This window comes from Psychrobacillus sp. FSL K6-1415 (genome assembly GCF_038003185.1).
GTDB lineage: Bacteria > Bacillota > Bacilli > Bacillales_A > Planococcaceae > Psychrobacillus > Psychrobacillus psychrodurans.
In genome coordinates this window covers 1,153,221-1,210,891 of sequence record NZ_JBBOOQ010000001.1, presented here as the reverse complement: position 1 = coordinate 1,210,891, position 57,671 = coordinate 1,153,221, and the positions used below count along the sequence as shown (strand labels likewise).

Below are 57,671 nucleotides of genomic sequence, written 5' to 3'. Positions count from 1 at the left end.
ACACTAAATTGTTAATGTGGTGCACTACTGTTTCAAAAGATGATAAAAGTCTTGACTGTAATAACATTTCCTTCTCTTTTTCGAGTGTAATATCAGTACGGATACTTAGAAAATAAGTTTCATTACCGTATGTTTCAACAGGTATAATATAAGTTTTTACCCAATATAATTCACCGTTCTTGCGTCTATTGCATATTTCCCCCGTCCAAGTGTTCCCTTTTAGAATAGTAGACCACATTTCTTTAAAGAAAGGTTCAGGATGAGTTTTCGAATTTATTATTCTATGTGTGTTTCCTATTAATTCTTCTTTTGAATACCCCGTAATATCGCTAAAGCGATCATTCACGAATAATATTTGTCCTGACTTATTTGTTACAGCAATAATCATTGTTTCATTTACTGCATAATCCATAAGTTCCATCTTAAAAAAGGCATCTTCTAGCTTTTCTTGAAGTGCTATATCGCTCGCCAATGACTCATTGAAAATTGCATTTTTAACTCTATATAATAATTCATCGGTATTCGTATTAAATACAGACTTCATCTTGCTTCCCCCGCCTAAATATGATTAATTAGTATCAATATTACATACAATATTAGTAAAATAGTCTCTATTTGTCAATGTAGTTATAATATTTAAATATGTATAATTTAAGTCCTTTTATTAAGAGTTAATCAGTTTTTAAGGCATTCCTAAAGCTTTTGAACTTTTAGATTCATACTTTGTTAGTTTTATACAAAAACCATCATAATTCATAGAATTATGATGGCTAAGTCTGCATTTATATTACTTTAGTAACCCTCTAACTAGCTTTACTTTATTTTTGTAAGGTGGGAAAACAATATTGATTGGTAAATTAGTGTTTTTCTTCACTATGGATTTTTGATGGGTAAATAGAGTAAAACTTGCTTCTCCATGATAAGATTGAACGCCTGAGTTTCCTACTCCACCAAATGGAAGATGGGCACTACCAGCATGTGTGATTGTATCATTTATACACCCTCCACCAAATGGAAGCTCTTGAAGAAAGAATGCCTGTGCTCTTTCGTTTTCGCTAAACATGTAAGCCGCCAAAGGTTTAGGTAATTGACGTATTCGATGAATTACGCTCCGCAAATCTTTGTAACCAATTATCGGTAACAATGGTCCAAATAATTCATCAGCCATAGAGGGACTATTAAAATCAACCCCATTTAACAACGTGGGTTCGATAAATAAATCATCTCGATCCGTTTTACCTCCAAAAATAATATGATCACTTTCCGCTTCTAAAATCTGCATAAGTCGATCAAAATGATTACCATTCACTATTCTTCCGAGGTCAGGACTTTGTTGCAAATCTTTTCCATAAAACTGAGTTATAGCTTTCTTCATTTGTTCGATAAACTTATCTTTTACATCTTCTTCGACTAATACATAATCGGGTGCTATGCATGTTTGGCCCGCATTAACGAATTTTCCCCAGACAATACGTTTAGCTGCAATAGCTAAGTTTGCTGTATGATCAACAATTGCTGGACTTTTTCCACCTAGTTCTAAAGCAATTGGAGTCAATCTTTCAGCAGCTGCTTTCATCACTATCTTTCCTACCTGGACGCTTCCCGTAAAGAAAATAAAATCAAAAGGAGCATGAATTAACAAAGAAGTTTCTTCCTTTTCACCCTCTACAACACGAATGTATCTTGGATCGAATGCTTCCGAAATAATTTTTTTCACTATTTTAGATGTATGTGGTGTAGCTTCAGATGGTTTAATAATAGCGCAATTACCTCCAACAATAGCTCCTATTAGCGGTTCCATAATAAGTTGGAATGGATAATTGAATGGTGCAATGATCAAAACAGTACCATAAGGATCATTTACGATAAAACTTTTAGAAGGCATTAAAGCAACTGGAGTTTTTACATACTTTGGTTCCATCCACCGCTCAATATTTTTAACCATATAAGAAATATTGTCATAAACTAATCCGATTTCTGTAACATATGATTCAAATTCACTTTTTCTTAAGTCTTTGTATAATGCGTCTATAACTTCTTCTTCATACTTTTTAATCGTATTCTTGAGTATTTCCAACTGTTCTATTCGAAATGCAACTGGTCTAGTTATTCCAGCATAAAAATATGATTGATGCTCACCTAACATATGATTTAGTTGTTGTTCTGTGAATTTCATTAATATTCACTCCTTTTAATCTTTTTCTTATGGGAATCATACTATTTATTTCTAATAGAAGAAAGAACAAACATTTATTTTGAAATACATGAAGAGTGTCTTTCGTGGAATACTATTTTCATGAAGTCTTTTATAACTTATTCGACTGCAACTATAAGTCTATAAGATTTCAGAATACCTATGCTAAATGATTCATTATTTAATTAATCGGTTTATGAATGAAACTTAGCAGGGTATAGAATTGATATATAAAAACAAACAGTTTAAAGGGAGGAAATAACAATGACAGAAACAGAAACTTGGTGGGAGCCCATTTTCACCGGAGCTTTTGCATTAGGACTCAATAAAGAACGTATGAATGAAATTGAAGAAGAATCATTTTTATATTTTAAAGAAGAACAGGATGAAATGGAGACAACTAATTGAATAAATTATATAGGATTTCAGCTTTTCCCTTCATTTGACAAAAGGAAAAGCTGATTTTTCATTCTATATTTCTCCAAAGATATAAGGCAGCATAGCTATTATAAGGTGACCAAGAATCTAAGTGAGGTGCTATTTCACTTTTCATAGGCTTTCTGTCTAAATTCCATAGTTGCTTAAGTGAATTTTGGAGTCCTATATCTGCTAAAGGAAATAAATTCTCTCTTCCCAGGCCAAATAATAAAAAACTTTCCGCAGTCCAAGGACCAATTCCTCTGTATTTTATCAGTTCTGAGAGGATGAAATCGTCTGATTGAGATACAAGTGCTTTTAGGTTCAAATTATCCTCAGCAATGGCTTTAGATATCCCAATCATATACTCAGCCTTTCTTGTACTAAATTGCATTTCGCGTAACGTCGAAACCTCAAGATTGGCAATAATCTCAGGAGCTGGATACAACCATATACCCTCTTTGCTTCTACCAAATGTATGTACAAATCGCTCTGTTAATGTTTTTGCAAAAGAAAGATTTAGTTGTTGATGAATTATACTTTTAATAATATTCCCATACAACGAAAAGTCAGTAATAATTGGAGTTCCCTCAAATTTTAAAAATAACGAATGTAAATTCGTTCCTAAAAAGTGTTGGTGAATAGGCTCTAAACTTCTATTGAAATGAAATATGGACAGGACCCGTTCATATTGTTGATCTGTCTCTAATCCGTTTATCATAAATTTTGGTTCATGCAATGTTCCGATACTTTGAATTGTTATAATTGTTTCATCTATCGGGATTTTGACTGTTTGATTGGAGAGATCAACGCAGTTTAATGGATCTAAAGCTAGTCTACTTAATACATCCTCCATACTATATTTGAATGCTAATTCCAAGGCTTGTGCCATAATTTTATCCCCTTTCCGATTATATGTTAAACTGCTATGGGTGAAATAAATGAAAAAGTCTATTTTATGTTTAGGACTACTTTTTTGCTCCCTGTATGGCTGTGATGAAAATGGAGTCAACCAAAATATAGGGAATACAGAACAAATTCCAGTAGAAGTTGTTGAGGTTATTGACGGTGATACTATTAAAGTTAAGTATAATGGAAACACAGAAAAAGTACGATACTTGTTAATAGACACTCCAGAAACAAACTATGACCCATTAAAAAAACAACCATTTGGTGAAGAAGCAACACAACGGAACAAGGAATTATTAAGTAGTGGAGATGTGACAATTGAGTTTGATGTAGGAAATCGAATAGACGACTACGGCAGATTGCTTGCGTATATTTATGTTGATGGTGAAAGCATTCAAGAAAAGTTACTGGAAGAGGGGCTAGCACGTGTGGCTTATATTTTCCCGCCGAACACTAAGTACTTAAATAATTTCGAGGAAGCTTCCGAAATAGCTAAAGAGAAAACTACTGGTATATGGGAGAGAAAAAATTACGTGACTGATCGAGGTTTCGATGCTTCTGTAATCACTAGTAACACCACTGAGCAAGAAATTGAAACATTTAGAAAATGTAACATCAAGGGTAATATTAATCGACAAGGCAAAAAAATTTATCATATACCTAGCGGTAAATATTATGTAGAAACAAATCCTGAAGAATGGTTCTGTACCGAGCAGGAAGCTATAAAAGCCGGGTTTAAAAAGTCTGGGGAGTAAAAAACAAACTGTGTAGCCTCTTAAGAGGCTGCACAGTTTTAGGTTCTAGCACCTTTTACTTTAGCTTCTGGTACTGTTTCTTCTGGTGGAATATCTGCAAAAGTTTCATTTTCCTCTTCTAAATCTCTTGTACGATGTGCTAATCGTGAAGCTGCACTTGAAGCGATGCTTGCTACTAAGTCATCTAGAAATGTGTGAACAGCTCCGCCGACTTTTGTGTCTAATTTCGAAATAAGTCCAATTTTATTTTTATCTAAATGACCAAACGTAGTTACTGCAATACTTCCATAAGTAAATACTGCTCCGAGCGCGATTGTTTCGTCTACCCCAAACAAACCTTCATCCGATTCAACTATTTGTTGCAATGGTGCAGATAACATCTTTTTCTCAGCTAACTCGTCAAGTTCAATACCAACTAATATAGCATGTTGCATTTCTCTTTTTTTTAGCACGCTTTTTACGGATTCTACACAATGCTCCATAGTAAGCCCATTGTTGTATGGAAACTGCATTTCGTATACAATTTTTGCAATTTCTTCAATTGTAACTCCACGTCTTTTTAGCGCATCTTTTGTAGCCTGCTCCACTTCACGTGAATGAACTCTAGATGTCTGTCTATCCATTTTATTATCCCCTTTGTTGTTTCATCATTTCGTTTATTATACCTCTTTGCTAGTATATGATACAATTTCTGTACTACAACATGAATGACTTAGGAGGAACTTATGAATAAAGGTACGATACAAGATATTACACTTTTTAGCGAGTCTTTACAGGAAGAAATGCAACTACTTATCTATTTGCCAGCAAACTTTTCACCCCTATATAAATATTCTGTTCTTATCGCGTCCGATGGAAAAGACTATTTTCAGTTAGGTAGAATTTCTCGAATTGCAGATGAATTATATGAAGAAGAGGCAATTGAGAACTTAATCATTGTTGGAGTGCCTTATAAAAACGTAAAAGATCGTAGAGACAAATATCATCCAGACGGTTCTCAGCATGCCGCATATAAACGATTTTTAGCACAAGAATTAGTCCCATATATAGATGAAAAATATCCTACATATCAGGTTGGTATGGGAAGATCACTTATAGGAGACTCCTTAGCTGCGACTGTTTCACTTATGACAGCTTTAGCCTATCCAAATACGTTTGGAAGAGTAATAATGCACTCCCCATTAGTAAATGAAGAAGTTCTAGAAAAAGTGAAAAAACACGAGGACGTTCATGCATTTTCTCTTTACCATGTGATTGGAACCGAAGAAAAAGCGGTGAAAACAGGTGATGGTTTATTAACCGATTTCATCACTCCAAATAGAGAGTTAAACAATTTAATAAAAAATAAAGGGTTTTTGACCTTTTATGACGAATTAAGAGGAGACCATACTTGGAAGCTATGGCAACCAGATATTAAAAGATCACTGTTGCAAAATTTTAGCCTATAGAAAAATATTTGTTATAATAGTAATGTGATTTATGTAAAAATTCGAGGAGGTAATGAAAATGAAATACGGAATTGTTGCTTTTCCATCTAAAAAGGTACAGGACTTCGCCAACTCCTATAGAAAGCGTTATGACCCTCACTATGCTCTAATCACTCCACATATGACAGTTAAAGGAGTATTTGAAGCAGACGAAAATGAGATAAAGTCAATTGCTGAAAAGGTTTCAGAAGTGGTAAAAAATCATAAACCATTTACATTAAAAACAGAGAAGGTTAGTTCATTTGCCCCTGTTACCAATGCAATATACTTTAATGTGCAGCCAACAGCTGAACTAGTTAAACTTCATAATGACCTAAATGCAATTCAATATAATGATGAGGAAAGTTATTCGTTTGTTCCTCATATTACAATTGCTCAAAAATTGAGTGCAAGTGAACATGATGATATTCTTCCTCAGTTAAAAATGATTGGGGCAGAATTTGAAGAGGAAATTGACCGTCTTCATCTTTTATACCAACTAGAAGATGGATCATGGACAGTTTACGAAACATTTAGATTATCTGGAGCTGAGTAAGTATTGGTGTACGCAAAGAAAGTTGAAACTGAAAAAGAATATGAAGATGCAGTTAGAATTAGAAGAAAAGTTTTCGTAGAGGAACAGGATGTCCCACTTCACCTTGAACTCGATGAATATGATGCGAATGCTGTGCATTTTGTAGCATACGATGGTGACATCCCTTTTGGTGCAGGTCGAATAAGAGAAATTGAGCCAGGCATTGGAAAAGTCGAACGCGTCTGTATTCTTCCTGATTATCGTGGTAGAAAGTTAGGAAATCTAATGATGCAATGCATGGAGGACTACTCTATTTCCGCCGAAATTACCAAGTTAAAACTAAATGCGCAAAGTCAGGCTATTCTTTTTTATGAAAAAAGAAATTATACAATTACTTCACCTGAATTTTTAGAGGCTGGCATTCCTCACAGAGCAATGGAGAAACAAATTTAAATTAATTCTATTAAGTGGTATGATTTCATTGGAAATCATACCACTTTTTTAAGAAAAACCGGGTAAAAGACATATTTGAGCTTTTGTTAATATTTGATAAATACAAAAAATCGCCTATCAGTTTGAAACCGATAGGCGATTTTAGAATTACACATACAAGTTAACACTGTTTCCTTTGCCACTTATTTCAGCAATTATCGGAGATAGGTTTACTGGATTCGGATGAATAAAGCCTTTAAATAAAGGTTGGATTGATGGTCTTTCTAGTTCCGATAACTGCTGTTCCTCTTCTTCAAGAAGTTGCTCCTGCTTTTCTAAATGATCCTCAAAATCTGATTTAAATTTTACGTTTTGTACATCATCTATATAAGCAAAATTATAATCATTTGATATCATACGATTTGCATAAACCTGTGATTGAATCGGTTGCATTGGAAGAATGTATCCCATTAACTCCACCTCCACTTTATTGTCTTTACTTTCTATTACCCCATCCTCTTCTTGTATAAACCTAGTAATCTAAATATTTTATAATAATTTTTCAATATCTTTTAAACTTAAAGAACTTCCACTTTGTATAATAGAACGAGTTAGCTCATCTTCTAATTGTTGAGAAACAGGTTTATTTGCTAGCTTGCCAACTTTACGTACAATTTTACGGACCTGTTTTTCATCTGTAAAATCAGCATATGAGATGGCATTGGCAAGCGTAAATAGTTCATCCATTGATACACCAGTTTTATTTTCAATTGATTTAAAAAATGAATTTTGCATAGTTTTTCCCCCTCACATCTTTATTTTTTATTAATAAGGGAGAAAGCTTCTACCAACAATGATTAATAATATAAATAATACTACGATTAGTACAAATGTAGAACTCTTGTTACCTCCGTTCTCATATCCTCCTTGATATCCTGGATAACCTCCGCCACAGTAACCATACATACTCTTTCCCTCCTCTCCTCTTCAACTTATTGTATGCAAGAGGAGATTGGAAAAAAGGGCGATTCAACTAGTATGTTGTTTTCCGTTTTTGAAAAATGAATGCACCAATTACGCCAAACAAAATTGCAGCACTAATACCCGAGCTTGTGACTTCAAACATTCCGGTTAAAACACCTATCAAACCGTGCTTCTCTGCTTCTGCTAATGCACCATGTGTTAATGAGTTACCAAAGGAAGTTATTGGAACCGTAGCTCCCGCTCCAGCAAAGTCAATCAACGGCTCATATAGACCAAAACCATCTAAAATCGAACCTAGCACAACTAATGTACTTAATGTATGTGCAGGTGTTAGTTTAAATACATCCATGAAAATTTGTCCAATGACACATATTAATCCGCCAACTACAAATGCGGTTACTAATGAAGAAATCATCCTAACCCCTCTTTTCCATACGGCATTCAATGGCATGTGCAATACAAGGGATTGTTTCCCCTTGCTGAAATGTTAATGGAGACAATAGCGCCCCCGTTGCTACTAGTAAAACTCTTTTATAAAAACCTTTTTTTAACTGTTCGTATACTTGACCAAAGAACACTGTTGCCGAGCATCCTGCTCCACTGCCACCTGCATTGAAAAACTTATCCTTTCCATAGAACTGAGCTCCCGCGTCTTGAAGTACGACCCCAGTATTCTCATCCTGAAACATTTCTTTCAATATCGAAATTCCTATATTCCCTAAATCACCTGTCATAATAACATCGAAGTCTGCTATCTTACTGTTCGTATTAGTTAAATGCCGCTCAATTGTATCTCTAGCAGCAGATGCCATTGCAGCTCCCATATGTAATGGGTTAGTCTGATAACTGTCAACTACTTTGCCAATTGTTGCATGAGTCACAACTGGAGCATTTTTTATATCTTTTTCTAATAGCGAAAAACCTGCTCCTGTTACCGTCCATTGGGATGTTTTAGGTTTTTGAGTGCCATATTCAAGTGGATATCTAAACTGTCGCTCCACTGCTTGATGATGACTAGAAGCTCCAGCAAGTACTGTCCGCGCATTTCCTGACTCCAACAAAAGACAGCCGAGAATAACCGATTCCATCGAACTGGCACATGCAGAAAAAACACCAAGGAATGGTATGGCCAAATTTCGTGCCGCAAAATTTGTCGGTGATAGTTGATTGATAAGATCTCCTCCTATCAAAACATCTACCTTATCTACCTGGGTATGACTCTTTTTAGCTGCCCACTGACATGCTTTTTCAATCATTCTAGAATGTGCCTGCTCATTCGTTTCATCTTTTTCCGTCTCTAATGAAAGAACCTCATCAAAGGAGTCGGCATAAGTACTATCCTTTTCTACTGGTCCCACAACTATTCCCGTATTGGCTATGCAAACTTTAGCTGTAAACTGGAGAGTACCAAACGTATTTACCATGAGACTACACCTATATTCACTAATATGGTTTTAATAAGTGCGACAACAAAGGCAGAGAGCACACCGAATAATATAACAGAGCCTGCAAGCTTGAACATATTGCCTCCAACCCCTAATACATAACCTTCCGATTTATGTTCTATAGCGGCTGAGATAACTGCATTTCCAAATCCTGTAACTGGCACTGCTGATCCAGCCCCACCAATTTGAGCAATCTTTTTATACAATCCCGTTCCAGTTAAAACCATCGCGATAAATACTAAAGTAGCAACCGTTGGATTAGCAGCAGTTCCTTCTGTAAAAGGAAAGAATCGCATATAAAAAAAAGTGATTAGTTGTCCAATTGTACAAATTATTCCCCCTACTATGAATGCTTTAAGAATATTCATAAAATATGGCACTTTGGGGTTTTTTTCATCAATTATTTTTTGAAATTGTTTTTGGTCCATTATGTCTCTTCCTTTGATAATGATTTTATTTTTTCAATCGACTTTCTAAGTTCTTCCTCCTTCAACTTCTTATCAATAATGGATTCAACTTCCCATATTATTTTTTGATCTCCTGTGACAAGTACTTTTTTTTCTGGGAATTTTTTTTCAATTTGTTTTGATATTTTTTCTTCTATTTTCGTTTTATTAAAACGGTCAAAACGGTTTATATAAATTGCCACTAATATATCTTCCTCGTTTATCACACCTTTATACCCATGAATCGAATCCTGTTTTTGCATGATCGGTTTTAGTGAAGTTGAATTATCTGTAGGGAATAAGACTTTTTCCTTTTCGCCTGAACAAGCGCACAATAAGAAAACCAATAGAAAAACAATTACGCTTTTTTTCATAAGATTTACTTGCTCCTTTTTTGTGTTAGTATGCACGTCGCTTGTTGAAATATGTAAATGGGTTACGAGATATTTGCCCTTATCAAGATGAACTTCCTACATACGTTAGTAAGAGATGAAGAGGAGGTGAATTTAATGGGTTGTGGAAATTTAGGTGATGTAACTGACGTAACGCGATCTGGAAATTGTGTTTGTGATGTTGTCCGTGCGATTAAAGATATTCAAGATCAAGCGACTAACACAGATTGTCCTCCATGTCCGACAAATTGTTTTTTAGAACCGCTAGGAGGACTTGTAAGTCCTACTCGTCATCAAGCTGACACACGTGTATTTATGTTATTAACAAAGGATGGAGATCCTTTTAAAGCGTTCTACCGTGATAATGATAGATTTGATTGTGACTGTATTTCCGTTTACTTCCGTGTTGAAGATATCTTTGACGGTTGTTGTGCAACTTTAAGAGTATTAGAACCACTTGATAGAGAACGTCATGAAGTAGATTTATTGAACGACTGTGGCACAAAAATCGATTTAAGAAAACTATGTAAAGTTCGTAACTTTAGACTTACTGGTAGCTGTATTACTGTTGACTTGAATTGTTTCTGTGCAATTGAATGTATCGCCGATGTATTTTTAGATGTATGTGACTGATCGTTTCATCATTGTAGTGTCTATTCCGTTCGGGCCGAACCCGAGCGGTTTTTTTATAGCGAGGGTATAAATCTAGAGTTGAGCCAGAATATTACTATTTATTCTTAATCTACTCAATAAAATGTCTGCTTTTGAAGTACCTACAAATTTATCTTTTTTTATGGAAATAACAGATTGACCAGAAACAGTCCACTAAGCACCATTTGTAGATAATTAATTCATAATTCCAACAAAAAAAGCTATCCTATAATAGGATAGCTCACATTCAATTCAATATACTTCCTCGCCATACAATTCTTTCAATTTCCTCTACAGGATACGTCAATAATTCTTCTGCACCTACAAGTAAAATAACTGTATCTTCCTCAACTTTCTCAACCTCACCCTGCACCGATACTCCATCCTTTAGATGAAATATTAATGGACGGTAAACTTTTCGTTGAAATGGTTTTGCTAAAAACTTCAATTTATCTATAATTGCTAGTGTCTTTATCGAGTAACTTTTTTGTATTTCATAAATCGATGTACTTTCATCTAGCAATTCATATGGTGCTTCAAATCGTTCTTTTGGTGGTAGATGAAAGACAGGAGGACCTTTTATAAAGATTAAAGGATCATTAAACGCGTTCATTAGCACATCCTTTTTCCTTTACTTTATGCAACTTTAAAAAATATGATACAAACTACAAGGATGAGATAAATAACGTGGCCAGTCCAAGGTATATTAAGATACTTACTACGTCATTGACCGTTGTGATAAATGGTCCTGATGCAACTGCTGGATCTATTTTCATACGATGAATTAATAAAGGTATAAAAGACCCTCCTAATGTAGCGATAAAAATAGATCCAAAAATAGATGAACCTACCAATATGCCAATTAGTAAATCATGTTTCCAAAAATATACTACACCGACTACTAATAAACCACAAATGAGACCGGTAATAAGCCCAGTACCTGCTTCTCTAAAAAGTAATTTAGTCTTGCTTTGTTCTTCAATATCACCAGTTGCGATACCACGAACAGCTACCGCTAGTGCTTGCGTACCACTATTACCAGCCATACCAGCGATTAATGGAATAAAAACAGCAAGTAATGCAACCTTATCTAGAGTTTGCTCAAAAATACTCATTAAATTAGCAGTAAACATTCCAAGGAACAATAAAATGATTAACCACGGCAATCTTTTTCTAGCAGCTTGTAGTGGTCCCTTATCGAAGGTATCCATGTTGGAAACCCCAGCAAGTTTAGAATAATCATCTGATGCTTCTTCTTCTAAAACATCTAAAATATCATCGACCGTTACAATCCCAAGTAAATGATTTTTAAAATCTACTACTGGAACAGCTAGAAAATCATAGTCTTTGATCATCCGAGCAACTTCCTCTTGATCAACACTTACTAAAACACTAACAACCCGATCATTCATTACATCTTTTATGAGCGTATCCTCATCTGCAATTATTAAGTCACGAAGAGAAATTACACCAGATAGTTTATGATCATCATCCACTACAAATAAATAATAGATTGTCTCTGCTTCTGGTGCAGCACTACGTAAAATAGTCATTGCAGAACGACATGTTGAATTCTCAGGAATTGCTACATATTCAGTCGTCATAATGGAACCAGCAGTATATTCTTCATAATGTAGGAGATCCTTAATTTCTTGTGCAGATTCTCTATCCATTATGTTTAAATAACTTGCAACTTGATCTTTACCTAATTCATTTAATACATCTACCGCATTATCTGTATACATAAAGGAAAGCATATCGGCAGCATAAGTAATATCCATTTCCTGCAAAAATAGATCATATTGTTCATCATCAAACTTTGTCGCTTCAAATAGCTCAGCTATTTCTTTAGGAGAAAGATAATGATAGATTTTCTTCCTTAAATCAGGCTCCACCTTTTCAAAAAATATAGATTGATCATATGGATGAAGTTGCATAAATTCTTCTCTAAAATTATCCATTGAATCATTTAATAAAAAATCAATTAAAACGGATTCTTCTAAAGGTTGTTGAGTCATTTCATCTTTCATCTTTCTCCCTCCTCTCAGCATTTGTCTCGCAGTATAAAGTCACCACATCCTGTGGCAACATCGGCACTAGTTCTTGTACCTTGTATGTCTTCCACTTCAAGTATTGGCTCAAGTAAAAAAGCATAAGTGGAAGATAATTGCCCATAAAAGCCCGAATGGTTCGACTTACTATCGGTGAAGGATGAAGAATCCCCCCCGGATTGATGTTTCACTTTGTCCTTACTTATTGTATGGAGTAAGCATTAAATAAGCAATAAAAATATTCCCTAGGAAATAATCAACAAAATGCCCTATAAATATGAATTCCCACCATTCCTCCTATAAATTAGGAAGAAATAGTGGGAATAAGCTCTTTCAGGTCTTCTGGGAAAGGAGCAATTAAATGAACTTTCTCTTTTGTAAAGGGATGAACCAAGGTCAGTTCTCTCGCATGAAGCGCTTGTCTATTTATTAACCTTAGATTGCCACCATATAAATCATCGCCTAGTAAGGGATGACCTATGGACATCATATGCACTCGAATCTGATGTGTCCGACCAGTATGTAACTGTAATCGCACATGCGTAAGCTTTTCTCCAATATTTTCAAATCGGGACAATACTTGAACAGAGGTTTTGGCTTGTTTACCTTCAGAATCGATAACTCTTTCAATAATGCTACCATTCTTTCTACCAATGGGAGCATCTATAAGAAATTCATCTTGTTGAATATGGCCATGAACAATTGCCTCATATGTTCGTGAGATTTGTCCAGACTTTTGCATTTCACTTAATAAATGATGAGCATGTCGATGCTTTGCGACACAAATGATACCGGATGTGTCCTTATCCAGCCTAGTTACAATATGTACAGTAGAGGATAACCCACTCTCCTCCAAATATCCAGCTAGAAAATTCGCCATTGTACCAGTAGGATGCTCTCTAGACGGAATTGTACTAATCCCAGCAGCCTTTGTGAGAATGAGAAGATGATTATCCTCCATCAAAATAGGAAACCGTACTTGCTGTGGAATTAGTCCGTCACTTTTTTTCTCTGGTGGAAATGTAATCTGTACCATATCACCTGAATCTAATTTATGCCTTACCGTCTTCTCTACTCCATTAACGGTAATTTTACCACCCTCGTATTTAATACTAGTCAATGCTTTTTTTGAAATACCATATTTGCGGATTGCATCTCGAAGTAATTGTTGCGGTTCATCTATTCGAAATGTTAATTGGATTAATTCTTCCTTCATATTTCCAAATCACTATCAATAAAGGAGGAATGTACTCTGTGCCAAAATGGAAATGCTCTAAACCGAGCGAAGCGTACTTTTTCATCTGCTACTCGATACTTAATAGATAGAACATCTTTATGTAATAGCTGAAGATGATCCACCGTTACCATGAAATCTGGTCCTTTTACAGGTTTTAGTAAACATGAGTGATGTTTTGGCAAGACAAGCGATGAACCTACGGTACGAAACACTCTGTTATTAATAGATGCGATTTCAGCAAGTTGAATTGCCTCTAGGGAAGGATGAACAATGGCACCTCCAAGTGCTTTGTTATACGCTGTACTTCCCGATGGAGTAGACATACATAATCCATCTCCTCTAAAACGTTCAAAATGATCACCGTTCAACTCCACATCCATTACCAAAGTAACGTCTGGGGATTTTACAGTCGACTCATTTAACGCCAAATAGACTGAACTATCTTCACCATGTCTATAATTAATCGTCACCTCAAGTAATGGGTATTCTATTACTTCAAATTCTTTCTTCGCAATACTAATAACTAGCTTTTCAATTTCTTCTGGTTTCCAGTCCGCATAAAAACCTAGATGCCCAGTGTGTAGCCCCACAAACGCCACAGAGGTGGTTAAATGTTTGTATTTATGAAAGGCATGTAGTAATGTGCCATCGCCACCAATTGATAAGACAATATCTGGATTTTCTTCATCTATTACCAATCCAAAATCTACTAGATACGTTTTAGCGCTTTCCATTAATTCATTGGATAAATCATCATTTCGAGACAATATGAAAAACTTCATTCACGTGACCTCTCTTTCGTATCGGTTTCATGGAGACTTGGATGAGAAAGTTCCTTATTTTCACTAAAGTATTTTTGTGCTTCTTGGATTTCTCCTCGAATTAAAGACATTTCTTCATCTAATCGAAATGCCGCTTCAGCTGCATATTGAAGCCTCTTTTTTATTTCTTCTGGAAAGATTCCTTTATACTTATAATTCAAGGAATGCTCGATGGATGCCCAAAAATTCATTGCTAATGTTCGTATTTGAATTTCAGCAAGAATATTTATCTCCCCATGAATTGTTTGAACAGGATATTCAATAATTACATGGTAGGATCTATACCCACTTTGCTTTTTGTGAGAAATGTAATCGCGCTCCTCAATAATTCTTATATCATTTCTAGTACGCAGTAAACTTACGACTGTTTCTATATCATCTACAAATTGACACATCATTCGTAAGCCTGCAATATCTGGAATTTCCTGCGCCAACGTATCGGAAGGCTCAAATACTATTCCTTTTTCTAATGATTTATCATAAATACTAGCAAGTGGTTTGACACGACCTGTTACAAATTCTATCGGTGAATTTGTATTATCTCTCTCAAACTGAGCTCGCATTCCTTTTAATTTTACTTTTAACTCTGAAACTGCCTGCTTGTACGGCTCTAAAAAGCGATCCCACTGCCCCATAAGCTTGACCTCCACTTCCCTTGAACTAAGTACTATGCTTTTAAAATTTCGCTAAATGCTTCTTCCACAGCTCGGGAAAAATCAGCACCGTAATTGTCGTTACCTTCAATATTGAAAATAAGCATATTTAGTTCTTCTTTAAAGCCAAGTAGAGTCAGCTCTTTTTCACCGATTTGCAACGAAGGATCTTCTACTGCTTTTAAGGTATTTACGAGCAATGGCCAAACTTCCTGACCAAACTTTAAATAATGATACTCAGTCTCATCTTCTAATAGGTAGATAAAAGCATTTGAATCCGAATCAGTAATCATTTGACCAGCCGCTTTTATATTAGGATTATTAGGAAACACCTCTAGTGTAAATCGTATATCATTTTCTAATTGAATACCACTATGCACATTATAAGTAATAGGCAAAATAATCGTTCCTTTCTGTCCATTCTTCCACTATTTTAACATATTGAAACTAGTTGAAAAGCGCATATAATAGAAATAATAGGAAAGGTCGTGTATTATGCAAACCGAAAAAGAAATAGAATTTAAAAATTTATTAACAAAACAAGAATTTGAGCTATTTATATCGTATTTTCAGGTAGACGATAAGGACTTTCGTTCACAAACGAATTATTATTTTGATACGCTAGATAACTTTTTTAAGAACAATAGGATGGGTTTTCGCTTGCGTGTTTTAAGTAACCAAAATGAGCTTACACTTAAACGACCGATAGAAGAACATGTAATGGAAGAGAATACAGTACATATATCTGACCAAGAAAGAGATGCAATCATTACCAAAACCTCTTTTCCTTCTATTCCCTTTTTGGAGCAGTTTAATCTTGATTCTCCATTAATATGTATTGGAACCTTGCAAACAAATCGTGTCCAAGTACCTTTTGAAAATGGAATTCTTTTTTTAGATCATACCATTTATAGTCAAACAGAGGATTTTGAGGTAGAATATGAGAGTAGTGATGTAAAATATGGAGAAAAAGTGTTTCTTGATTTGCTAGATTCACACAATATCCCCATTCGACACACTGACAAAAAAATTGCTCGCCTTGTGAAATATAACAACAAGTTGAAAGGTTGATCCCTTTGGATATTCAATCCCTAAAAGTTTTAATGGAGATAAATGCAATGCAATCACTAGGAAGTGTACAGAGTTCACAAAATAACACTTCCACTTCATCCATGTTCTCAGATATGTTAGGACAAGTGCTACAATCTAATACAGGAGATCAGTCAACTGAAGATTTAACTTCTTTACTATATAGTGGTGACTCCCCTGTATTTGTACCATCTAATATATATTCTGGGCAGAGTAGTTTAGCAGATGTCATTTCTTCTTATTCATCCACTTCTACAAATAATAGGACAGATTATGATGAAATAATTAAGAAAGCCGCAGCAACTTACAATGTTCCAGAAAAACTTATTTCATCCATCATTAAACAAGAGTCTAATTTTAACCCCGCAGCTACTAGTTCTGCTGGAGCTTCAGGGCTAATGCAATTAATGCCAGGTACCGCTAAGTATTTAGGTGTTACTAATACGTTAGATCCTGAACAAAACATAATGGGTGGAGCCAAATATATCAGCCAAATGCTCTCTCAATTTGACGGAAATATCGAAACGGCCCTAGCAGCATATAATGCAGGACCGGGAGCCGTAAAAAAATACGATGGTATCCCACCATATAAAGAAACACAAAATTACGTTCAAAAAGTAATGAATCACTTCCAAGCATAGCCCGAGTAACAACAACCTATTAAATTTAATAGGTTGTTTTTTTAAAAGATTAGAAAGTATATAAAAATGTCCTGCGATCAATGGGGTCGCGGAATTTTAAAAACAAAAAAACTATAATTTCCGTTTCAACGCACTTCATGATTCGAAACTAGCGTAGAGATTTAGAAACAGGTGGACCCTTTCCGCGGGAGTTGCCACCTCTAAAAGATGAAAAAAGTAGTTCATGTTTTCTACTATCGGAAATAAAGTAAAATAGTAAGTTATTTGCCTGTAAAGAAAAGAAGTAGCTTAGGCAAACAAATGCCATTAGATTGCCCCAAAAAGATGCTTTTGCTTTTCTTGTAGGTATACTCGATTTTTTTATCTTAAAAGTTATTTACTTGCGCTGGTAGGTGCATTACTTGCTCTGTCATAGAATTTACTTGCGTTACTTTTTAACATACTTGCGCTCATAACTTGATTACTTGCTTTTAAGTACAATATACTTGCGGAACGCGTAATTTATCCATTTTTTACTACATTCCATCTTTTGCTTTTCTATGAGATAATCTAATTGTTTGAGATATTTGGGTTTCGTTGATAGAATAAGTATAGTGCTAGAGCAAAGGAGTAAGAAAATGACACAGAAGCCAATACTTCCTTACGATGAAATCGGAGCAGAGAAATTACATCAGCTTGTCGATACGTTTTATGGCAATGTAGCAAAGCATCCGCTGCTTATACCGATTTTTCCAGACGATTTATCGGAAACAGCTAGAAAACAAAAACAATTTTTAACTCAATATTTAGGTGGACCTAATTTATATACAGAAGAACACGGACATCCGATGATGAAGATGCGCCATAATCCATTTCCTATTACGCCAAAACGCGCGCAAGCTTGGCTCTCCTGCATGAGAGATGCAATGGATAAAGTAGGTTTAGAAGGCAAGGTTCGCGATACATTTTATAGACGTCTAGAGCTTACAGCTAACCACATGGTCAATCAAATGAGTCATGAGGAGGAAGAAATGTGACAAGAATACAAATTCCGTCCGAGACGTTCACATCCCCATTAGTAAACAAGCCGCTTGAAATGTATGTGTTTTTGGACCCGTTATGTCCGACTTGTTGGGATATGCAACCTACCCTTCGGAAATTGCAAGTAGAGTATGGACAGTATTTTACTGTACGCACTGTTCTTAGTACTCAATTAAATAAGTTAAATATAATGTGTAACTTCCCAAGTTCCAATTTGGGTAATGATTCTTATAATATTTCCCAAATTGAACACTCTGTTTTTCCTTCAATAGCTGTGAAAGCTGCAGAATTTCAAGGAAAGAAAGCTGCTTTACGATTTTTCATAAAAATACAAGAGTATCTGTTTTTGAACACTAAAAACGTCACATCCTTTTCTGTATTACAGGAGATAGCAAAAGAAGTTAATCTTGATGTAGATGAATTTACTCGTGACTTTCTTTCCAATGAATGTGCTAGGTCCTTTCAAAGCGACCTATCCATTACATGTGAAATGGAAGTGGACTCTTTTCCAAGTATTGTATTCTTTAATGAAAATATCGAAGATGAAGGTATAAAAGTAGCTGGAAATTATCCTTATGAGATATATGTACAAATCCTGCAAGAAATGCTATATGAAAAGCCAGAAATTCAAGATCCTCCATCACTGGAAAAACTTTTTGATCGATTCCATTCTTTAACCACAAATGAAATTGCAAGCTATTATAATATTTCCGATCAATTAGCTGACCGTGAACTTAAAAAACTACTATTATTACAAAAAGTTGAAAGACTTCTCTTACCAAATACAACCGTGTTATGGCGATTAAAATAAATAAACAACAGCCTATCTGAACGAAAGATAGGCTGTTGTTTTATATTAGTCTCAATGTAAATTAAAAATAATCTATAACTCTCTAAAACTTGACCAATCTTATCATCTAAGCGATTAGCTCTGCTACCTCTTATAGGAAGTACTGCACTAATGGATTGTAGTGGAAGGTGGCGACTCTAGCAGGATCAGAGAGACAAATGAAACATCACAACATAGCCAAAAAGGCGGTGATGGTTCATCGCTCATCCTGTGGAACCGCATCCACCTGAAACGCAAATCAGCTGTACTATCCCTTTAATAAAGTCCCACGACCCAGAGTCTTTCCTACTTTTTATGAAAAACCGGAAAAAAAGTAAAATTTACCCTATAAGATAGGCACTTTGAAAAAAGTCCTTCTTATAGGGTATATTTGTGTTCTACCAAAAGCTAGTCCCAAAAAAGAAAATTTGCTACGACTGTTTGATCCACATTATACAGATCTCTGGACATTCAATTTAAAGACCACCGGCTAAGGACTTTTATTGTGCATAGTCGCCAGTATAGTTAACTAAAGAGCATGATTCTATTCCCTTTATGTTATCAATTGTTTTCATAAATGCAGTATTGTCGTCACGTAAGCTAATTTCTACAGTTAATTCCGTGAAACTATTTCTGATTGACTTCGATTTAAGTTTTGTATCAAGTTTTCTTAATTGCACTCTTAGGTCATCAGTTGCCTCTTCTGTATGTCTGATAACCAATAAATAGGCTTGGTGTTTAACTTTCTTTTTAGAAAGCCATGCTAGCGTCAAGCCAAAAGCCAATGAACCTATCATTGCTAATGGATACATTTTGGCACCCGTTGCGATTCCTGCCGCTATTGCCCAAAACATGTATACGATATCTAATGGGTCTTTTACCGCAGTTCTAAATCGGACAATACTCAGTGCTCCGACCATCCCTAGTGATAAAATAATATTTGTACTTATCGTCATGATGATTAATGTTGTGATCATCGTCATTAATACGAAAGAAACATTGTAATTGTAACTGTAAACAACTCCACGAAAATATCTTTTATAGACAAAATAAATGAACATGCCAATTGCAAATGAACATGCTAACCCTAAAAATATATCAATATAGGAGACGCTTCGAAATGCTTCCAGATGAAGTACACTTTTTTTTATCACATCTTGAAAGTTAATTGTATCATTCATATTTATTCCCCTTAAAAGAACCTATTATTTAAAATGTTTTATATTCTCTTCTCTGCATATAACGTACTTAGATATAGCAGAGCGAACAAATCTTTCTGGTTGCACTAATTGACGTATATTATCTGGAAGGAATTGATCGAATTTGACTTCTAAAATCGTCTGCTCTGGTAAGAGAGGCTCTTCTAGCATCAAGTTTGGATCAAATAAATCAATCGTATTAACTCCTGCTGACATTTTCTTATCAAACGTAATACGTACATTTCCCAGTTCATATACATAAGCTTCCCGGACATAGTCTACAATTACGGTAGGAAGAAAATTTCGATACTTTAAAGCTGCATAAAACTCTTTTATTAAAGGCTGATCCTTACCAGATAAAACATCTATATTTCCTTTTAAAATAGCATCGTATTCAGCACGTGTCACTGGCGCTGATTCCTTCGAAATAAAATCTCCAAACTTACTTTTTCTCTCTAAACTAATTTTTTTATCGCTTCCATTATAAATACGTATACGGTACTTTTCCCTATTAAACACACCATTGTTTTTATCATAGAGAGAGTGATTATGTATTCCGTCAAAATACAAGCTACGTATGCCATATCCTTCATGCGTTTGTGAATTCTTATCTATTGTTAGAACAGATGAAACCTTTTGTCGAAGTGAAAGGTAGTCAAATATATGCAAATAATATTTCAACTCATGTCTAAATCTTTTATCGTGTAAATTCATATTATTCCACCTTAAAATCCCTTATTCCAAAGTACTCGTTTCCTTCCTCATCAATATGCATATCAAAGGATGTTTGTTCGTTTCCTTCACTGTCTACTACAGTGACTTTCCAGTAATATTGACCATTCTCCGGCTTTTTCATTTTAAATTCATTTTCGCGGAAATCTTTTTTTACTTCTAAGATTTCTGTGAATAATGGATCACGAGCGACAGTCACGGTGTAAAAAAGATCTTCTTGTTGAAGATCAAAAGAAATTTGCCAAGAGAATAATAACTCCGTATCCGTAACGACGACATCGTCTGTGTAAAATGGTTTCGGCTTTTCAATATCTTCATAAAACCTTTGTTTTGCTCTTTCAGGTGTATCTTTCAACAACTGTAAGTCCGCTTCAAAATTAGTATTCAAATCTGGTAGGTATTGAATATCTGGCTCCCTATACAGGAAAGGTTTTACTAAATCAGCATATTGATTTAACTGTGCTTCGACTGTTTTCGAATTGATTGTTTTAGATAGTTCCTCCACTTTGTCGATTAGTTGTTGAACATTTTTTTCATTTCGGAAATAACGATTATGCAACGTGTTTCCCCAAAAGTTACTTAAACCAGCTTGGTATGGCCTTATAGAATTCTCATTTCTCTGTAATTCCCATGCTCCATCATAATCCCATGGTAGGATGAACCATTTATCGGAGTTTAACGGTGAATATAGATAGAAGTTGTTGGCGTCTGTATCCATATTGTCCATTAGAATATTCGTTGCGGTCCATGTTAAAAAGTTATCCAAATCAAAATGCTTTTCCATTACTTCCTCAATCGGCATTGCCATATTGTTGACGTCATCCAACATTGAGATTAGCTTGTCATGCTCTTCTCTTCCCTTTATCTCTAGAATCGTTTCAAATATTTTTTTATCGTATGTTGGGTCTGTTTGCGATTTAATTTCATTTGGATATCTTTGAAACTCAAAAAAAGTGACTTTGTATAAGTTACCACTTGGATCTAACCAGTGATTTTTTAAAAACATTTCGTTCGGTTGTTCTACTTGGGTATACAAACCATAATCTTGAAATGCTTCAGTTTTCCCATCAGATAAGTCTTTCACATATAAATGTACAAATTGCGTTCGCAGGCTTGTCATATTAGACATATTCTCCATCAAATCAAAACTTAGCTTATTTCGAACTCGGCTTAAATCACCAATATGTTTATTTAGATTAATAGTCCGCTGATTTTGCCACAAACCAGCTGTATCAAACAACTTAATCTTGTATGACTTTTGAGCAGCATAACGGGAAGTGTTACCTCTTAGACTAATTTTCGCATTAGCATCCACAGCACCATTGCCAAACATACCTTCGTTTGACCCTTTACCATCCTCTGTACCTTCCGCAAAAATAATATCCATTTTTTCTTCACTATATCGGTCCGTTATACGATTTAAAGAATACCAATCTAGTTGTTCCTTATCATCAGGTAAAACTGTAATATATAATGACTTGATAGAACCATCTTCATCACGTTCATACAATCTTTTATCTTCCACTAATTTTTCATTGTTTTCTTCCTGTACTTCCGCCTTCTCCTCCACTTTTTCGGTATACTCTATGCTTTCTTTTGTCGGTGAACAACCAACCAAAATGAAGCTTGAGGTGACAATAATAGCTAGCGTCGTGACAATTTTAGAGAATGAGAAATATGTTTTTCTCTGTTTCTTATGTGTGCTTAATGGTTGCGAACAGAACGTATAGTAATCAATATTAGATAGGACGTATATTAATCTCCCAATTGTTAGTATTAAAACTATGAAAGACGCCACGAACATTCCAAGTCCATTTATTCCTATCTTCATGCTGGTATAAGTTAAAATACCATTTAAACAAAAAAATAATGCACTAATAACTAACACGCCTTTCTGGTCATCAAAATACATTAGCGCATGTAGTATGACAAACATAATAATAAAGAAAAAATACGCAAGACATAATAAAATAAACAAATCTAATTGTTCCATCGAAAATCCGACTTTTGGTAGAAAAATAATACCAATTGCTATAGATAAAGCTGTAAAAAGAAGCTGTACTTCTACTAAAAAACCGATGCGATGCAACAATACATCTTGCATTTTTTTCTTTGCGATATTCATACTTTTATATGTGCCACCATCTATTACGTTTTTATAATAGTTTAAGAAACGTTCATAGAAATCTGTTTCTACTATTACGACAAACATGACAAGAGAAGGGACCACTGAAATATACGCATAAAAGACCGGTAAATCATAAAAGGGCATCAGTTTAAATTTCTCTGAAACTATTAAATGATCATCTGAGAAAAACCAGTAAACAAAGTTATGGACATATACGCCTGCATAGACAAACAAACCGCTAAAAAAGATAGTAGGATATTTTTGAAAGTAACGCATAAATGAAAAGTAGTTCCTTTGTTCATTTGGTGGGAATACTTGTTCAAAATGATACATTGCTGAACCTACAATAATTGCAAATCCAATATCCATTCCAACTAAAGAGATTGTTGTTGCGCTAAATGTTGTAAATTGGAATAAGATATAGCTTACAATAATAGTGGCCAATACCCCGATTGCAAAACCCCGGACGATCCGCTTATAATCTTTAAGTGCTGATAAATACACTCCTTGAATCCAAATAATGATTAGTTCTATAAAAAACAAATACGCAGCTATTTTATATCCTATACTTTCTTCCACTCCATATAGAAAAATACCAGTAATAATTCCTCCAATAGGCAAAATGGTAATCAACGCTCCATAAAAAGAGGAGATAATTTCTTCATATTTTTTTTGATAAATCATATCTGCGATGAATCTAGTTAAAACCATTGAAAGACCTGAAGTCAAAACGATTGAAAAAATGAAACAATACGTCATTGTGGAGATGAATAATTCATTTTCTATAAATCTACTGCCATTTGCTAACATCATATTTTGTTGGACAAACACTAAAATTATACATAAGATCATTGGACCAATCGTTGTCAAGGAAGAATATGCATAAGCTTTCATATTTTGAAGAATTCCTTCTTCTCTATATAATTTTCGTAGTTCAAAACCTATACCAGCCATTCTATTTACCCTCCTACCGATTGATACAAATTCCTGTAAGCTGCAATAAATTCGCTTCGTTTGTATTTATTTTTTACACGATTAAACCCGTTTACGCCCATTTTTTCTCTTAAGTTTGCATCCTGGCATAATTTGATGACGTAATTTGCAATCTCCTCATAGTGCATAACCGGTGCTATGAAACCAGCCTTACCAAAATCATCGTCCCCACTACCATTGATCAATTCTCTACAACCACCAACATTTGTACATACAAAAGGTTTGGAGCTTGCCAAGCCCTCTAAGATTGCTAATGGTTGTCCTTCACTAATACTTGTCAACATCAGAATATCCATTTGACCGACATATTCTTTCACCTGTACCATTCCAGTAAAAGTAACCTTACTTACACCTAAAGCATCCACCAATTGTATGCACTCTTCATAGTAAGCATCATCTTCATCGGCTGGCCCCATAATGAATAATTCAACATTTGGTACTTCTCTTTCCACTAGCGCAAAGCTTTGAATCATCGTTTTAATGTCCTTAATCGGCACCACTCGAACGATGGCTCCTATTCGGATGATCCCATCGTCAGGAGCTTTCAATAGATTACTATAATTTATGACATCCACACCATTTGGAATAATGAGGATTTTGTCTTCTGGACACCCTAATTCTATTTCTATTTCTTTATTTCTATTGAACAATGTTATTACTTTGTCAGAAGTCTCATAAATAGAATTGGATAATGTATAGAAGTAGTTGATCCATAAATCTTTGAAATATCCTTTGACCCAATCCGCCTTTATAATTTCTTCTTCTCTTTCGCGCGAATATATACCATGTTCCGTTAATAGGAGTGGCTTATCGTATAAACACTTTGCAAGTGCCCCTACTACTCCTGCATACCCAGTAGATACAGAATGATATATATCCGCTTTTGGAACTTCATGGCGAATGGTTAAAAATAGGGGTAAGATCATAGAATTTACTGTCCAGAATAGTTCTGTAAAAGGAACTTGACTGTATTCATTTTTCCCTAAATACTCCACTAGGTCAAAATAGTCTTTACTAGACAAAAATTCTCCGACATTTTCGAACTTATTACTTTTTATTAAATCAAATAGTTCTTTCCAATTAACCTCGTTACTCCCGTTCACAAGTGAAACGAGATTATTCCGTTCACTTGTAGATAGGTTATACCGTTTTCCCCATCGTTTCTCTTCGAATAAATATTCATCCAAAAAGATTTCTTTAACCTCTACTAAGTTCGGGGGCAATTCGTACCGGAATTTCCCTTTTTGTTTTGTTTCTGCTCCAATGGCATACACGATAAATTCATGTTCTTGCATTTCTGTGATTAGACTATGAATCCAGCTAGATACCCCACCTGTAACATAAGGATATGAGCCTTCTGCTATCAAACAGATTCTCATTCTAGTTCCCCCCCAATTCTATTTTGAATTTAGAGTCGTTCGCAGTTACTAAGTAAGTACTATCATCTATTTTCTTAACCGTACAATTGTGTAATCGTCCAATTTTTCTTTCTGATCTTAAGATATAGGATGTTTTTGATTTATAGTTAGATATCTTTCCTTCAATACTGTTTTCATTATTTTTCCAGCTTACTTGAGTATGAAGATTTGTAGCCATATCTAGCGATGCTTCCGTAGCAGGCAAAGCACGAACCCAAGGATATGTCTTATGCACACGGGACATGTATTTGTCGTATAGCTTATAGTTTTCTTCCCACCCCATATTATTACTTCTGTCACTGCTTATGACATCATCAGGGTGAACAAAGTGGGAAAACACACCAACTCCAGTCATCGTATTTGCTTCAGCCCAGCGATTATATTCTGTTTCAAAATAACCAGAGGTAACTCGAGGCATTTCAATAATCCCATCTTCTGCAATTTCAAATTCTTGAACATAAGCTAGTCCAGTTTCATCCTCTCCATACAATGAGGAAATCACCGTTAAGTCCGACCATGCCTTCTTCATCGCTTCCCTTCCTTCAGGAGAAAGAACATTAGAAGGTGGTACATAAGAAGTAACTGTATAACCAGGAAATGCGTCCTTCGTATAAATAAGAAGTTCCTCTATAGACTTAGACATATCCTCTTTTTTATCCCATTCTTTATATCCAAATTCGGCTGCAACATTTTTATCAAGTACGAGAGATTGATGGTTATATCCATGAAAACCCAGTTCTCCTCCACTTTTAATAAGCTCACGACCAAAGGAAATAAGGTAATGGCTATCTTTATCTTCTGTATTATTAAATGGGGGTTGCACTCGATCATTGTATGATTCGATAATCGCACCTGTATATCTCAGGTCGTGTTTTTTGGAAGTTTCCAGCATATTCGGCCACCATATTTCTTGGTAAAAAGAAGCAATGTCTCTTCTATATTCTTCGTAAATAACTGGGATAGTCCCTTTTGCTGTCGGAGAAGGAAAATCATCGATGTAAAATACTTTCAAATTGAAAATAGAGTATATAAAGTTTGGTTCCAGTAAACTTAATGCCCCTGCAAAAAATCCGCGGTTTATCTTTTCTTGCAGCATTTCTCCGTTGAACGTCATAAAAGCTCCTTTTCCATATTCACTTTTCCATAATAGTGGTATGTTATTGGCACTTTCCGCTAATAACTCTGTTTCAACGTCTAGATCCACACTTATAGCAGAGTTATGGATAAAGTCCTCGTCTATAAAAAGTTCCTTTTCTCCTATTAGTACATTGGAAGTTAAATGCATTCCTTTAGCATCAACAATACTATCAAAAGAAGAGATACCAAATTTGCGATATAAAATTTGATAATCTGTCTCTATATCTAAGACGGACATAAAAAAGATATGTCCCCCTTCGAATACAAATTGCTCAATTTCCTCAGCCTTGCCAATATCTTTTAGCTTGTCCGTTGCCAGTATAACTACTTGGCAGTTCGATAAATTGACCATTTCTTGCGTTATATCCACTTCGTTTGATTTCTTTTTCATATATTGCAGTGAGTGGTACGCATTATCTTTCAACTTTGCGCTATATTCATCCGATGAATTATATAAAATACAGTAGTTTTCTCCACTTTTCTCTACGATATTGTCATGGGAAATGTCTGCTAGAATTTTATCTCTTTGTTCAACCAAGTTTTGATTTTGTTGAAACTTCAAGACGAATTGCGATCGTGAAATCTGTAATAACACACCAAACAGCAATATAAATAAAATAATGATGTATATTTTTTTAGAGAAGTTCCCTTTGTCTCTCATGTCCCATTCCCCCCGACCAATACCTAACAATAGTAAGTGCTCGATTGGAAAGCTTAATGGTCGATTTCTTCAGTTCATCCAATGTACCTTGCATTTTTATTGTAGATTTAGTTGTATAATATAATTTCAATAAACAAATATAAGGATCTTCCGAATTAGAATATTTACGTAAATACTCATAGCAAGTAGTTTCTGCGGCAGAATATTCATTCATTTCCATTTCAGTTTCTATTTTTTCTTGAAACGTTTCCTCGTTCTCGTTACCATTTCGAATAAGTTGACTTAACACATGTATATAAATATATTTATATTTTTTAATGGTCTGCTCATCTAGAAAGCCACTTTTCATATACGCCTTTAACACTAGTGCATATGCAAGTGATAAATGAGCATCTTCCTTATCTTGGTCAAACTTTACCGAAAGCTCTTGCATAGATATAGATAGTTTTCTCTTTATCTCCATCACCGCAGTAACAGCATAATGAGAAGTCTCCGTATCTTCATTCAGCACTGCAGTTTTTAATATGTCCATGTATTGCAATGTGTCTTCTTTTAATACATCAATCATTACTTTCCTTCTAGTAGAGTAGTTACTTACTACTAAAGCATCTTCAATTGGAACAATATCTAGTTCTCTTTCTTTATCTATTTTTTCTTGAATTGCTAGTATCTCTAATGATATGTCCTCGTCTTGTTGACTAATATAACTGCCAAATAATTCTCCTTTACTTTTTATGAATTTATTTGCAATTACAATTGGTAATGTCCACCCAATTACCGGTAAAAACGTTACAATCATCATTTTTAATAGCCACTCTTTAAAATTCTTGTTGGATATCAGTAATAGTAAAAACCCTGATAAAACGATATACGTCATGTAAAAGTACATCATTTTATATCTCTCCCTCTACCAGTTTCAATCTTAACCCTTTTTTCTCAAATCGTGATAATACAGTTTGCCCGTCATGTTTGGTCGTGTTAGATAGAAGGACAAGTATATTATTGTTTTTACTATGACCGATATAATCCGTTTCTCTGAGTAGACTCGTGATTTCTCTAGAGTATTCGCTAATCGACTTCTCATCGTATACCCCCTCTAATAATAGGAAAGGAGTGTTGTGCTTTTCTTTCGCTTCTTTTTTGCTAATTAAGATTTCCTCGAATATGTTATTCTTCAAAATAGTAGTGTTAGGTACGTAGCGGTCCCTTTCCGTTGCTTCTATATAGCTAAATGCCCTTCCTAAAGCAGATTCCACTAATTCTGAAACTACTTTAAATAAATTTTCATGATAAAGAGAAAAACTCTCAAAGTCGAGATCATTTATCGTAATAATTGCTGCAATTCTATCACGATGATAAATAGGCGCTGCCATTAAAGGTATATTCGGATTAAGTTCTTTATTAACAAAAACTTTTCCATTACTTAAAATACCGCCGACGTATTTTGTCTCCTCCACTTTTATGGAATTGACTCGGTTTATTTCAGAATCATTAGAATGCGCTATTAATCTTAGGAATGTATTATTTTGATTTAAAATATAAATCGAGACATTTTTTACATTCATAATTGTTTGCACAACGTTAACCGTTTTAGTAAATACTTTTTCTGGCTCAAGACCGTCTAATTCTTTTAATATAGAATGGATTTTCCCAAAACTATCTCCACTTTTGAGCATACGTAATTGCAATTCTTCTTTTACTTCTCTCATTTCCGTATAAATTCCGTTTAAAAACTCATATCGGTTCTCTAATTCTTCCCTTTTCGCCTTCTGCTCCCTAAGCATATTGTTTTTTCGTTGAGTAGAGTAGCCTACTACCAATCCAACGAATAGAAATAACGCTAATTGAAAAAAGAATGAAGTATCATACAATAAGGAAACCATTTCCCTACCCTCCATTAATTTTTCAACAATAAGTAACCATACAGATAGTCCTACTGCAATAATTGATTGTCTATTTCCGTATATAACGCCGATCACCATAATGTAAAAAATTCCTATACCCATCATATCTAAAATACTTACCTGGTTCGTTAAGGTGAGCCAAGAAATAATTGAAAAAACTAACAAATTCTCAATATAGGGTTGAACTTTTTTATAGATAGTCGGAATTTTTTTCTCTGTTTGAACAGTAGTTACCGCGCTTTCTTTTTCACCTTGTTTCGTTTGAGCCCAGCTATACGTGCGTTCCAAACCTGCTTCCATGTCATACATTGGACTCCAATCAAGTGCGTCCATCACTTTTTGGTTACTTAAAACAGATTTATAAATATCTCCTTCTCTTGCTAATAAGTTATTTGTTCGTATATCCCCATGAATGTTCTTTAGCTTATCAATTATGTTATTTATACTATTTTCCGTGTTTGTAGAAAGATTGTAGATTCCTGCTATAGTAGAATGAGAAGCTCTAAAAATAGCATCTGAGACATCTTCTACATAGATAAAATCTCTTGTCTGCTCCCCATCTCCATACAGATCTAGTGGTTGGTTATTAATAATTCTATCCAAGTAGATGGATATGACTCCTCCTTCTCCAACATTACTTTGTCTTGGTCCATATACATTAGAAAATCGAAAACAAACGCTCTCGAAGTCATGTAATTCTCTCCACTTTTGGCAGTACTCTTCTCCCATCCACTTACTAATTCCATAGGGGGAAATTGGTTTACTAATTTCTTCTTCTTTTAGTGGAAGATGATCATTAAAACCATAAACAGCAGCGGAGGAAGCAAAAATGAATTTTTTCACTTTATATCTTTGGGAAAGTGTTAAAATATTTACTAGTCCGACTACATTTGTTTCTATATCTTCTCGAGGATTTAATAACGAAATTGCGACACTTACCTGAGCGGCTAAATGAACAACTACATCAAATTGGTAAGACTTAAATATTTCCTCACATTTTGGATCTTTAACTGAAAGTATATAACCTTTGTGTTTAAATGTTATATTTTCTCTATTTCCTGTTGATAAATCATCGATTATGAAAACTTCATAACCTTCTTTGTAGTACCTGTCCGCCACATGAGAACCAATAAAACCATATCCACCAGTAATTAATACTTTCATCTCAAAACCTTCCCATCATATATTACTAGATTCCAATTCTTGATTATTTCATCGAATTTTCTTTAACTTGTTTATAATTATTTTTGTCAAGGAAGGTTGTTTTTCAAATGAATAAATATGATTACCTATAAATAAATTACTAATCTCTTCCTTATCATTTTGTTGTATTGTTTTGTTTTTATTTTTACTGTAAATTGTATTATTGATAAATTGATTCTTAGATGCATTCGCTTGAATTGTTATTTCACCAAAGCCTGCATTTAATTGATCATTAAAACTAAGAATATTATTAATTATGATATTTTTATAAGCTCCTCCGTTACTCTTACTTGACCCACCAATGATTATTCCAGCGCCATTGTTATTGTAAATAATATTATCTTTTACAGTTACATAGGCTGTATTTTTCCCATAATTTTCACTAGCAAGTTCTATTCCAAAATCATTGTTATAAATTAAATTCTTTTCAATCACAATATCTGTTGAGCCATCCGCATATATCCCCCCTGCAGAGTGGCTCCCATTATACGCAGGATTTTTACCAGAACTGTTGTTATATACTTTATTATTTGATATAGTTCCATTTCTTACTTGATCTACACAATTGGATATCGTACATGCTTCATAAAACCCTGCTACATCAATACCAATATTATTGTTGTGATGTATCGTATTTTCAGTAATAGTGAAACCATCCAAGTTTCCACTGAGTGTAAGTGCCTCACTATTCCCAAGAGTTAAATGGTGAATATCATTGTTTTTTATTACAATATTGGACATGGAGTAAGCTGAATTAGCGTAAAATAAAATACCATGTGCATTTCCATTTGGTGATTTATTCTGTATATGATGTACATTATTATTAACGAGTTGAATGTTGCTGCTACCTTCTTTAACGAGTACCCCTGCAGGATATCTATCGGAATTCGAAGTACTTAAATTTCTGATTTCAAAACCATCTATTAGAATGTAACTAGCATTTTCAATAAAAAATAATGCACGGTTTTCGCTTGTTAATACTAAATTTTTTCCATCTAGCACTGGTTGTTCTCCTGGAAATGCTTTGAAAGAGATAAATCCTTCCTCTTTAGAACCAGAGTTTGTAATATGAATAAACTCTGAATATGTTCCCCCCCGAACATATACAGTTTCTCCATTGTTCAGTGTATCTGCTGCTTTTTGAATTGTTTTCCATGGTGCATCTATTGTCCCATCATTGGAATCATTTCCATTTTCAGATACATAAAAAGTGTCTTTTTCTAAACTTATTGCATTGACTGGTATAGTAAATGCTATAAACGAATATGCACTAATTAGAACTAATATAATAGCCACATTTATAGCTAGATAGGAAAATATACTTCTTTTTATATCCATTTAGTTTTTCCACCCTCAACATACATTACTTTTGTATTAATTTGGTTATCATAATTATAAATAAAAGCTCTTACATTTCTCTTAAATTTAATAAACAGCCATAGTTCATCTAATTTACAGGACTTCAGGCTTATTTTACTAAGAGCATGATACGAATAGCCTCTCTGCTTAATACCGGACTAGCCTCCTCTGTTCATCAATTCATCCTTTTCCCGTTATATTTTAAAATTACAACAATTCAATCTGTAGTTTTAAAACTGTATAGAAAAAAAGAATTCATTTTGATTATGGTAATCAAAATGAATTCTTTTCTTACTGTAATTAAATTAGATAAAACAGAAAATGCCCATTTCCTCCTACCGAGGAAAGGGCATTTTCAATTACAAAGGGGATGGGAGAAATGTTCACGTTCAAACAAAGGGGTGTATGTTATCTTGTGATTTATTTCACACTCTTACTTTACCACGTCGGTTTATATAATACAATATATTAGCGCCGCTTTTCACAAATTCGCCATACATCATAGGACGTCCTACCTTTAAATTTTTGAATATGATTGGAACTCAACTTCGAACATAGTAGTAATAACTCCAAATTAATAAAAGCCTAACTTAGCGTCAGGCTTTTATCATTTATTTCGTTAAAAGTAATTGTTCTAACTCATTTAGTTTTTCTTCAAATACGCGACATGCTTCCTCAATAGGATCGGCAGTATTCATATCTACTCCTGCTTTTTTCAATACTTCGATTGGGTAATCTGAACAACCTGCTTTTAGGAACTCATTAATATAACGGTCAACAGCCGGCTTACCTTCCGTTAGTATTTGATTGCTAAGGGCAGTTGCTGCGCTTAAACCAGTTGCATATTGGTATACATAGTAGTTGTAATAGAAATGAGGAATTCTTGCCCATTCCAATCCAATTTGCTCATCGATAATAATTTCATCACCAAAGTACTTTTGATTTAACTTATAATATTCTTCTGTTAGCTTGTCAGCAGTTAAAGCTTCACCATTTTGATCTAACTGATGAATAATATGTTCAAATTCCGCAAACATGGTTTGACGGAAAACAGTTCCACGGAATCCTTCCAACCAATGATTTAACAGGTAAATACGTTTCTTAGGATCGTCAATTGTTTTCAATAGATAATCGTTCAATAATGCTTCATTGCAAGTAGAGGCAACCTCTGCCACAAAGATGGAATAATCTCCATAAACATAAGGCTGATTTGCTCTTGTATAATAACTATGAATACTATGTCCAAATTCATGTGCTAGCGTAAATAGGTTGTTTACGTTATTTTGCCAGTTCATTAGAATATACGGATTGGTACCATATGTCCCTGAAGAATAAGCTCCAGATCTTTTACCTTTCGTTTCCACTACATCAACCCAACGACTTTCAAGTCCCTTCTTGACGATAGAAACATACTCTTCACCTAGAGGTTCAAAGCTCTTAATCATCGCATCGCAAGCCTCTTCGTATGTGTATTCCATATTCAATTCTTTTACTAATGGTGTATAAAGATCCCACATATGCAATTCATCTAAGCCTAACACTTTTTTACGTAGACTTACATATCGATGAAGTAAATGGACGTTTTTATTGATTGTATTAACTAAGTTATCATACACACTCTCGGGAATATGATTGTTAGACATCGCTGCCTCACGCGCTGAAGCATAGTTTCGAATTTTTGCGTTGACATTGTCTCCTTTAATATTCCCTGTTAGGGTAGAAGCGAATGTGTTACGGAATTTACCATACGTATCATACATTGCTTTAAATGCATCCTCACGCACACGTGGATCCTCACTTTCCAAGAAACGTGAATACCTGCCATGTGTTAGTTGTACTTCATTGCCATCTTCATCTTTAATAGATGGGAACTCTAAATCAGCATTATTTAATTTGCCGAATGTATCAGATGATGCCCCAGCTACCTCCGAGAATTGTGCAAGTAATGCTTCTTGTTCTTTTGGGAGAACATGTGGGCGTTCTTTATTGATTTCTTCAAGTAGTTGACTGTATATTTGTAAATCATTACTCTCTTCTAGATAATTTGCAATAACAGACTCATCTACTGAAAGAATTTCTGGCACTAAAAAGGATAACTCTGTTGAAACTTTTACATACAATGATTTAATCCTGCTATCCATAGCCTGATAAGTGCTATTAGCTGTATCTTGGTCTGTACGCATATGTGCAAATGTATATAGTTTACGTAATCTCGAAGTAATTTCATCACGATAAGTCAACACTTCCAATAAAGCGTTTGCTCCTTTATCGATCGTCCCTTGATAGGAAGATGCTTTCTCCGACAATTTTGCAACCTCTTTGTATTCCCTTTCCCATTCATCATTAGAGGCAAAAATATCTTCTAATTTCCATGTTAAATTTTCTGCCACTTCATCGCGGGTCAAGATTTTATTCTTTGTATCTGTAGTCAAGTTAGTATCCCCCTCATATTGTTTCGAATTACGAATCACTTACTATTTTCTCAATTTTCTAATCAATTTGCAAGGAATTCACTGTATAACAACTGCGTCATCGATGAGTAATTTATTTTACTAGTATATATGACATTATCTGATGAAATAAGACAGCGTTGCAATAGATAGAGATAAGATTCTACCGCCTTTATATGTTGAGCTGAAGGTTTGGAAGTTAGTTTGTTTCTATAAAACAGAAATGATTCGCAATGTCGGGTATCTGCTTGCTGAAGTGATAAGTCGAGTTTATACAAATAGTCGATAAATTGAATTTGCCACTCGACAGCATGCTCTGAAAAAATAGATGCATGCTTTGTAGGTATACCTATAAACATAGGAAGGTTTTTAGGATGGATTCTCCATCTATAGCATATTTGTAGAAAAGGAGATTGTATTCCTTTTCTATTAAAAAAGAACAGATTGTCTATCTGTTTAGATCGATGATGCATATATACGTTGAAGTACTTTTGAAATTCCTCCCATGAGTTTCTTTTTATAATGGCGAATGGCCAAGACTGCTTTTCCAAAGAAAGTTTCTTTACTTTTACAATATAATTATTTGCCTTTATATGCATTAGATTTGAAATATAATGAAAGTTTTTAGATTGAGGACAATAGGTGATTATTATTTTCCCATTAGGGGTTGAGTAAAAAAACTGCTGTCGATATGCGGAGAGTTGCATAGTCCCTATTTCTTGAAGTGGGAATTCAGACATTGTAGGTGTTCTTAATATCCATATGGGGATTATTTGCTTAGCAATATAGCCTTCTGTTCGCTGCTGAATTGCATTAATTGGGATTTGGCTACACTGAAATTCTATTGCAAAAGGGTAAGGTTCACTTTGAACATATAGATCAGGTCTTTGATGAAGGGAAGAAAGATAGGCTTCTAGTTGAACTGGTGAAGAGTGCTTTTGAAAGAACTCATATAAATGTAATTTACCATTTAAATGGTCCTCGCTTTCCCCTTCTGAAAAAGCGGTAGTGCAAGAAATATTACGAATATGGGCAAAGTGCGGTATTTTTATTAAACCATTTTTTAATATGACTTGTTCATTACATTGTATACAAGAGAATTTCTTGCTTGTCTTCAATTTGTCTAAAAAAATTCTTGGATACTGTGCTGGTATGATAATTTCTCCATTTGCTGTTACTGCTGATAATATTAGTATCACCTCCATATATAAATATACAAATTTTCAGTCAATAATGCAACCTCCTTTAAAATGCCTTATAAGAAAACAGTAGATCATAAAGCATTTCGAAGTACTTTGAACAGAACCGTTGCTATACTATTACTCTTTTATTTTTTTGAAAGGCTTTGCTAGATTTTTATTGATTGAAAGGTAATGATACCAGAAGAATATGGCTAAGGGAGATCTTACTGTGAAGCGAGGAGACTGAGGCAACACCCGCAGGAAGCATCCAGCTGAAACAGAAGTCAGGAGTATTATTCACTCTAAAGGTGTCGAGAACCCATTGGTTACTGGACACTTTCGTTCTAAAAAAAAACCTTCTATAAATAGAAGGTTTTAAAAATGCTTATTTAATTCATCTAGAACTCCGTTGGCAATTATCTGTTTTCCATACTCTTGAATAATATGAATAGTCGTTTTTGAATTATTTGCAAACTCTGAAACAACACTCAATATATTAAGTACTGATTCAAATTCTGTTATTTCAAAATCAAAAATGATATGCAAATAGTATTTTTCTTCATAAAAATACAAAGAGGTCTGTAAGTCTGCTTCATCTAACTTTTTGGCAAGACCAATTACATCCTCGAAGCTTTCAAAAACAAATGTATAATCCATTGGTATTTCTTCTAATTCATCCATATAACTTGAAAAATCATCAAATTCATGTGTGCCAATTGAACTTGATACCCCATTTTTAAATATTTTACTGGATATATCATCTACATCCGAATTGCTCCCTATACGCTCATCTTGTTTTGTTATTTCCGTTCTTGTGACAATCACTTCCAAACCCTTTTCCATCGCATGAACTTGAATCCATAAGGGACCATCTAATTCCTCAAAATGATCATCATCATGAACCTCATCCATCATTTCCCAAAAAAGCTGCTCGCTCTTATCCTTATTGAACCAGATTTCATCTCGGCTGAAGCCTCTTTCTTCAATGTCGATGTATGAAATGTATACTTTGAAAGTGTTATCATTGATACGCTCGATATCCATTTAACACATCTCCTTTCGCTTCTTACCGTCTCAATTGTGTAGTGTCTATTACTATTGTATGTCGTTTGTGAAAAAAAGAAAAGGATTCCTGCTTCACTTTTAAAATTATTAACCAAACTATATGCATTGTAGAAAATTTTCGCAATGAATGCAAGTAGAAGGAAAAAAGAAAAGCCAATTATTTTTCAAAACGAACTTTGAAAAACAATTAGCTTAGTATAATACTAGTTAACTAGACGCTGCGCTTCAAGTAATTGATAAGCACGTACTTTTCTAGGTAAGAATCTACGAATTTCATCTTCGTTGTAACCAACTTGTAGACGCTTTTCATCTAAAATAATTGGTCTACGTAACAATCCAGGATGTTCCTGAATTAATTCGTATAGACGTTGTAACGGAAGACTTTCTAAATCCACATTAAGCTTTTGAAATATTTTCGAACGTGTTGAAATAATTTCATCTGTTCCGTCTTCGGTCATTCTTAAGATTTCTTTTATTTCACTTATACTAAGTGGTTCAGAAAAAATATTACGTTCTTTATATGCTATCTCATGTTCCTCTAACCAAGCTTTTGCTTTTCTACAAGAAGTACAACTAGGTGAAGTGAATAAGGTTACCATCATTTTAAAAAAACACTTCCTTTCAAATGTCTGTGTTATATAAGGTAGATTATAATTAATTTAATGTAGTAATATACTTTCTAAGTATACACCACTTTTAATTCATTTTAAATACGTTTTACTGAAAATTTTACCTTGTAAAAATTACTGTCACAATTTCGTGTTACTTATTAAGAATTCCTTATATTTAATAAATCCAATTTAGGTACATATTAATTAATACCCATCATTTAAAGAACTTAAACATTTCTATTATAAAAAATAGCATTCTCAATTAGTGATACTTAATGAAAATATCTGTTATACTTAATAGTACGTTCAGAATGTAAAAAGGTTTCAAAAAAGAAAAAAAAGTAGGATTAAATTTCATCCTACTTCTTGAATCATTTTAGTTTTACCTTATCCTTAAGGCGTATAATTTACCCCTTTAGAATATTTGTTGCCTGCATTCCATAACAAATACTCTTTTATACCAGCTTCACTTAACGCTTTAATCTGCGCCTCTACTTCATCTTTACCATATTGTTGATAATTACCTGCCCCCAAATAGGAAGCTGTAAAATCTTGTAGCCATGGTCTAGAAACTGGAGGATTTTCAAGCTCTGCTAGTTTTGCATTTTCAACTTTTGCATATTCCTGCACTAATCTATATGGTTCTAAATCTGGTTTAGCAATTCCGAAATAAGAAGTCCAATGACTTGGGTAAATCATAGAGGAAATAACATCTACATTTTCAGAAATTTTGTTGAAATTTTGACCAATTCCTGGGGCTTCTGGTAAAGTGGCTGAATAACCGAAAATATCAACTGATAATTGCGCACCATATGGTTTAAGCTTTTCTTTTGCATAAGCTACAAAATCTGTAACCGCTGAAACTCTACGTTGAACCAAATCTAATTCGGAAGTTTCATACTCCCCCATAGAGTATTTCAAAGTATTTTCTCTTTTTTCAAATCCTTCAGGAAAACGAACATAGTCAAATTGAATTTCTTTAAAGCCCATTTTAGCAGCTTCGATTGCAATTTCTACATTATAATCCCATACTTCTTTCATAAATGGATTAACGAATGCTTCACCCCGCCCATTTTTCCAAACTGATGAACCTTCTACAAATGACCATTCAGGTTTGCTCTCTGCAAGCTCAGTATCCTTGAAGATAACGACACGAGCAATAGGGTAGATTTCTTTTTCTTCCATTTTCTTCAACATTGTCTTTGGATCTTTTATGTATGGTTTACCTATATCGTATTTGGTCAGAGGGGAATCCTCTTTTGGAACGTATGTAAGATTACCGAAATCATCTTTAATGTCTATAACCATGGCATTAAGATCCGTAGTATCCATTAAATTCAATAAATCATTAAAACGTTCTCCTCCTGCGGAATGTCCGGTTACATATACGCCTCTTACAGCATCTGGATAATTGAACGTCAATCCAGAATCATAAACAAATAATTTAGAAGAGGAAATAAGAGATTCGTCTATTGCTTGAAAGCTATACTCCTTAGTTGAAAAATCTTTTGAAAACAAACTAGTTTCTGCGCTAACTGCTCCAGGCAATAATACGGTCATTGCAATCGATGCAGAGGCTATTATTCTTAGATGTTTTTTCATATATTTAAAAATCCCTTTCCTATAAGTCACTCTATTCTAACAAGTTGAATCTATGAAAGAAAGTGCCATTAGTCCAAAAGTAAGATAAATTACTAGAGTTTATTAAGATTACTCTGTCTGTACCCATAAATACTTGTTTTAAACCTTTTCAGTATATAATTTTTTAGTCACATTTTAATAAATCATTATCCAGCGGGATAAGTTAGATAGTACCTAGAGCAGAGATTAATGTTTACGGTTCCACTATAAATTAGGTAGAGAAATCTTATATTTTCTTCAATAAATAACGACCATTCTGGATGAATGGTCGTTGATTTATTATACTTATCAATTTGAAATAGCTTGTAAAGTTGCAAACTCTTTTTCTGAACAATAAACAAAATGCCCAGGTGTTACTTCTCGCATCGCTATCTCTTCTCCATCTTGATAATTATGAGAGGCAGGATCATATGATTTACGTACACGAGTACGCTCATAATTTGGATCAGGAAGTGGTATTGCTGACAACAATGATTGTGTGTATGGATGCATTGGATTATTGTATAGGTCCTCAGCAGGAGCTAGTTCTACTAGTTTCCCAAAATACATTACACCAATACGATCGGAAATGTATTTAACCATAGATAAATCATGTGCAATGAACAAATAAGTTAAGCCTTTTTCTTCTTGTAATTCTTTTAGTAAATTTACTACTTGCGCTTGAATAGAAACATCTAGTGCAGAGATTGGCTCATCAGCAATGATAAATTCTGGGTTAACTGCTAATGCTCTCGCAATACCTAGACGTTGACGTTGACCACCAGAAAATTCATGTGCATAACGATCTGCATGCTCACGATTCAGACCAACTGTTTCTAATAATTCAACCACACGTTCTTTGCGTTCTTTTGCATTTTTAACAAGTCCATGAATATCTAGACCTTCTGCAATAATATCCAGTACTTTCATACGAGGATTCAAAGATGCATACGGATCTTGGAAAATCATTTGCATTTTACGGTTAAATGACTTTAAATCTTTTTTTGATTTTTTATCATGTACATTTATACCATCATAAATTACTTGTCCATCTGTTGCATCGTAAAGACGGATAATTGTACGACCTGTTGTGGATTTACCACAACCAGATTCTCCAACTAGTCCAAGTGTTTCCCCTTTGTAAATATCAAAACTGATATCATCTACAGCGCGAACTTCATTAGGCTTACCTTGATTGAAATACTGCTTAAGATTTTTAATTTCTAGTAATTTTTCAGCCATCAGTAAGTACCTCCTTCCGTTCCTTCATAATAGCGACTGCCTGGAAACTTTTTCATACGTTCTACAATTGCTAGTGGTGGTTCTACTTCTGGTGCATCTGGATGTAACAACCATGTTGCTGCTGAATGCGTATCACTTACCTTAAAGAACGGCGGTGCTTCTTCTAAATCTATTTTTAATGCATAATCACTACGTAGAGCAAATGCATCGCCTTTTGGAGGATACAATAAATCAGGAGGAGTTCCCGGAATTGCATATAATTTTGCTTCTGCTGTATCCAGTGATGGCATCGAACTCAGTAAGCCCCAAGTATACGGATGCTGAGGGTTGTAGAATATTTCATCGACAGTTCCAATTTCTACAATTTTTCCCCCATACATTACTGCGACTCTATCTGCTACATTAGCAACAACCCCAAGGTCATGTGTAATGAAAATGATAGATGTATCTATTTTCTTTTGTAGATCCTTCATTAATTCTAAAATTTGTGCTTGTATTGTTACATCTAAAGCAGTTGTAGGCTCATCCGCGATAAGAATCTGTGGATTACATGCTAAAGCAATAGCGATTACAATACGTTGACGTTGCCCACCTGAGAATTGGTGAGGATATTGTTTAATACGAGCTTCTGGTTTAGGCATACCTACTAAGCGTAAAAGATCAATTGCCACTTTACGTGCTTCTGTTTTACTAACCTTCTGGTGCTTTAAAATTGGTTCCATGATTTGGTTACCAATTGTCATCGTTGGATTTAAAGAAGTCATTGGATCTTGGAAGATCATCGAAATATCTTTCCCTCGAATCTTTTGCATCTCTTTATCCGATAGCTTAGTCAAATCTTTTCCATTGAATAAAATTTGACCATTTTTAAATTCTGAACTTGATTCAGGCAATAAACGCATAATTGCCTTCGTTGTAACTGACTTACCAGAACCAGACTCTCCTACAATTGCAAGTGTTTCTCCTTTTTTCAAGTCGAAGTTAACACCACGGATGGCTTTAACTTCACCAGCAAATGTATGGAAGGAAAGCTCTAGGTCATTAACTTCTAATATCTTTTCCATTATGCTTTCCTCCTATTAGTCTTTCATTTTTGGATCAAGTGCGTCACGTAATCCATCACCAAGTAAGTTAAATGCAATCATTAGTAAACTAATAATAATAGCTGGGAACAATAAAATATGTGGTTGGAATTGAATCAATTTGTAACCATCATTAATAAGAGTACCCAACGATGCTGCCGGTGGTTGCAGACCTAATCCAATGAAGCTTAAAAATGCTTCAAAGAAAATCGCACTTGGAATAGTAAACATTGTATTGATAATGATAATACCTAATATATTAGGTAGAATATGTTTGGTAATAATACGACCATTTGTTGCACCTAATGTACGGGATGCTAATACAAACTCTTGGTTTTTGAATTTTAATACTTGACCGCGTACTATACGAGACATACCAATCCATCCGGTGATGGTGATCGCAATAATAATCGCTGTTATACCTGGCTCCATAAATGTCAGCATGAGGATAACAATTACAAGTGTAGGAATACCATATAGTATTTCTACTATACGTTGTAAAATGTCATCTACACGTCCACCGTAATAACCAGAAATACCACCGTACGCAACTCCAATTACCATATCTATTACAGCTGCCACAAAAGCGATAAATAAAGAGATTTGAGTACCTTCCCAAACACGTGAGAACATATCTCTACCTAAACCGTCCGTACCAAACCAATAGTACGTATCTACTTTTTTCATTTCATATAAGTCTACTTCGTTTCCTGCAAGAGTGCCAACGCCATCCATTATTCCAAGTTTTTCAATTCCTGGAACTTTTGGAGGTAAATTAGCGTGAGTAATAGTTTGTGTTTCCGCATCATGAGGACTAATCATTGGTCCAACAAAAGCCATGATGATAATGATAGCCAGAATGAACATACTAACTATCGCAGCTTTATTTTTGCGAATTCGTAGCCATGCATCTTGCCAGAAACTTAAACTCGGTTTTGTAATGCGCTCCGCTTGACTAGCGTCAATTTGAATTCTCTCAAAGGAATCAGCAGGTGGTTTTTGTAAGTCGTGTTTCATTAATCTTTACCTCCTGACAAACGAATACGTGGATCGATGATGCCATATAGTACATCTACTAAGAATATTACGACAATTAAGAACGCAGAGAAGAATAATGTTGTTCCCATAATGATAGAGAAGTCATTCGACATAATAGATTTAACAAATTGCTCTCCGATACCAGGTATTGCAAAGATTTGTTCAATAACAAGGGATCCTGTTAATAATCCTGCTGCTAATGGCCCTAGAACAGTAACTAACGGGATCAAAGCATTTCGGAAAGCATGCTTAAATGCTATTTCGAAACCATTGGCACCCTTAGATTTTGCTAGAGTAATATAATCTGAGCTTAAAACCTCAATCATTTCCGTTCTTATAAATCGAGACGCAGTTGCAAGTGGTCCCATTGCTAAAGCAATAGATGGGAGTACGCTGGACATCCAGCCATCCTTCCATAAACCGACAGGGAATAGTTGCCATTTAACAGCTAACCAATATTGAAGAAAAGTTGCAAAAACGAAAGATGGAATAGATATACCGATGATAGCCACAAATGTGCTACCATAATCCCAAATAGTATTTTGTCTTAATGCTGCAATCATACCTAATAGTATACCTATTGCCACACCAAGCACTAAACCTTGAGTTCCAAGTAACATAGATGGTCCTAAACGATCTACTATTAAATCTGTTACGCTAGCATTCTTAAATTGAAATGAGTTACCTAAGTCGCCTTGCGCCAAATTCAACATATATTTTGCATATTGTACTGGAATCGGTTGATCTAACCCATATTTCGCTTCAACTACCGCAAGTTGCGTAGGGGATAGTTTTGAAGCAGAGCTAATCGGGGATCCTGGAAGCGTCTTCATTAAAAAGAATGTTGCAGTCGCTATCAGGAAAAACGTTATAAACATATAAAAAACACGACGAGTAATATATTTTGCCATCTTTGCACCTCCTAGAAAAATAATTTTAGTTTAATATGCTACTAATATATATAAACAGAAAACACGGGTAATTGTCAAAATCAATTATTATTATTAAATATTTGGTGAATTCAGATTCATTTAAAAAGAGAGTACATGATCCATTAGGAACCATATACTCTCTAACTATGAGATTTTAAAACTTAATTTGCTTCTTTACCTTCTACATATGCCCATTTGTAGCTATAATCTCCACCGAAAGGATGAGTTATTATACCTTTAACATACGGTTTTTGTAGAATCATATTTCCGCGTTGGTAAATCGGTCCAACTGCAAAATCTTGGTCTACGATAATTTTTTCAGCTTTAGCCATTGCTTCCCAACGTGCTGGGAAATCTAGAGCTAACGAACCATTAATATCTTGTAATAATTGATCGTACTCTGGATTTGAGTATGACATTTGGTTGTTACCGCCGTCAGTTTCCCATAGGCTTAAGAATGTGAACGGATCTTGGTAATCTGGTCCCCATCCTGCAACTTGAATGTCATAATCTTGGTTTGTATCAAGATCTAAACGAACATTAAATGGAACTTCTTTAAGAGTAATAGTTAAACCTGGTAAGTTCCCTTCTAATTGAGCTTTGAAGTACTCATCCATTTTTTTAGAAAGTTCAGTGTCTCCACCAAGAATTTCTAAAGTAAGTTCAGTAACACCTAGTTCTTTTAAACCTTTGTCCCATGCAGCTTTTGCTTCGTCTACATTAAATACAGCCATGTCTCCATTAACTTCACGGAAATCATTTCCATCTTCATCGAATGCAAATTCACTTGGTACGAAAGAGTATGCTGCTTTAGAACCATTTGCTAATACTACAGCGGCCAAATCTTCTTTGTTAAACGCTTTAGAAATTGCTTCACGAATATTTACGTTAGCAAGTGGAGATTTTTCACCAAGACGTTCTTGGTTGTATTTGAAGTAGAAAGTTGTTGCTTCACCTTCTAATAATAGTTCTGGATCAGCAGCATATTGCATTGCATACTCACCATCTAGTGTAGTACGATCTTTTTCTCCATTTGTATATAGATTAACTCGAGTAGCAGTTTCTTTCACTACATCATAATTAATTTCAGTAAGTTTTACAGTTTCTTTATCCCAGTACTGCTCGTTTTTAAGCAGCTGCCAAGATAAACCTGTTCCGTCCCATTTTGCTAAAGTAAATGGTCCATTGTATAAAAGTGCATCAGAATTTTTCGCATAGTTTTCACCTTGCGCTGTAACGAATTCTTCATTTTGTGGTAAGAATGTTCCAAATGACATAAGTGATAAGAAGTAAGGAATTGGTTTTTCAAGCGTTACTTCTAATGTTTTTTCGTCAAGCGCTTTAACACCTAACTCAGTGTATTCAGCTTCTCCATTAGAAATAGCAGTAGCGTTTTTAATAACGCCAGACATCATGTATGGACCGTATTCAGATGCAGTATCTGGGTTCATAGCACGTTTCCATGCAAATTCAAAGTCATTTGCAGTTAACGGAGTACCGTCAGACCAGTTAGAGTCACGTAATGTGAATGTATAAACTAATCCATCTTCAGAAACTGTTGGTTCTCCATCAGAAAGTGCTGGTATAGCAACATTTTCTTGACTTAAACGGTATAAACCTTCGTTTACGTTGTTAAGTAGGTCAAAACCAACTGCATCAGTTACTAGAGCTGAGTCCATTGTTGGAATTTCAGCAGTTTGTATCAAGTTTAAAACTTGTTCCTCATCTGCTGCTACTTCTGGTTCTTCAGTTGTTGCATCTTTATCGTCTGTGTCTGTAGTTGTATCTTTAGCATCATCGTCGCCACCACAAGCAGCTAGGAATAGACCAACAACTAACAGTAGGCTTAAAAGCCATACTAGCTTGCTATTCTTCAAAAAAATAACCTCCTTAAATATTCAGAAAAATTCATTACAATATTTATTATACATTTTCTTTTGAGCTTGTACAGGTTTTTTTTAAATATTTTTACAATAGTGTAACAAAATCATTACATTGTCCTAACAATTGTGAATGTTTGGAAAAGAAATTGTTTATTTTTGTTAATTTAAATAATCAATTTTTTGCATATTTTCTGAGTCTATTTTATAATTTAAAATTGATAGAGGTGAAATATGAAAAAAAAATTGATATACTTTCTTGGCTGTCAGGTAATTATTTTTGCGCTAATGCTTTTAGTTTATAAAAATATTCAACTCGTCCCTTACATAAACATGTCCTTTTTTGTTGGTGGATCAATTACTTTTGTTGGTTTAATGACATATGTCGTATCAGGTGGCTTTTTTGACTTTTTTACTGAAAGTACACGTAAAGTCTTTACCCCTAAACATATGAAAAAAGAGGCAGAACAGATGCGGTTACCGTCTCAGATATTTTCTTTTCCACATAAGCCAATTATTGCATTAGGTCTCTCTAGCTTATTTTGTATGTGTATCGCTTTATTCATTTATTATAGTTACTAGGAGTACTTGATTTTTGAGTTCCTTCTATATATAATAATCAAAACAAAATAATGAGCTTTGAGGAAGAAAAGTACATTTACCTACGTATGCTTAGAGAGTCTGTGGTTGCTGTAAACAGATCATACTTTAAATGGAATGGGCTTCTGAGCAGTATATGTGAAAGTAAGTAGCATATACCGTCCCCTTCACGTTACGAAGAAGAGTGGCTAATTATTTTAGCAAGCTGGGTGGTACCACGGATTTAACATCATTCGTCCCTTTTATAGGGATGCATGATGTTTTTTTATTTTCTAAACAAAGAAAAGGAGATTCGAAAAATGAAGAAAATCTTTTCAGGCGTACAGCCAACAGGTATTATTACTCTCGGGAATTACATCGGTGCGTTTAGGCAGTTCACTGCATTACAGAATGATTTTGACTGCGTGTTTTGTATTGTAGATCAACATGCCATTACAATTGCACAGGACCCAAAAGAATTGAGCGATCATATCCGATCCTTAGCAGCGTTATATATTGCTGTCGGTATTGATCCGAAAAAGTCTACATTATTTATACAATCTGAAGTTCCTGCGCATGCACAGGCAGGATGGATTATGCAATGTATCTCTTATATCGGTGAATTAGAAAGAATGACTCAATTTAAAGATAAGTCTACTGGTAAAGATGCTGTTTCTGCTGCATTGTTAACTTATCCTCCATTAATGGCAGCAGATATACTTTTGTACCAAACAGATATCGTACCGGTTGGAGATGATCAAACCCAACATGTTGAATTGACACGTGACTTAGCTGAAAGGTTCAACAAACGTTACGGAGAGGTATTTACAATTCCTGAAATACAGTTACCTAAAAATGGGGCTCGTATCAAATCCTTACAAGACCCACTAAAGAAAATGAGTAAATCAGATCCAAATCAAAAAGCTACGATACGCCTTTTAGATAGTCCAAAGGAAATTGAAAAGAAAATTAAAAGCTCTGTTACAGATTCTGAAGGTATCGTTGCATTCGACCCTGTAAACAAACCCGGAGTTTCCAATCTATTAACCATTGAATCCGCTCTAACGGACATTTCAATTTCTACACTTGTACAGAAATATGAAGGAAAAGGATATGGAGACTTTAAAGCTTCTGTAGCTGATGTTATAATCGATCATCTTACTCCTATTCAACAAAGATATGAGCAGTTGCTAAACTCTTCTGAACTAGATGAAATTCTAGACTTAGGAGCTACAAAAGCACAGTCTATTGCAAATGATACATTGACTAAGATGGAAGCCGCAGTGGGCCTCGGAAGAAGACTACACCGGTAATAGATAGTAAGGCTAGGCATAAAAATAAAAAGTCTGTTGACTCTATCATGTACATTAGTACAGATCTCCATGAGTATCCTAGTGATAAGAAGTTTAAATAGAGTACTAAGTGAGAGCAGCTAATTACTGCTATTCCATAACTGATTAAAAATATTAATAGTCTTATTAGTATCACATCCTTATAAGACTATATGAAAAACCGCTGCTAAACTTTCATTTAGCAGCGGTTTTTTTATATACTATTTTACTGGAGTATCAGCAAGTAACTCGATCTCGTAAGGATCGATTTCTGTTTCATGACCGAAGTCATAGTTTTTCACACGATTATTAATTGGACGTAACTCGTAACGGAATTGTAATGGAATAACAGCAGAAACATCTGCCATATATTCTTGCCATTCACGGAACTTATCAGAACGGAACTTAGGATCAAGTGCGTCCTTAGAATCGATATCAGTTAATAGACCTTCTAAAGCATCTGATGTGTAACGGCTGAAGTTATAAACTGCTGTTTTAGAGTATAGTCCAGCTGGAGATGGGTTTGTACCCGTACCCCATGCGCCCATAAAGACGTCAATTTCTGGATCATCTGCTTGGACTTTATCGTAGAATGTGTTGAATTCGATTAGACGACCTGTAGCTAATTGTACATCTAAACCAACTTCACCCCAATTTTGTAAGTAATAAGAGATTACTTGTTCTTGAGTTTCATCACCAGCCATTGCAGCAAGTTTGATTGATAATTTTTCCCCTTTAGGGTTTTCACGAAGACCATCGCCATCTGTATCCTTATAACCAGCGTCGTCTAAAAGTTTAATAGCTTTTTCAGCGTCATAGTTATATCCTTCTAATGAACCATCATAGAAAGATTTGAAAACAGGTGGGATTAGAGAGTTAGCACGTTCACGTAAATCGAAGTAGAATACTTCATTAACTTGCTCAACGTCTAAAGCATAACCCATTGCTTGACGTAATACTTTGTCACCCATTTTTGCTTCTGCTTCATTTGTAATTGCAAGACTTGCGTCATAATCATATTTACCAAGTTTGAATCCTAAATAAGAGTAGTATAATTCTTGACGACCAAGGAGTGTAATATTTTCAAGATCTTTTATATTTTCATATGCGCTCGTTGGGAATGAAAGCGCCATGTCGTACTCACCAGTCTCAATAGCTTTAGCAGCTGATGAACTTGGAACAGTCTTAACAATTACACCATCAAGTTTTGATTGACCTTTCCAGTAGTGCTCATTGCGTACAAATTGTACAGACTCACCTGGAACGATTTTTTCGAATTTGAATGCCCCTAAAGTAACTGGGTTTTTACGTATTGCGTCATGTTCAAGTAGTTCTGCAACAGGAATATCTTTTAAAATATGACTTGGTTCAGCATAGCCCCATAGTCCATCTCCACCCGAGTAAATTGCAGGCGATACTTTGTTAAACGAAATTTCTAACGTAGTTTCATCCACTTTTTTCAAACCAGAAATTGTATCTGCTTTTCCATCATGGTATTCTACAGCACCAACGATATTTTGGAAATCAGAATCATAACGAACTCCAGCATAATCAGGGTGACCGATAATAAGGTATGGTTGGATTAAGTCTTCAACTTTAAGGGGTTCTCCATCGGACCATTTTACCCCTTCTCTAATTTTAATTGTTGCTTTATTATTATCTCCATCTACTGTTAATGAAGCAATACCAGTATCAGTTAAAAGGAAATCTCCATCAGTATCAAAAAGTGAGTTACTAGCAAATTGCATAATCTCATCATCATAAGCATCTTCATATAGTACATAAGCGAAAATACCTTGGAATGGAGAATCGTTTACTAATGCAACTTGTAAAGTTCCACCTTCAATAGCTTCTCCTTCATTATCCAATACTACTGGAAATAAATCATCTGAAGCAGGTTGTTCAGCATCTTCTTCTGCACCTTCTTCTGGATCTTCTTTAACTGCATCCTCTTCTGTTTTGTCCGGCTCATCAGCAGGTTTTGCTGAATCATCATCTGAATTACAAGCGGCAAGAACTAACATAAGAGTTAACAGCAGTGCCAATAGAGCTATAAGCTTTTTATTCATTCTTTTTCCTCCTTTTTTTATCTCTTTATATATATCAAACGCACTTGCGTCTAATAACAACTTTTAACCAAGACGTTGACGTGCATCAGCAGATCGTCGAATGGCCTGACCAACGTAATTGATCGCTAACATAAGTAATAAGATTAGTAATGCTGCCGGTAACCAGTTCCACCATGCATTTTCCATAATGAATGGATCGAACGCATAGCTTACAAGTGACCCCAAACTTGGTGTAGAGGGTGGTAAACCAAAACCTAAAAACGATAGTCCAGTTTCTAATCCTACATTTCCTGCAAAGTTCAAGGTCATTTCTACGATTAATATAGAGCTTAAATTTGGCATCATTTCTTTGAAAATAATGACGAAATTATTTGTACCTAACGTTTTCGAAGCACTAATATAATCTCTCCTACTTTCAGTTAGTGCCTTGCTTCGAATAAGCCTCGCAGTACTAACCCATAAAAATACACTCATGATCAAAATAAACGTGAAAATAGTATATTTTGGAACCATAGTTACAAATACAATAATGATCATTAATGTCGGAATAGTGATGAAGAAATCGATAATGCGCATGAAGATATTATCAATCCATCCTCCAAAATAGCCTGTCACTAAACCAATTACAACACCTATAAAACCAGTTATGAGCGTAACTGCAATTGCAATTGTCAAAGAGTTTCGTGCACCTACTATTAATTGTCCAAGGATATCACGTCCACCTTTATCTGCTCCTAACCAGAATTTTTCTCCTGGTTCTGCTAGCTTGTCTCGTAAACTTATTCGCATCAATTGTGTTTGGTCTATTTGGGCGGCCCAATAATAGATTCCTCCAATCACAATAATTAACGATATAAGCGAGAACATAGCTAGTTTATCTTTCATAAACTCCCGCGCTATAACTTGAAAACCTGTCGTGGGAGAGCTTGCTTTCATCTCTTTGGTTGGTTCAATAGCTTCAGTATTTTTCATGTTCTGGACTCTCCTTATCCATTATTTTTGTTAGTCAATCCTAATTCGAGGGTCAACAATGCTCATGATGATATCGGATAATAGACTTCCTAATAATGTTAAGAATCCAAAAAGCATAACAAGTGCTGTAATTACACTATAATCACGCCCACTTATTGCCTCAATGAACAATTTACCCATACCTGGATACCCAAAAATGGTTTCAATAAAGATAGATCCGGTTAAAAGTCCAGTGATCGTGAAACCTAAGAATGCTGCAATCGGTAACAATGAGTTACGGAATATGTGACGTGAGTATACTTTGTTGATAGGAATACCTTTACTTCTTGCGGTACGAACATAATCCATCGTTTTCGAATCGATAATTTCCGTACGTAAATACTGAATGATTGCTGTAGTAGCAAGTAAAGCATAGGTAATGGCTGGTAATAATATATGGTAGAACTTACTCCATAAGTAGCCGAGCGTACCTGAGTCGTATTTGATATCTACCGTCCCACTTGTTGGGAACCAACCTAGTTCATAACCGAAGAAGAACAGATTGATCAACCCCAAAATGAATGTTGGTATTGCATATACGATAAAACTATAGAAAACAATCGATTTGTCTAGGAATGAATCGTGGTATCTACCAGATAATACACCTAAAGGAATAGCGATTAAATATAGTAAAAAGACACTAAGTAAAGATAACCATAATGTATGCATTGCACGGTCTCCGATTAAATTAGCTACCGGCACGTTAAATGTGTAACTTCGTCCGAAGTCTCCTTGGAATGCATTTCCAATCCAATTCACATATTGGACATACCATGGATCATAGAAACCAGCTTTAATCCGAAGCTCCTCGAGCCTAGCAGGATCAGTTTGTGGAGTGATTAGTCCAGTGAAAGGGTCACCAGGCATAAACTTTGCCATAATAAATATTAAAAGACTAAGTACAAATAATTGTGGAATCATGATAAGAATTCGTCTAATTATTGTTTTCCACATACTACATGCCCCCTTTATTCTGAGCATTTGTTGCTACTTGATGTGTTTCGGAAATAGTTTGTAAATCAAATACTCTTCCATTTTCATCATAATAATCATGATGATTCGCTAAATAGTCTACTTCTACCGCTCTTCGAATTTTCTTTCGCTCTTCGCGGTTTGTTGGATTTACCTCCGGAATTGCCGAAAGTAATCTCTTTGTATATATATGTTGAGGATTTGTATAAATGTCTTTCCTATTACCGGACTCTACAAAACGCCCTTTGTACATAATCGAGATATTATCACACATATGTTTGACTACTCCAAGATCGTGGGATATAAATAAGAAACTTAACCCAAACTCCTCTTGGATATCTTTTAAGAAGTTTAAAACCTGTGCTTGAACTGATAAGTCAAGTGCCGATACTGGTTCATCTGCAATAATAAGTTTAGGATTACTGGCAATCGCTCTAGCAATACCGATACGCTGCTTTTGTCCACCTGAAAATTCATGTGGATATTTAAGTCTTGCTTCCTCGTTCATACCTACAATTGCTAGTAATTCATTAATTCTTTTTCTTTCTTCACCAGGAGAAAGCTTTAAAAAGTTCCGAATAGGTTCTGCGATGATATCCTGTACTCGTTTACGGGGATTCAAACTAGAATGCGCATCTTGGAAAATCATTTGGATGTCTCGGTTATAAGCTGAATTTCTGCCTCTAGCTTTGTTTGTAACATTTTCACCTTCATAAATAATACTTCCAGATGTAATTTTCTCTAATCCTATAATAGATTTTCCTGTTGTAGATTTCCCACAGCCTGATTCACCTACTAATCCGTACGCTTTCCCTTTTTCAAATTCTAGACTTATTCCATCTACCGCGTACACATTGTCCACTATTGTATTGAAAAATCCTCCACGGATAGGGTAATGCACTTTTAAGTCCTTAATTTGCATGAAACTCATAGAGAATTACCTCCTTTTTCACTCTCAAAGTGAAAGTGTTGCCAGCATGTACATCTAACAAGATGACCCGGAGATACTTCATGCATAGTTGGATTTTCCTCATGTGCCTCTGCAGGAATCCACGGAATACGATCTGCGAATCTACATCCTACTCTCGGTAATTTTACTAATGATGGGACCATCCCTTGTATTACTTGGAGCTTTTCATTCTCACTATTCATTTGAGGGATAGAATTTAGTAGAGAACGTGTGTAAGGATGTCTAGGATTTGCAAATAACTCTTCCACAGGAGCCTCTTCAATAACCTGACCTGCATACATAACCGCAACACGGTCTGCTGTTTCTGCTACTACACCTAAATCATGTGTGATTAATATGATACCTGCTCCAGTTTCCTTTTGAAGCTCTTTCAACAGATCCAAAATCTGAGCTTGAATAGTAACATCAAGTGCAGTTGTTGGTTCATCAGCAATAATGATATTCGGTTTACAAGAAATAGCGATCGCAATAATAACACGTTGTCTCATCCCACCCGAAAGTTGGTGGGGAAATTGTCTAGAAATTCGCTCTGGGTTGGGTATTCCTACTTGTTTTAACAGCTCTAAAACTCGGTTATTTCGCTCTTGTTTTGACATTTTAGTATGATACACAAGTCCTTCTTCTATCTGCTCTCCAATTCTCATTAATGGGTTTAAAGCAGATAGCGGGTCTTGGAAAATCATTCCTATTTCTTCCCCACGAACTTCGTTTAACTTTTCCTCTTCCAACAGCGCAAGGTTTTTCCCCTTATAAAGAATTTCTCCTTGGACTCTTGTCTTGTTATGATCATACAATCCAATGATAGAAGTTGCTAAAGTAGATTTCCCACAACCTGATTCACCAACTACTGCAAGTATTTCATTTTTTCTTAAGGTGATGGATACACCATCAACCGCATCGTAATATGTATCTTTTATGCGAAAACCAGTATGTAGGTCTTGTATCATTAAAAGCTGATCTAAGTTGTTCACCTTATTACTCCTTTCAATCATCGCTTGTCTAAACTATTAATTTAGCTAGATATTTACTTATTAAATTTTTACATTTTTCTATTTATTTAATTCTTAAGATAAAGTCTATTACAGTTTTATTACAATCGCAATATTATTTTTTTATTATTTACTCAATTTGGTCTTTTTTGAATATTTAGTCATGCTATAAATCTAGTAAAATCAATACATTTGGATCTCTTTTAATAGTTAAAATTATTTTTTTGAGATATTAACCATTCGTCATGTTTCAACAAATTATATTAATAAGATGTTATTCTCCCTCTAAAACAATAGTGTTCCAGCGCTTTAAAGCAATGAAATATCAATATATAAAAAAGCATTTCCAAATTTTACTTGGAAATGCTTTTTGAGAAGAATTTATATTTTTTTAAATAAAATACTTGCATTATGTCCACCAAAACCTAATGAATTACTCATAGCGAACTCAATTTCCGCTTTTCTAGCGGCATTTGGCACATAATCTAAATCACATTCTGGATCTGGAGTTTCTAGATTCATCGTAGGTGGTAAAATTCCTTCTTTTAATGCTAAAACAGTGAAAATTGCTTCCACTCCACCAGCGGCGCCTAGAAGATGACCCGTCATTGACTTTGTAGAACTCATCGCAAGTTTATATGCATGCTCTCCAAAAACAGTTTTCACTGCCATTGTTTCAAAATGATCATTATAAGGAGTGCTCGTTCCATGTGCATTTATATAACCGACTTGCTCCGGTGTAATTGTGGCATCCTCTAATGCTTGTTTCATCGCACGTGCTGCACCTTCTCCACCCGGAGCTGGAGCCGTAATATGATGCGCATCACCTGTGGAACCATATCCGATAATTTCTGCATAAATTTTCGCACCACGAGCAACAGCATGTTCATATTCCTCTAAAATAATAATCCCTGCACCTTCTCCAATTACAAATCCATCACGATCGGCATCGAATGGACGAGAAGCTTTTTCCGGATTAGTATTTAACGTAAGTGCTGTATTTGATACAAATCCTGCTACCGACATGTGAGTAATTGGAGATTCTGCACCACCTGTAATCATTACGTCTGCATCTCCACGTTCAATCACCTTAAATGCATCTCCAATAGAATTTGTACCGGATGCACAAGCAGTTACCGAGCATGAATTAATAGCTTTCGCGCCAAAATGAATTGACACTTGCCCTGCTGCCATATCTGGAATCATCATTGGAACAAAAAATGGGCTAACTCGGCGTGCTCCTTTTTCTAAGAAGACACGAAATTGAGCCTCATAAGTTTCCATTCCACCAATCCCAGAGCCAATCCACACTCCTGTCCGAAGACCCACTTCTTCTGTAATTGTAAGATTTGCGTCTTCCACCGCCATGATAGATGCAGCTAATGCATAATGGGTAAAACGATCCATTTTTCGTGCTTCTTTTCTTTCGATATACTTTTCAATATCAAAATCTTTCACTTCAGCTGCAACCTTAGCTGCAAATTGTGATGCATCTAGCCTTGTTAGCATACCTACACCAGATTTACCTTCTTTTATACCCGACCACGTTGTTTCAATATCATTACCTAGTGGTGTAACAGCGCCTAAACCAGTTACTACTACCCTGCGTTTCGTCATGAATTATTCATCCTTCCAAATTGTAAGTTTATTTTCCCCATTTTAGTGCAATTGCGCCCCAAGTTAAACCACCACCAAAACCAACCATTACAATGACATCATCGTCTTTTACTTTACCATTTTTCACTTCTTCATCTAAAGATAGAGGTATGGAAGCCGAAGATGTATTACCATACTTATGAATCGTTTTAGACATTTTTTCAATAGGTAACCCTAGTCTTTCTCTAGAAGATTCCATTATACGGATATTGGCTTGATGTGGAATTAACATGTCAATTTCTTCTTTATTTAATCCAGCTTTTTCTATTACATTTACGGCAGATTCACCCATTTGTCTTACAGCAAATTTAAAAACTTCTCGTCCGTTCATTTGAAGATGCGGACCTTCTTGCGATAAATGCTTGCCTCCACTACCATCAGCACCAAGTTCGAAGGATAAAATACCACGACCTTCAGAAACTTTACCTATTATCGCAGCGCCAGCACCATCTCCAAACAAAACTGCTGTGTTTCTATCTTCCCAATTAGTAATTTTAGATAGTTTTTCTACTCCGACTACAAGCACGTGTGAGTAAGTATTAGACTCAACAAATTGCTTCGCTGTTACTATCCCATATATAAATCCTGCACATGCTGCCGACAAATCCATTGCAGCAGCATTTGTTGCACCAAGTTGTTCTTGTAGCATAGTTGAAACACTTGGAAATGGTCGATCTGGAGTGACCGTTGCTACAATAATTAAGCCAATTTGATCTGCAGTAATTCCTGCATCTTTTATTGCCTCTTTTGCAGCTTTCACCGCCATATGAGAAGTGTTTTCTTCTGAGTCTGCAATTCTACGTTCTTCTATACCAGTCATCGTTCTTATCCATTCATCAGATGTATCCATTCTTTTCTCAAGGTCTTCATTTGTCAAAATATGTTCAGGTGCATATGTACCTAAACCAATTATTCCTGCATTCATGAATGTTCCTCTTTTCTTATAATCTATTATTAGTACCTGGTATCAATAATAACGAATTTATGTATATTTTTCAACAACAGAGTTTCTTTTACCAAATATTCTTTTGTAATATGCTATGCTATGGTATGATACATATATAAAATTAGCGCCTGAGGTGAAATTACATGCAATATATAATGACATTTGTCTGGTCAGTACTTTTAGTTTCTATGTTAAATTACGTAGTAAGTTCCGTTCAAAACGTTGAGTTTGTATTCATGAATGGTATTATCATGTCCATTCCAGTTGCAATTATGGTTTTAATCATTGCTGCAATCATTCCAAACGAACCAGTAGCTAAAGCACATCACTAAAAAACAGCCTTCCTACTTGGGAGGCTGTTTTTTTTATATCCCTAAAATTCCTGTGGATTTTGCATGTCCATTTTTATATGAAAGCGATTATAAGCTATTCAAGATAGAAACGCTCATATACACGAGAGGGATCATCGGCTATACGAGAAAGCTTGGTGCTAAAGCATATTTTCTTTTCATCAAAAAACCATAGATAAACCACAATTTATTTATAGGTGAGTTATCTATGGTATATTTTCCAATTAGCTCTCAATCGATATTTTTAGTTTATCTTCTTCCATTTTAGCCACTATTTTGCTGCCGGGAAGGACGGTACCTCCAATTAGAAGTTTGGCCACTGCTGTTTCTAAATAACGTTGGATGTAACGCTTTAATGGTCTCGCTCCAAATGCAGCATCTGTTCCTTCTTCAACAATCCACTGTGTCACTGAGCTATCCACCTGTAACTCAATTTCTTGTTGCTGTAATCGTTTTTGAAGTTGTTTCACGTATTTTTCCGTAATTTGAATAAAGTGGTGAGTTGTCAATGAGTGGAACATAATGATGTCATCTAATCGGTTTAATAATTCCGGTTTAAAATGCTCACGTAATGCACTCATAACAAGGTTTTCTTCTTGTTCAGAGACTTCCCCAGTTGTATTCGCTAAATATACTGAACCAATATTGGAAGTCAAAATAACAATGGTATTCGTAAAGTTAACAATTCTTCCTTGGCTATCTGTAATTCTACCATCGTCCATCAATTGCAATAAAATATTAGCAACATCTGGATGCGCTTTTTCTATTTCATCTAGCAACACTACTGAGTATGGATTTCTTCGTACAGCTTCGGTTAATTGGCCACCTTCCTCATAACCTATATATCCTGGCGGTGCGCCAACTAAACGGGAAACACTATGTTTTTCCATGTATTCAGACATATCAATACGGATAAAGTGCTCCTCAGAATCAAACAAGTTAGCTGCTAGTGATTTAGCAAGTTCCGTTTTTCCAACACCAGTAGGTCCTAAGAATAGAAAAGAGCCAATTGGTTTATTTGGATCCTTAATACCCGCTCTTGCACGCCACACAGCTTCTGTAACTAATTGAACTGCTTGGTCTTGTCCCACTACGCGCTCTCCTAGTGTTTCTTTCAGCCTTAAAAGTTTTTCTCTTTCGCCCTCAACAAGTTTCGTAACAGGAATTCCCGTCCATCTGGATACGATTGAGGCAATTTCTTCTGCCGTTACTTCTTCGCGCAGTAACCGTGTTTCTGAATCTTCATTGATTTGATTTTCATATACTTGAAGTTCTTTTTCTAATGTAGGAATTTTCCCGTGACGAAGCTCAGCAGCTTTGTTTAAGTCGTATTGGTTTTCAGCTTCTTCTAATTCTCGACGATAGCGATCCAGTACTTCTCGTTTTTGCTGTATTACTTGAATGGCTTCTTTTTCTAATTGCCATTTATTTCGCATTTCACTAGTCGAAGCCTCTAGTTCTTTCAAATCTTTACGCAGTTGTTCTAGTCTTTTCTTACTTGCATCATCTTTTTCTTTCATTAATGCTTGTTCTTCAATTTGAAGCTGCATCATTTTTCTTGTAACTTCATCGAGTTCCTGTGGCATTGAATCGATTTCTGTTCGAATCATTGCACATGCCTCATCGACTAAGTCGATTGCTTTATCAGGTAAAAACCTTTCTGTAATATAGCGATTAGAAAGCTCGGCTGCTGCAACGATTGCTCGATCATGTATACGCACACCATGATGTAGCTCAAAGCGTTCTTTAAGTCCACGTAAAATAGATACTGTATCTTCTATTGAAGGTTCTCTTACCATTACTTGCTGAAAGCGTCTTTCTAAAGCTGGATCTTTTTCAATATACATTCGATATTCATCAAGTGTCGTAGCTCCAATACAATGTAGCTCACCTCGTGCTAGCATTGGTTTAAGCATATTCCCAGCATCCATTGCACCATCAGATTTTCCAGCACCAACTATTGTGTGAATTTCATCGATAAACAAAATAATTTGTC

General features: G+C 35.0%; 56 protein-coding genes and 1 other annotated feature (2 of these 57 cut by a window edge). Of the genes, 13 read left to right on the top strand and 43 right to left on the bottom strand.

The features are described 5' to 3' along the window. Both MKY60_RS05590 and MKY60_RS05585 read right to left on the bottom strand, forming a co-directional pair. Nucleotides 1–544: the start of a sensor domain-containing protein gene (locus tag MKY60_RS05590; protein WP_093494316.1), read on the bottom strand. Its footprint begins 1,637 nt before the window's first position; 544 of the gene's 2,181 nt are visible here — the first part of the coding sequence; the start codon lies at nt 542–544; its stop codon lies off the left edge, out of view. Between the two features lie 243 nt (nt 545–787). After that, nucleotides 788–2,176, bottom strand: a complete 1,389-nt coding sequence (locus MKY60_RS05585) for an aldehyde dehydrogenase (protein ID WP_340929014.1) — start codon at nt 2,174–2,176, stop codon at nt 788–790. Nucleotides 2,177–2,458: 282 nt separating this feature from the next. On the opposite strand from MKY60_RS05585, the gene MKY60_RS05580 reads away from it, so the two are divergent. Next, on the top strand, nt 2,459–2,602 hold the full coding sequence (locus MKY60_RS05580; RefSeq protein WP_241596198.1) for a hypothetical protein: 144 nt from the start codon (nt 2,459–2,461) through the stop codon (nt 2,600–2,602). Between the two features lie 58 nt (nt 2,603–2,660). Here MKY60_RS05580 and MKY60_RS05575 read toward each other — a convergent pair whose 3' ends face one another. Next, complete coding sequence (locus MKY60_RS05575; RefSeq protein WP_420877780.1) at nt 2,661–3,506, bottom strand: DNA-3-methyladenine glycosylase family protein; 846 nt, start codon at nt 3,504–3,506, stop codon at nt 2,661–2,663. Nucleotides 3,507–3,552: 46 nt separating this feature from the next. On the opposite strand from MKY60_RS05575, the gene MKY60_RS05570 reads away from it, so the two are divergent. Beyond that, nucleotides 3,553–4,275: a thermonuclease family protein gene (locus MKY60_RS05570; RefSeq protein WP_093494313.1), complete on the top strand. Its 723-nt coding sequence runs from the start codon at nt 3,553–3,555 to the stop codon at nt 4,273–4,275. A 38-nt stretch (nt 4,276–4,313) separates the two neighbouring features. On the opposite strand, the gene MKY60_RS05565 is transcribed toward MKY60_RS05570, so the two are convergent. Further along, complete coding sequence (locus MKY60_RS05565; RefSeq protein ID WP_340929012.1) at nt 4,314–4,898, bottom strand: phosphatidylglycerophosphatase A family protein; 585 nt, start codon at nt 4,896–4,898, stop codon at nt 4,314–4,316. A gap of 102 nt (nt 4,899–5,000) precedes the next feature. Between MKY60_RS05565 and MKY60_RS05560 the strand changes: the two genes are divergently transcribed. The 3 genes from MKY60_RS05560 to MKY60_RS05550 are packed head-to-tail and all read left to right on the top strand — an operon-like array spanning nt 5,001 to nt 6,729. Beyond that, nucleotides 5,001–5,723 carry an alpha/beta hydrolase gene (locus tag MKY60_RS05560; protein WP_093494311.1) on the top strand — a complete coding sequence of 241 codons (723 nt, stop codon included), beginning with the start codon at nt 5,001–5,003 and terminating at the stop codon, nt 5,721–5,723. A 58-nt stretch (nt 5,724–5,781) separates the two neighbouring features. Next, on the top strand, nt 5,782–6,297 hold the full coding sequence (locus MKY60_RS05555) for a YjcG family protein (RefSeq protein WP_093494310.1): 516 nt from the start codon (nt 5,782–5,784) through the stop codon (nt 6,295–6,297). A 3-nt stretch (nt 6,298–6,300) separates the two neighbouring features. Further along, nucleotides 6,301–6,729: a GNAT family N-acetyltransferase gene (locus MKY60_RS05550; protein WP_093494309.1), complete on the top strand. Its 429-nt coding sequence runs from the start codon at nt 6,301–6,303 to the stop codon at nt 6,727–6,729. 147 nt (nt 6,730–6,876) lie between these two features. Here MKY60_RS05550 and MKY60_RS05545 read toward each other — a convergent pair whose 3' ends face one another. From MKY60_RS05545 to MKY60_RS05515, 7 genes are all read right to left on the bottom strand, one after another. Next, on the bottom strand, nt 6,877–7,179 hold the full coding sequence (locus MKY60_RS05545; protein ID WP_093494308.1) for a hypothetical protein: 303 nt from the start codon (nt 7,177–7,179) through the stop codon (nt 6,877–6,879). Between the two features lie 78 nt (nt 7,180–7,257). Beyond that, nucleotides 7,258–7,503, bottom strand: a complete 246-nt coding sequence (locus tag MKY60_RS05540) for a stage VI sporulation protein F (RefSeq protein ID WP_090563152.1) — start codon at nt 7,501–7,503, stop codon at nt 7,258–7,260. Between the two features lie 30 nt (nt 7,504–7,533). Next, a complete protein-coding gene (locus MKY60_RS05535; protein WP_090563154.1) occupies nt 7,534–7,674 on the bottom strand; it encodes a YjcZ family sporulation protein in 141 nt (46 codons plus the stop codon). Between the two features lie 67 nt (nt 7,675–7,741). Continuing rightward, on the bottom strand, nt 7,742–8,107 hold the full coding sequence (gene spoVAE, locus MKY60_RS05530; protein ID WP_093494307.1) for a stage V sporulation protein AE: 366 nt from the start codon (nt 8,105–8,107) through the stop codon (nt 7,742–7,744). Between the two features lies 1 nt (nt 8,108). Further along, nucleotides 8,109–9,116 carry a stage V sporulation protein AD gene (locus tag MKY60_RS05525; RefSeq protein WP_093494306.1) on the bottom strand — a complete coding sequence of 336 codons (1,008 nt, stop codon included), beginning with the start codon at nt 9,114–9,116 and terminating at the stop codon, nt 8,109–8,111. Further along, entirely contained in the window at nt 9,110–9,565 is a 456-nt protein-coding gene (spoVAC, locus tag MKY60_RS05520; protein ID WP_241596210.1) for a stage V sporulation protein AC, read from the bottom strand. The genes MKY60_RS05525 and spoVAC overlap by 7 nt, the downstream gene beginning before the upstream one ends. Beyond that, nucleotides 9,565–9,957, bottom strand: coding sequence for a hypothetical protein (locus MKY60_RS05515; RefSeq protein WP_241596213.1), 393 nt, complete (start codon nt 9,955–9,957; stop codon nt 9,565–9,567). The genes spoVAC and MKY60_RS05515 overlap by 1 nt, the downstream gene beginning before the upstream one ends. A 135-nt stretch (nt 9,958–10,092) precedes the next feature. Between MKY60_RS05515 and MKY60_RS05510 the strand changes: the two genes are divergently transcribed. Then, the gene (locus MKY60_RS05510; protein ID WP_093494303.1) at nt 10,093–10,608 is read left to right on the top strand and encodes a CotY/CotZ family spore coat protein; all 516 of its coding nucleotides are present in this window, start codon (nt 10,093–10,095) and stop codon (nt 10,606–10,608) included. Between the two features lie 265 nt (nt 10,609–10,873). Here the strand turns inward: MKY60_RS05510 and MKY60_RS05505 are convergent, their stop codons facing one another. The 6 genes from MKY60_RS05505 to MKY60_RS05480 form a co-directional block, all read right to left on the bottom strand. Further along, nucleotides 10,874–11,239: a hypothetical protein gene (locus tag MKY60_RS05505; RefSeq protein ID WP_340929011.1), complete on the bottom strand. Its 366-nt coding sequence runs from the start codon at nt 11,237–11,239 to the stop codon at nt 10,874–10,876. 52 nt (nt 11,240–11,291) lie between these two features. Next, nucleotides 11,292–12,644: a magnesium transporter gene (mgtE, locus tag MKY60_RS05500; protein ID WP_418939771.1), complete on the bottom strand. Its 1,353-nt coding sequence runs from the start codon at nt 12,642–12,644 to the stop codon at nt 11,292–11,294. A gap of 337 nt (nt 12,645–12,981) precedes the next feature. Beyond that, entirely contained in the window at nt 12,982–13,893 is a 912-nt protein-coding gene (locus MKY60_RS05495) for an RluA family pseudouridine synthase (RefSeq protein ID WP_093494300.1), read from the bottom strand. Beyond that, the gene (locus MKY60_RS05490; RefSeq protein ID WP_090563176.1) at nt 13,890–14,696 is read right to left on the bottom strand and encodes an NAD kinase; all 807 of its coding nucleotides are present in this window, start codon (nt 14,694–14,696) and stop codon (nt 13,890–13,892) included. Before MKY60_RS05490 ends, MKY60_RS05495 begins: the two co-directional genes overlap by 4 nt. Further along, entirely contained in the window at nt 14,693–15,370 is a 678-nt protein-coding gene (locus MKY60_RS05485; RefSeq protein ID WP_093494299.1) for a GTP pyrophosphokinase, read from the bottom strand. Before MKY60_RS05485 ends, MKY60_RS05490 begins: the two co-directional genes overlap by 4 nt. Before the next feature lie 32 nt (nt 15,371–15,402). Next, entirely contained in the window at nt 15,403–15,786 is a 384-nt protein-coding gene (locus MKY60_RS05480) for a UPF0738 family protein (protein ID WP_093494298.1), read from the bottom strand. Nucleotides 15,787–15,883: 97 nt separating this feature from the next. Here MKY60_RS05480 and MKY60_RS05475 point away from each other — a divergent pair, with 97 nt between their 5' ends. From MKY60_RS05475 to MKY60_RS05460, 4 genes are all read left to right on the top strand, one after another. Then, on the top strand, nt 15,884–16,459 hold the full coding sequence (locus tag MKY60_RS05475) for a CYTH domain-containing protein (RefSeq protein WP_340929010.1): 576 nt from the start codon (nt 15,884–15,886) through the stop codon (nt 16,457–16,459). A 5-nt stretch (nt 16,460–16,464) separates the two neighbouring features. Next, the gene (locus MKY60_RS05470) at nt 16,465–17,118 is read left to right on the top strand and encodes a lytic transglycosylase domain-containing protein (protein WP_093494296.1); all 654 of its coding nucleotides are present in this window, start codon (nt 16,465–16,467) and stop codon (nt 17,116–17,118) included. Nucleotides 17,119–17,735: 617 nt separating this feature from the next. Beyond that, nucleotides 17,736–18,134: a globin domain-containing protein gene (locus MKY60_RS05465; protein ID WP_090563181.1), complete on the top strand. Its 399-nt coding sequence runs from the start codon at nt 17,736–17,738 to the stop codon at nt 18,132–18,134. Further along, nucleotides 18,131–18,949: a ClpXP adapter SpxH family protein gene (locus MKY60_RS05460; protein WP_241596219.1), complete on the top strand. Its 819-nt coding sequence runs from the start codon at nt 18,131–18,133 to the stop codon at nt 18,947–18,949. The genes MKY60_RS05465 and MKY60_RS05460 overlap by 4 nt, the downstream gene beginning before the upstream one ends. A gap of 518 nt (nt 18,950–19,467) precedes the next feature. Here the strand turns inward: MKY60_RS05460 and MKY60_RS05455 are convergent. The 18 genes from MKY60_RS05455 to MKY60_RS05370 form a co-directional block, all read right to left on the bottom strand. Further along, complete coding sequence (locus MKY60_RS05455) at nt 19,468–20,148, bottom strand: DUF4956 domain-containing protein (protein ID WP_269915650.1); 681 nt, start codon at nt 20,146–20,148, stop codon at nt 19,468–19,470. A 24-nt stretch (nt 20,149–20,172) separates the two neighbouring features. After that, a complete protein-coding gene (locus tag MKY60_RS05450) occupies nt 20,173–20,880 on the bottom strand; it encodes a polyphosphate polymerase domain-containing protein (RefSeq protein ID WP_340929008.1) in 708 nt (235 codons plus the stop codon). Between the two features lies 1 nt (nt 20,881). Further along, entirely contained in the window at nt 20,882–23,980 is a 3,099-nt protein-coding gene (gene pelG / locus MKY60_RS05445) for an exopolysaccharide Pel transporter PelG (RefSeq protein WP_340929006.1), read from the bottom strand. Between the two features lie 5 nt (nt 23,981–23,985). Then, entirely contained in the window at nt 23,986–25,398 is a 1,413-nt protein-coding gene (gene pelF / locus MKY60_RS05440) for a GT4 family glycosyltransferase PelF (protein ID WP_340879293.1), read from the bottom strand. Nucleotide 25,399: 1 nt separating this feature from the next. Beyond that, nucleotides 25,400–27,235 carry a DUF2194 domain-containing protein gene (locus MKY60_RS05435; protein WP_340929004.1) on the bottom strand — a complete coding sequence of 612 codons (1,836 nt, stop codon included), beginning with the start codon at nt 27,233–27,235 and terminating at the stop codon, nt 25,400–25,402. Beyond that, the gene (locus MKY60_RS05430) at nt 27,210–28,127 is read right to left on the bottom strand and encodes a hypothetical protein (RefSeq protein ID WP_340879291.1); all 918 of its coding nucleotides are present in this window, start codon (nt 28,125–28,127) and stop codon (nt 27,210–27,212) included. The genes MKY60_RS05435 and MKY60_RS05430 overlap by 26 nt, the downstream gene beginning before the upstream one ends. A gap of 1 nt (nt 28,128) precedes the next feature. Further along, nucleotides 28,129–30,303, bottom strand: coding sequence for an NAD-dependent epimerase/dehydratase family protein (locus MKY60_RS05425; protein ID WP_340929002.1), 2,175 nt, complete (start codon nt 30,301–30,303; stop codon nt 28,129–28,131). A 48-nt stretch (nt 30,304–30,351) separates the two neighbouring features. Continuing rightward, nucleotides 30,352–31,680 carry a right-handed parallel beta-helix repeat-containing protein gene (locus MKY60_RS05420; RefSeq protein WP_340929000.1) on the bottom strand — a complete coding sequence of 443 codons (1,329 nt, stop codon included), beginning with the start codon at nt 31,678–31,680 and terminating at the stop codon, nt 30,352–30,354. 632 nt (nt 31,681–32,312) lie between these two features. Then, complete coding sequence (pepF, locus tag MKY60_RS05415) at nt 32,313–34,133, bottom strand: oligoendopeptidase F (RefSeq protein WP_340879288.1); 1,821 nt, start codon at nt 34,131–34,133, stop codon at nt 32,313–32,315. A gap of 62 nt (nt 34,134–34,195) precedes the next feature. Next, nucleotides 34,196–35,356: a competence protein CoiA gene (locus MKY60_RS05410; protein WP_340928999.1), complete on the bottom strand. Its 1,161-nt coding sequence runs from the start codon at nt 35,354–35,356 to the stop codon at nt 34,196–34,198. Between the two features lie 351 nt (nt 35,357–35,707). Further along, a complete protein-coding gene (gene mecA, locus MKY60_RS05405; protein ID WP_241596251.1) occupies nt 35,708–36,376 on the bottom strand; it encodes an adaptor protein MecA in 669 nt (222 codons plus the stop codon). Between the two features lie 224 nt (nt 36,377–36,600). Next, on the bottom strand, nt 36,601–36,996 hold the full coding sequence (spxA, locus tag MKY60_RS05400) for a transcriptional regulator SpxA (protein ID WP_175453953.1): 396 nt from the start codon (nt 36,994–36,996) through the stop codon (nt 36,601–36,603). 405 nt (nt 36,997–37,401) lie between these two features. Next, nucleotides 37,402–38,610, bottom strand: coding sequence for a putative glycoside hydrolase (locus tag MKY60_RS05395; protein WP_340928997.1), 1,209 nt, complete (start codon nt 38,608–38,610; stop codon nt 37,402–37,404). Between the two features lie 327 nt (nt 38,611–38,937). Next, on the bottom strand, nt 38,938–39,870 hold the full coding sequence (locus MKY60_RS05390) for an ABC transporter ATP-binding protein (RefSeq protein WP_241596256.1): 933 nt from the start codon (nt 39,868–39,870) through the stop codon (nt 38,938–38,940). After that, a complete protein-coding gene (locus MKY60_RS05385; RefSeq protein WP_241596259.1) occupies nt 39,870–40,934 on the bottom strand; it encodes an ABC transporter ATP-binding protein in 1,065 nt (354 codons plus the stop codon). The genes MKY60_RS05390 and MKY60_RS05385 overlap by 1 nt, the downstream gene beginning before the upstream one ends. 15 nt (nt 40,935–40,949) lie before the next feature. Continuing rightward, nucleotides 40,950–41,969 (bottom strand): oligopeptide ABC transporter permease, encoded by a 1,020-nt coding sequence (gene opp3C / locus MKY60_RS05380; protein ID WP_241596262.1) that lies wholly within the window; start codon nt 41,967–41,969, stop codon nt 40,950–40,952. Continuing rightward, nucleotides 41,969–42,901: an oligopeptide ABC transporter permease gene (gene opp3b / locus MKY60_RS05375; RefSeq protein WP_241596265.1), complete on the bottom strand. Its 933-nt coding sequence runs from the start codon at nt 42,899–42,901 to the stop codon at nt 41,969–41,971. The genes opp3C and opp3b overlap by 1 nt, the downstream gene beginning before the upstream one ends. A gap of 182 nt (nt 42,902–43,083) precedes the next feature. Continuing rightward, nucleotides 43,084–44,799, bottom strand: a complete 1,716-nt coding sequence (locus MKY60_RS05370; RefSeq protein ID WP_241596268.1) for a peptide ABC transporter substrate-binding protein — start codon at nt 44,797–44,799, stop codon at nt 43,084–43,086. A gap of 237 nt (nt 44,800–45,036) precedes the next feature. Here MKY60_RS05370 and MKY60_RS05365 point away from each other — a divergent pair, with 237 nt between their 5' ends. Both MKY60_RS05365 and trpS read left to right on the top strand, forming a co-directional pair. Continuing rightward, a complete protein-coding gene (locus tag MKY60_RS05365) occupies nt 45,037–45,384 on the top strand; it encodes a DUF3899 domain-containing protein (RefSeq protein WP_090563223.1) in 348 nt (115 codons plus the stop codon). Nucleotides 45,385–45,432: 48 nt separating this feature from the next. Next, nucleotides 45,433–45,646: a binding site (T-box leader), on the top strand. Between the two features lie 55 nt (nt 45,647–45,701). Then, nucleotides 45,702–46,694, top strand: coding sequence for a tryptophan--tRNA ligase (gene trpS, locus MKY60_RS05360; RefSeq protein ID WP_340928995.1), 993 nt, complete (start codon nt 45,702–45,704; stop codon nt 46,692–46,694). 239 nt (nt 46,695–46,933) lie between these two features. On the opposite strand, the gene MKY60_RS05355 is transcribed toward trpS, so the two are convergent. The 7 genes from MKY60_RS05355 to MKY60_RS05325 form a co-directional block, all read right to left on the bottom strand. After that, complete coding sequence (locus tag MKY60_RS05355) at nt 46,934–48,781, bottom strand: oligopeptide ABC transporter substrate-binding protein (RefSeq protein WP_241596276.1); 1,848 nt, start codon at nt 48,779–48,781, stop codon at nt 46,934–46,936. A gap of 63 nt (nt 48,782–48,844) precedes the next feature. Beyond that, nucleotides 48,845–49,753, bottom strand: coding sequence for an ABC transporter permease (locus MKY60_RS05350; protein WP_340879283.1), 909 nt, complete (start codon nt 49,751–49,753; stop codon nt 48,845–48,847). A 30-nt stretch (nt 49,754–49,783) separates the two neighbouring features. Continuing rightward, on the bottom strand, nt 49,784–50,746 hold the full coding sequence (gene opp4B / locus MKY60_RS05345) for an oligopeptide ABC transporter permease (RefSeq protein WP_241596281.1): 963 nt from the start codon (nt 50,744–50,746) through the stop codon (nt 49,784–49,786). A 1-nt stretch (nt 50,747) separates the two neighbouring features. Next, the gene (locus MKY60_RS05340) at nt 50,748–51,695 is read right to left on the bottom strand and encodes an ATP-binding cassette domain-containing protein (RefSeq protein WP_340928994.1); all 948 of its coding nucleotides are present in this window, start codon (nt 51,693–51,695) and stop codon (nt 50,748–50,750) included. Continuing rightward, nucleotides 51,692–52,681: an ABC transporter ATP-binding protein gene (locus MKY60_RS05335; protein WP_241596358.1), complete on the bottom strand. Its 990-nt coding sequence runs from the start codon at nt 52,679–52,681 to the stop codon at nt 51,692–51,694. Before MKY60_RS05335 ends, MKY60_RS05340 begins: the two co-directional genes overlap by 4 nt. Before the next feature lie 423 nt (nt 52,682–53,104). Further along, nucleotides 53,105–54,340: a beta-ketoacyl-ACP synthase II gene (gene fabF, locus MKY60_RS05330; RefSeq protein ID WP_340928993.1), complete on the bottom strand. Its 1,236-nt coding sequence runs from the start codon at nt 54,338–54,340 to the stop codon at nt 53,105–53,107. 28 nt (nt 54,341–54,368) lie between these two features. Beyond that, complete coding sequence (locus MKY60_RS05325) at nt 54,369–55,304, bottom strand: beta-ketoacyl-ACP synthase III (RefSeq protein WP_090563233.1); 936 nt, start codon at nt 55,302–55,304, stop codon at nt 54,369–54,371. Nucleotides 55,305–55,468: 164 nt separating this feature from the next. Between MKY60_RS05325 and MKY60_RS05320 the strand changes: the two genes are divergently transcribed. Beyond that, nucleotides 55,469–55,657, top strand: a complete 189-nt coding sequence (locus tag MKY60_RS05320) for a YjzD family protein (protein ID WP_090563235.1) — start codon at nt 55,469–55,471, stop codon at nt 55,655–55,657. Between the two features lie 242 nt (nt 55,658–55,899). Here MKY60_RS05320 and MKY60_RS05315 read toward each other — a convergent pair whose 3' ends face one another. Next, nucleotides 55,900–57,671, bottom strand: partial view of an ATP-dependent Clp protease ATP-binding subunit gene (locus MKY60_RS05315; protein ID WP_340928991.1) — the 3' portion only. Its footprint extends 364 nt past the window's final position; only the last 1,772 of its 2,136 coding nucleotides appear in the window; the start codon falls outside the window, past its right edge; its stop codon occupies nt 55,900–55,902.

What these genes read in the sequence shown, in the direction of transcription:
- MKY60_RS05585 (WP_340929014.1), bottom strand. Translation starts at nt 2,176, where the DNA reads ATGAAATTCACAGAACAACAACTAAATCATATGTTAGGTGAGCATCAA.
- MKY60_RS05580 (WP_241596198.1), top strand. Translation starts at nt 2,459, where the DNA reads ATGACAGAAACAGAAACTTGGTGGGAGCCCATTTTCACCGGAGCTTTT.
- MKY60_RS05570 (WP_093494313.1), top strand. Translation starts at nt 3,553, where the DNA reads ATGAAAAAGTCTATTTTATGTTTAGGACTACTTTTTTGCTCCCTGTAT.
- MKY60_RS05565 (WP_340929012.1), bottom strand. Translation starts at nt 4,898, where the DNA reads ATGGATAGACAGACATCTAGAGTTCATTCACGTGAAGTGGAGCAGGCT.
- MKY60_RS05560 (WP_093494311.1), top strand. Translation starts at nt 5,001, where the DNA reads ATGAATAAAGGTACGATACAAGATATTACACTTTTTAGCGAGTCTTTA.
- MKY60_RS05555 (WP_093494310.1), top strand. Translation starts at nt 5,782, where the DNA reads ATGAAATACGGAATTGTTGCTTTTCCATCTAAAAAGGTACAGGACTTC.
- MKY60_RS05545 (WP_093494308.1), bottom strand. Translation starts at nt 7,179, where the DNA reads ATGGGATACATTCTTCCAATGCAACCGATTCAATCACAGGTTTATGCA.
- MKY60_RS05540 (WP_090563152.1), bottom strand. Translation starts at nt 7,503, where the DNA reads ATGCAAAATTCATTTTTTAAATCAATTGAAAATAAAACTGGTGTATCA.
- MKY60_RS05535 (WP_090563154.1), bottom strand. Translation starts at nt 7,674, where the DNA reads ATGTATGGTTACTGTGGCGGAGGTTATCCAGGATATCAAGGAGGATAT.
- spoVAE (WP_093494307.1), bottom strand. Translation starts at nt 8,107, where the DNA reads ATGATTTCTTCATTAGTAACCGCATTTGTAGTTGGCGGATTAATATGT.
- MKY60_RS05525 (WP_093494306.1), bottom strand. Translation starts at nt 9,116, where the DNA reads ATGGTAAATACGTTTGGTACTCTCCAGTTTACAGCTAAAGTTTGCATA.
- spoVAC (WP_241596210.1), bottom strand. Translation starts at nt 9,565, where the DNA reads ATGGACCAAAAACAATTTCAAAAAATAATTGATGAAAAAAACCCCAAA.
- MKY60_RS05515 (WP_241596213.1), bottom strand. Translation starts at nt 9,957, where the DNA reads ATGAAAAAAAGCGTAATTGTTTTTCTATTGGTTTTCTTATTGTGCGCT.
- MKY60_RS05510 (WP_093494303.1), top strand. Translation starts at nt 10,093, where the DNA reads ATGGGTTGTGGAAATTTAGGTGATGTAACTGACGTAACGCGATCTGGA.
- MKY60_RS05505 (WP_340929011.1), bottom strand. Translation starts at nt 11,239, where the DNA reads ATGAACGCGTTTAATGATCCTTTAATCTTTATAAAAGGTCCTCCTGTC.
- mgtE (WP_418939771.1), bottom strand. Translation starts at nt 12,644, where the DNA reads ATGACTCAACAACCTTTAGAAGAATCCGTTTTAATTGATTTTTTATTA.
- MKY60_RS05495 (WP_093494300.1), bottom strand. Translation starts at nt 13,893, where the DNA reads ATGAAGGAAGAATTAATCCAATTAACATTTCGAATAGATGAACCGCAA.
- MKY60_RS05490 (WP_090563176.1), bottom strand. Translation starts at nt 14,696, where the DNA reads ATGAAGTTTTTCATATTGTCTCGAAATGATGATTTATCCAATGAATTA.
- MKY60_RS05485 (WP_093494299.1), bottom strand. Translation starts at nt 15,370, where the DNA reads ATGGGGCAGTGGGATCGCTTTTTAGAGCCGTACAAGCAGGCAGTTTCA.
- MKY60_RS05475 (WP_340929010.1), top strand. Translation starts at nt 15,884, where the DNA reads ATGCAAACCGAAAAAGAAATAGAATTTAAAAATTTATTAACAAAACAA.
- MKY60_RS05465 (WP_090563181.1), top strand. Translation starts at nt 17,736, where the DNA reads ATGACACAGAAGCCAATACTTCCTTACGATGAAATCGGAGCAGAGAAA.
- MKY60_RS05455 (WP_269915650.1), bottom strand. Translation starts at nt 20,148, where the DNA reads ATGAATGATACAATTAACTTTCAAGATGTGATAAAAAAAAGTGTACTT.
- MKY60_RS05450 (WP_340929008.1), bottom strand. Translation starts at nt 20,880, where the DNA reads ATGAATTTACACGATAAAAGATTTAGACATGAGTTGAAATATTATTTG.
- pelG (WP_340929006.1), bottom strand. Translation starts at nt 23,980, where the DNA reads ATGGCTGGTATAGGTTTTGAACTACGAAAATTATATAGAGAAGAAGGA.
- pelF (WP_340879293.1), bottom strand. Translation starts at nt 25,398, where the DNA reads ATGAGAATCTGTTTGATAGCAGAAGGCTCATATCCTTATGTTACAGGT.
- MKY60_RS05435 (WP_340929004.1), bottom strand. Translation starts at nt 27,235, where the DNA reads ATGAGAGACAAAGGGAACTTCTCTAAAAAAATATACATCATTATTTTA.
- MKY60_RS05430 (WP_340879291.1), bottom strand. Translation starts at nt 28,127, where the DNA reads ATGATGTACTTTTACATGACGTATATCGTTTTATCAGGGTTTTTACTA.
- MKY60_RS05425 (WP_340929002.1), bottom strand. Translation starts at nt 30,303, where the DNA reads ATGAAAGTATTAATTACTGGTGGATATGGTTTTATTGGTTCTCATGTG.
- MKY60_RS05420 (WP_340929000.1), bottom strand. Translation starts at nt 31,680, where the DNA reads ATGGATATAAAAAGAAGTATATTTTCCTATCTAGCTATAAATGTGGCT.
- MKY60_RS05410 (WP_340928999.1), bottom strand. Translation starts at nt 35,356, where the DNA reads ATGGAGGTGATACTAATATTATCAGCAGTAACAGCAAATGGAGAAATT.
- mecA (WP_241596251.1), bottom strand. Translation starts at nt 36,376, where the DNA reads ATGGATATCGAGCGTATCAATGATAACACTTTCAAAGTATACATTTCA.
- spxA (WP_175453953.1), bottom strand. Translation starts at nt 36,996, where the DNA reads ATGGTAACCTTATTCACTTCACCTAGTTGTACTTCTTGTAGAAAAGCA.
- MKY60_RS05395 (WP_340928997.1), bottom strand. Translation starts at nt 38,610, where the DNA reads ATGAAAAAACATCTAAGAATAATAGCCTCTGCATCGATTGCAATGACC.
- MKY60_RS05390 (WP_241596256.1), bottom strand. Translation starts at nt 39,870, where the DNA reads ATGGCTGAAAAATTACTAGAAATTAAAAATCTTAAGCAGTATTTCAAT.
- MKY60_RS05385 (WP_241596259.1), bottom strand. Translation starts at nt 40,934, where the DNA reads ATGGAAAAGATATTAGAAGTTAATGACCTAGAGCTTTCCTTCCATACA.
- opp3C (WP_241596262.1), bottom strand. Translation starts at nt 41,969, where the DNA reads ATGAAACACGACTTACAAAAACCACCTGCTGATTCCTTTGAGAGAATT.
- opp3b (WP_241596265.1), bottom strand. Translation starts at nt 42,901, where the DNA reads ATGGCAAAATATATTACTCGTCGTGTTTTTTATATGTTTATAACGTTT.
- MKY60_RS05365 (WP_090563223.1), top strand. Translation starts at nt 45,037, where the DNA reads ATGAAAAAAAAATTGATATACTTTCTTGGCTGTCAGGTAATTATTTTT.
- trpS (WP_340928995.1), top strand. Translation starts at nt 45,702, where the DNA reads ATGAAGAAAATCTTTTCAGGCGTACAGCCAACAGGTATTATTACTCTC.
- MKY60_RS05355 (WP_241596276.1), bottom strand. Translation starts at nt 48,781, where the DNA reads ATGAATAAAAAGCTTATAGCTCTATTGGCACTGCTGTTAACTCTTATG.
- MKY60_RS05350 (WP_340879283.1), bottom strand. Translation starts at nt 49,753, where the DNA reads ATGAAAAATACTGAAGCTATTGAACCAACCAAAGAGATGAAAGCAAGC.
- opp4B (WP_241596281.1), bottom strand. Translation starts at nt 50,746, where the DNA reads ATGTGGAAAACAATAATTAGACGAATTCTTATCATGATTCCACAATTA.
- MKY60_RS05340 (WP_340928994.1), bottom strand. Translation starts at nt 51,695, where the DNA reads ATGAGTTTCATGCAAATTAAGGACTTAAAAGTGCATTACCCTATCCGT.
- MKY60_RS05335 (WP_241596358.1), bottom strand. Translation starts at nt 52,681, where the DNA reads ATGATACAAGACCTACATACTGGTTTTCGCATAAAAGATACATATTAC.
- fabF (WP_340928993.1), bottom strand. Translation starts at nt 54,340, where the DNA reads ATGACGAAACGCAGGGTAGTAGTAACTGGTTTAGGCGCTGTTACACCA.
- MKY60_RS05325 (WP_090563233.1), bottom strand. Translation starts at nt 55,304, where the DNA reads ATGAATGCAGGAATAATTGGTTTAGGTACATATGCACCTGAACATATT.
- MKY60_RS05320 (WP_090563235.1), top strand. Translation starts at nt 55,469, where the DNA reads ATGCAATATATAATGACATTTGTCTGGTCAGTACTTTTAGTTTCTATG.